This is a genomic window from Kitasatospora sp. NPDC058478 (assembly GCF_042720345.1).
GTDB lineage: Bacteria > Actinomycetota > Actinomycetes > Streptomycetales > Streptomycetaceae > Kitasatospora.
In genome coordinates, this window is record NZ_JBHXML010000038.1 from 1 (window position 1) to 53,985 (window position 53,985).

The window sequence follows — 53,985 nt, forward strand, 5'->3', positions numbered from 1 at the left end:
GGTCGGGGGCGGCGGGACCGGGGCCGTCAGTACGGTGCAGCGGTCAGGACCGTCAGAACTGGACGTCGGTGCAGGAGTAGAAGGCGTTTCCGGTGTCGGCGACGTCCCAGACCGCCACCACCACCTGGTGCCCGGTGCGACCGCTGGGGAGGGTCGCGGTGTGGGTGGTGGTGGCGGCGGGCTGGCGGCCGCTGTAGGGGACGGTCAGGAAGGGGGTGAGGTCCAGGCTGCCCCGGGTGATCGGCTGGCTCGCGTCGTAACCGGGCTTGGTGAGGTAGTACCTGAAGTTCGTGGTGGAGTGCCGGGCCTCGATGTACCAGGTGAAGGTGAGCTGCTGGCCCGCCGTCACCCGGGTGGTCGGCCAGGTGCCGTTGCGCGGGTCGTCCAGCGGGGCCCAACGGGCGTCCCCGCCGGCGCAGATGGTGCCGTCGGCCGGGCCCCGGCCGGGGAAGCCCTTCGGGCCCTCGACGCTCTGCGGTTCCCACTGGATGTCGCCGCAGTCCCAGGGCACCCCGCCCGCTCCGCAGAGCGCGGACCGGCTGGGCGGCAGGTTGATGTAGCCGTGCGACTGGGCGGGCAGGGCCAGCACGAGCGGGAGCGCGATCGCGGCTGCGGCCGCGACGGCGAGATGACGTTTGCGCATGGTGCTCCTCCGTGGGGGTGGATGGAGTGTGCGCCCGACGTAGGGCGCGCGCGTGGGGGCGCGGCCGAAGATCGTGGCATGCCTGCGTCAGGTCGGTGCTGACACCGTAGAAGCCTCCGTCCGGGCCGTCAATGGTCTGAACCATTGCCGGGTCATTGCCAGGCCATTGCCGTGCCCCGTGCCCTCGCGCCCGCAGGTCAGGGAATCAGGACGATCTTGCCGCTGACGGTCCCGGACTCCGCCAGCCGCAGGGCCTCGGCCGCCCGGGCGAGCGGGAGCCGGGCGGCGATCCGGGCGGTGACGTCACCGCGGGCGACGGCGGCGAACACCTGGGCGAGGTCGGACCGGAGGCGGGCGCGGAAGCGGTCCCGGCCGAGGGCGCGGCCGGCCCAGATGTTGTAGAAGTGGGCGCGGCGGCCGTTGGGCAGGGTGTTCCAGAGCCAGGTGCGGGCGAGGATCTTCAGCACCGGCCACTGCTTGGAGCCGGTGTCGTCGCGGGTGGAGGCGCTGCCGTAGGCGACGAGCGTGCCGCCGGGGGCGAGCAGGTGCCAGGAGTCGATCACGCTGCGCCCGCCGACGTGGTCGAACACGGCGTCCACCCCGCCGGGCGCCAGCTCCCGGACCCGGGCCGCCACGTCCTCCGTGCGGTAGTCGACCGGGGTCACGCCGAGCTCCCGCAGGGCGTCGTGGTGCCGCGCGGACGCCGTGCCGATCACCTGCACGCCGGCCGCGCGTGCCAGCTGGACCAGGACGGAGCCCACCCCGCCGGAGGCGCCGTGCACCAGGATCCGCTGCCCGGCGCGCACCCGTGCCCGGCGGTGCAGCAGCTGCCAGGCCGTGATGCCGTTGACCACCACGGTCTCCGCCTCGGCCGCGGTGAGGCCGTCCGGGACGGGCACGGCGTCGGCGGCGTCGACCGCCACGTGGCTGGCCCACCCGCCGACCTTCATCAGGGTGGCCACCCGCTGCCCGGCCAGCCCCGGGTCGACGCCCTCGCCGGTGGCCAGCACCCGGCCGACCAGGTCGTAGCCGGGGACGAACGGGAACGGCGGCTGGTCGTAGTACCGGCCGCGGCGCATCTGCTGCTCGGCGAACGAGACGCCGCTCGCCTCCATGGCGATCAGGACCTGCCCCCGGCCGGCCTGCGGCACGGCTCCGTGCCGGATCTCCAGGCCCTCCGGCGCCACGATGCCCGGCAGTACGACCTGGACGAGGCGTTCGGTGTCCATGACGCCCTCCTTCTCGATAGATGTTATTGCCTTCGTTAGAAGTTATAACGGCAGGCGTCGGTGAGAGTCAAGAGGGAGAGTGATAGCCTCTAACGAGATGGTGATGTCATCGTCGTGAGGTCTGGAGGCGGCCATGGGCGCGTCGGATGTGAGGACTCCCCGGGAGCGCTACCGCGCTCAGGTGCAGGAGGAGATCAAGGAGCGCGCCTGGGAGCAGATCGCCACCGCCGGGGCCTCCGCGCTGTCCCTCAACGCCATCGCCAAGCGGATGGGCATGAGCGGCCCGGCCCTCTACCGGTACTTCGCCAGTCGCGACGAGCTGATCACCGAACTCGTCCGGGACGCCTACCGGAGCCTCGCCGACGCCTTCCAGGCCCGGGCCGCCGCGGGTGCCGACCTGGCCGGACTGGCGCAGGCCCTGCGCCGGTGGGCCCTGGACGACCCCCAGCGGTACCTGCTCGTCTACGGCACCCCCGTGCCCGGCTACCGGGCGCCCGAGGACACCACCAGGATCTCCGTCGAGATCATGGCCGTCCTGCTCGACGCCTGCACCGCCGAGCTGTCACCGGTGGAGCAGTCACCGGCCGTGTCGCCGTCCTCGGCCGTGTCGCCGTCCCCGTTCGACGCCCACCTCGCCGAACACCGGGCCTGGGCCGGGGAGCACCCGGCCCCGCCGGCGGTCCTCCACCTCGCCCTCGCCGTCTGGACCAGGCTGCACGGCGTGCTCTCCCTCGAACTCGCCGGCCACTTCACCGGCATGGGATTCGACCCCGCCCAGCTCTACGCCGCCGAGCTCCGCTCGCTCACCGGCCGCTGACGGGCACGGGCCGGCCGGGCACCGGCCGCGCCTTCACGTGCGCCGACGGGCCCCGAGCGGCCGTCTGGCGCGCCCGGGGCCCGTCGGAGGTCAGGCTCGGAGGTCAGGCGTCGGAGTAGCTGAGGTCACCCACCGTCCAACTGCTCACGTCCTCGATGGCGATCCGGTACATGCCGCCGGTGTGGGGCAGTCCGAAGTCGCCCTGGAGGATCCGCGCCCGGTGCAGGTGCAGGTGCGTCGGCCGTGCGGGCACGCTGGCGGAGGGCGGGGAGAAGAGGGCGGCGAACGGCTTCAAGTGCTGTGAGGTGTGCAGGACTTCCGACACCCGCTCGAACCAGAGGGCCATCGGTGCGAGCCGGCCGGTGATGACCGCTCCGGGGACCACCACGGTCAAGGACATCTGGTTGCTGTGCTCGGACTCCACCATGGCGGCGATGTCAACGAGGAGCTCATCAGAGTTCGACATGCACCCAGACTATTGCGCCGCCGCCGGCTTCGGTGGCGTCGTGCACGGTTCGGTGCAGGCCGGGCGCGTGACCGTGCGCGCGGCCTGTCCTACGGCCTACGCACGGTCCGGCGTCCTGGGGAAGGTCTCGTGGATCTTTCCGGGGCCCGGGCCCTGGTGTCCCGGGAGGGAGCCCCGGGTCAGAGCTTCCACATCTCGGCGTACGGAGGGGTGAGTCGCTCCTGGCGGGAGCCGAAGTCGACGAGGACCGCGATGTCGCTGCCGTCCTCGACGTCGACGACCCGGCCGAGGCCGTGCTTGTCGTGGGTGACCCGGTCGCCCGCGGCGAACCGCTTGCGGGGCACCTCGGCCGGGGCTTTGAAGGGACTGGTGGGCAGGTGGCGCCGGACTGCCGGTGATTTCGTCATCCCGATCAGTATGCTCCGAAAAACCGGGGAGCGGACCCTCCCGGAGGGCCGGAACCCCGCCGGGTGACAGGGCACGACCAGCCGGCCCTGGCTCGGCGGACCCGCCCGGCCCGAAAAAATTCTCCGCCCGACCGGGCCCCGCCGCCGGCGCCCCAACTGCCGTGGCACCACCACCCGTTGCCGAGCCCGTCGGCGGGTGAGCCCCTCCCGTGGGGGAGGGGCCGGAAGGGCCGGCGGCGGAATATCCACCGCGACGAGCCCGGGCCTGCTACAGTCGATTTAGTTGCAGTAGTGGTTCCCATGAACTTTGTGTGCGCCTGCTGATGTATTGCAGGCGCATTTTTTGTTTTCCGGCTCTTTCCCCGGCGGGTGCTCATCGCGGCGACTCGGCGTCCGCACGGTGCGGACTTCGTACAGTCTCTCGAAGGAGATTTTTTAATGGCTACTGGTACCGTGAAGTGGTTCAACGCGGAAAAGGGCTTCGGCTTCATCGAGCAGGAGGACGGCGGCGCTGACGTCTTCGCCCACTACTCGAACATCAACGCCCAGGGCTTCCGTGAGCTGCTCGAGGGCCAGAAGGTCGAGTTCGACGTCACGCAGGGCCAGAAGGGCCCGCAGGCCGAGAACATTCGCCCGCTGTAGTTCTCTGCCACGGCACTCGCCTGGTAGCGAGGGGCCCGCACCGTGCACTACGCCCGGTGCGGGCCCCTCGGCCGTTCCACCCCCCATCGCCTCCGGCCGTCCAGGCCGCCAGGCCGCCCCGGCCGTACCGGGCCCCGTGGATCCGCCTTCGGCCGTCGTCCGCCGTCCCGCGCGGGCCGTGTTGCGCCGACCGCGCACACCGGCGCCCGCCCACCGGTGGCTGCACCGTCCATGCCTCGCCCGGCCGCATCGTCCGCGCCCCGCCCGGCACATCTTTGGCCCGTTTCTTGTGATCTCCGCGCGCCCGCGCAGCGGAGCCGACCTCGCGACGTGCCGTCCTGAGGAAGGTTCCGTATGAACCGCTCGAACCGCCCGTCGCACCGCAGCCCGCACCGCCGGACCGGAGGCCCGAACCGGGCCCAGGGCCGCTCCTCCCAGCAGGAGTTCGAACTCCCGGCCAGCACCACCCCCGCCCTGCCCGCCGTCGAGTCGTTCGACGAACTGGACATGCCCGCGGCCCTGTTGAAGACGCTGACCCGCCAGGGCGTCACCTCGCCGTTCCCCATCCAGGCCACCACGCTGCCGAACTCGCTGGCCGGCCGCGACGTGCTCGGCCGGGGCCGCACGGGCTCCGGCAAGACCATCGCCTTCGGTCTGGCCGTGCTGGCCCGCACCGCCGCCCGTGCCGCCGGCCGCAAGACCGAGCCGGGCAGCCCGCTGGCCCTGGTGCTGGTCCCCACCCGGGAGCTCGCGCAGCAGGTCACCGAGGCGCTCACCCCGTACGCGCACTCGGTGCGGCTGCGGATGGCGACCGTGGTGGGCGGGATGTCGATCGGCCGCCAGTCCCAGGTGCTGCACCGGGGCGCCGAGGTCGTCGTCGCCACCCCGGGCCGGCTGAAGGACCTGATCGAGCGCGGCCACTGCCGACTGGACGACGTCGACATCGCAGTCCTGGACGAGGCCGACCAGATGGCCGACCTCGGCTTCCTGCCGCAGGTCACCGAGCTCCTCGAACAGGTCGCCGAAGGCTGCCAGACGCTGCTCTTCTCCGCGACCCTGGACCGCAACGTCGACCGCCTCGTGCGCCGCTTCCTCAAGGACCCGGTCACCCACTCGGTGGATCCGTCGGCCGGAGCGGTGACCACCATGGAGCACCACGTGCTGCATGTGCAGAACCACGACAAGAACACCCTGATCGTCCGCATCGCGGCCCGGGACGGCGGGGTGATCATGTTCACCGACACCCGGGACCGGGCCGACGCGCTGGTCGAGGACCTGCTCGCCAACGGGGTGAAGGCCGCGGCCCTGCACGGCGGCAAGTCCCAGCCCCAGCGCACCCGGACCCTGGAGCAGTTCCGCACCGGCCAGGTCACCGCGCTGATCGCCACCAACGTCGCCGCGCGGGGGATCCACGTGGACGGCCTCGACCTGGTCGTCAACCTGGACCCGCCGGTCGACCACAAGGACTACCTCCACCGGGGCGGCCGCACCGCCCGGGCCGGCGAGTCCGGCACCGTCGTCACCCTCGTCCTGCCCAGCCAGCGCCGCCAGATGGCCCGGCTGGCGGCCACCGCCGGGATCGCCCCCACGGCCACCCGCGTCCACTCCGACGACGACGAACTCGCCCGGCTCACCGGCGCCCGCGTCCCGACCGGCATCCCCGTGACGATCCCCGACCCGGTCGTCGAGCGTCCCCGCCGCTCCGCCCGGGGCGCCGTCGGTGGTGGCCGCCGCCGCCCTGCCGGCGCTGCCGCCGCCCGTCATCCGCGCTCCGTGAAGTCCGCCGCGCGGTCCTGACCCGGTTCGCGCCGGTCCCGGTGCGAACCGGCCCGGTACGACGGCCCCGTGCTCTCCGCCCCGACGGGCGGTGGAGCACGGGGCCGCTCGCGTTCAGGCCCGGGGCGGGCCGCCTTCCTCGGCGAGGAGGAAGTCGAGGGCCGGCCGGGTCTGGTCCCTGAGCAGGTGGCCGACCTCGGGGAGGAAGGTGACCGAGACCCGGGGGGCGGCCCGCTGGAGCCGGCGGCGGGTGCCGTGGGAGTCGATGAGCCGGTCGCGGCCACCGATGGTGACCTGCACCGGCATCTCCAGGCCCGCCAGGTCGCCGTCGGTGACGACCGGAAGCTTCTCCCGGCGCGGCCGGAAGTGCTGGTGGATGAGCAGCACGTACTCGCCGAAGGCGCGTTCCCCGGCCGTGGGCGGGACGGGGGTGGGGGCGGGGCCCAGGGCCAGCCTCAGCATCGTGCGCCGCCCCCAGTCCCCGAACGGCAGCACGAACAGCGCGGCGACCAGCACCCCCCGCTTCTGGCGGCCGATCCCGCAGGGGCAGCGCAGCGCCAGCCGGTCCACCCGCTGCGGGCGGCGGATCGCGTAGTCGAGTGCCAGCAGCCCGCCCAACGACGTCCCCACGAAGGCGGCGCGCTCGACGTGCAGCGCGTCCAGCACGTCGTCGAGCCACAGCGCGTGCGCGTCGGAGTGCAGTTCGGGGCGTACGGGGGCGCTCAGACCGGGCTCGCCGATCACGTCGACGGCGTAGACGCGGAAGTGCCGGGCCCACAGGGCCACGTCGTCCGCCCACATCGCCGCGTTCGCCCCGGAGCCGTGCAGCAGGACCAGGGGTGCCGCGTCCTCGGGGCCGCAGGCCAGGACGAAGGTCGAACCCTGACGGGTGGGGACGTGCAGCCGTTCGGCGGGCACGGGCCAGCGGTCCAGGAGGGCGGTGTACTCCCGGGCGAGGACGCGGGCGCCCTCGTCGGAGGTGTAGATGGTCATGCCGTACTCCACTCGCTCGATAGGGTGGTATCTATCCTTAAACTACTGCGAGGAGTGAAGTAAAGGTGATTTTAGGGAGTGATGGGGAGTGTTGCCTCAATCAAGTGGAAACGACTCCGGCCCGGCCGCCGTGGGGGCGACCGGGCCGGGAGGCGGGAAGGCTCAGGAGCGCTTGGGCGGCAGCACGGCCAGTGCGAGGAGGAGCACCAGGACGCCGCCGCAGGCGTTCCAGAAGCCGTTCTCCAGATTGCCGATCCCGAGCGAGATCGGCTTCAGCTCCCGCCCCTTCTGGTACACCCAGAGCACGCCGGTGACCACCGCGACCACGGCGGCCAGGAGCAGGCCCGGGCGCGAGCGGACCAGCAGTGCCAGCACCGCGATCGCCGCGGCGACGGCCAGCAGCAGGAACATCGACATGCCGGTCGACGTGGTGCGGGTGGGTGACATGCCCCGGAACAGGTCGGCGACCGGTACGGACCTCGGATCGCTCTTGGCGTACCAGGGTTGGAACGAACTGAGCACCAGCCCTGCCGCGCCGGCCAGGGCCAACAAGCTTGCTACGGCGGTTCGCATGGGACGGGACCCCCACTTTCCTCTTGGTCGTGTGCCTCATGGCCGGCCGATCGTCATCACGATCGGCGCCCCCGCCTGGAGCATGCCATGGACGACCGGCCGGTCGGTGCCCAACAGCCGGATCAACGCCACAAGTTAGGCGACGGACGGGTGCGGCGCGCGAGCCCTCGGAACGCCGGGGCGGCAGCCGACGGGTCAGAAGATCGAGCAGCCGGAGAGGGTGGTCAGGGCGTCCAGGGCGGTGACCGCGGCCACCGAGTTGCCGGCCTGGTCCAGCCGGGGGCCCCAGGCGCAGACCGCGGCCCGCCCGGGCAGTATGGCGAGGACGCCGCCGCCCACGCCGCTCTTGCCCGGCAGCCCGACCCGGAAGGCGAACTCGCCCGCCGCGTCGTAGGTGCCGCAGGTGAGCAGGACGGCGTTGACGCGCTTGGCCTCGCTGCGTGACATCAGCCGGGTGCCGTCGGTGCGCACCCCGTAGCGGGCCAGGAAGGAGCCGGCCAGGACCAGGTCCCGGCAGCTGGCGGACACCGCGCAGTGCGCGTAGTAGTGGTCGAGGACGGTCTCGACCGGGTTCTCCAGATTGCCGTGGCTGGCGATGAAGTGGGCCAGGGCGGCGTTGCGGTGGCCGTGCTCGGCCTCGGACGCGGCCACGACCGGATCGGTGTCGAGCAGCGGATTGCCGGACTCCCGGCGGAGGAACTCGCGGACCGCCCCGGCGGCGTCGCCCGTCATGGTCTGCAGACGGTCGGTCACCACGAGCGCGCCGGCGTTGATGAACGGGTTGCGCGGGATGCCGTGCTCGCTCTCCAGCTGCACCAGCGAGTTGAAGGGATTGCCGGACGGCTCCCGCCCCACCCCGCGCCAGACCGTGTCCCCGCCGTGGGCCAGGGCCAGCGCCAGGGTGAACAGCTTCGAGACGCTCTGGACGGAGAACGGCTGCTCCCAGTCCCCGATCCCGTACAGCTCGCCGTCGACGGTGGCGACCGCCATGCCGAAGGCGTCCGGGTCGACCGTGGCGAGGGCCGGGATGTAGTCGGCGACATGCCCTTGGTCGCCCGTCGCCCGCGCGGCCGCCGCCGCGGCATCCAGCAGCAGCCGGTAGTCGAGCTTCTCTCCGGCGGGCATACCGTTCAACGCTGTTCCTCCATGAGCACGATCAGGACCACGACCTGGTCCGATACAGGATTATCCGTGCTCCGGGGCGTGCGAAGAATCGCCGGTGGCGGCGTGGGGCCGCTTCACGGCGGGCCGCTTTGCGACCCAAAAGGCAATCAAGTCATATTCTTGACCGGGTTCATCCGTCAGGGGGCGGAGGTGGGGGCCTGGACGGGCGGGCCGGTGAGGAGGGTGCCGGTGTCGGAGTAGGGCCAGCCGTTCGGGACGCAGCCGTGCAGGCCCTTGATCTGCTGCATCATCACCGGCGCCGGCGCGCCCGCGCCCGGGCAGTCGACGTGGCCGTTGCCGAGGACGTGGCCGACCTCGTGGTTGACGGCGAGCGCGTGGTAGAGCTCGGGCTTGCCGACGTAGAACTCCGACAGCTCCGTCCAGCGCTTGAGGTTGATGACGACCTGGTGGCCCACGCCGCAGTTCACCGTGCCGCCGGTGTCCAGGCCGTACTGGCCGCAGATCCGGTCGGTGGTCTCCGGGGTGGCCAGGTAGACGGTGAAGTCCACCGGGTCGGCGGGCATGCGCTGGAAGGACGCGGTGCCACCGGCGGCCCAGCCGTGCTGGACGTTCCCGAGGACGGCGTCGACCTCGGCGGCGAACTGCCCGGGGCTCTCGGCGATCCCGTTCTCCGCCCGCACCTTGTAGCGGTACAGGTGCTCGCCGGTGCCGAAGCGGGGCGAGCCGCCGGCGGCCGTGGTGAACTCCATCGGCTTCTGCCCGTCGCCCGGAGCCCACGGGTGCCACCACAGCAGGCCGCCGGTCACGGCGCCGGCCACCACCAGGGCGAGCGCGCCGTGCCAGAGCCGCCGGCGCCGGAATCCGGTGAACTTCCTCATCGGCTGCCCCCGGTTGCGAGGCGCGCCCTCGCTCCGGTGGTCGGGTCGGGTCCGGTGGACCCGCCGGGTATGGAGGTGTGGGGCGTCGGGGTGGGCATGGCGGTGACAGGCTCCTGGGCGGGTTCGGTCGGGATCAGACGAGTCTAGGCGGCGTTCGAAAAAGTTTCGGACGGGTTCAGGCGGGTTCAGGCGGGTTCGGTCGGGGTTCGGACGGGGTTCGGTCGGGGTTCGGTCGCGGAAAGGAAGGGCGTTATGGGGAGGAACGGGCGAAAGCGGACCACCGGTTCAGCCGGTCGGTGACGGCCCGTCGGTCGCGCGGCCCGATCGGTTCCCGGAACCACTCGAAGGTGCCACCCGTGCGGCGTGTCCCTCGGCGTCGGCGGCGCTTTCCGCTGTCGTGGTGCACGTTGATCACCGGCCGCGCCCGAGCGGGCCCGGCCGGGCTTCCCCACCCCACCCCACCTCACCGGAGGCACCGCCATGTCCATCACCACCGTCCTCACCGTCGACGGCATGAGCTGCGGCCACTGCGAGAAGACGGTCAGCGCCGGGCTGGCCGCCCTCCCCGGCGTCACCGAGGTCAGCGCCGACGCGCCGACCGGCCGCGTCACCGTGGCGTCCGCGCAACCGCTCGACGACGCCGTGCTCCGTGGCGCGGTCGGCGGGGCCGGTTTCACCTTCGTCGGCCGGGGCTGACCCGCCCCCGGCAACCGACCGAGCGGGAGGGCCGGCCCGGGGCCGGTCCGGCAGATCCGCCGGACCGGCCCCGGGCACCCGGGCCGTAGACCGGCGTCAGCCCATGCTCTTCGCGCCGTCCAGGGCCTCGCGGATGATGTCGGCGTGGCCCGCGTGCTGGGCGCTCTCGGTGACGATGTGCATCAGCACCCGGCGGGCCGACCATTCGGCGCCGGCCTCGAACCAGGGGGCCTTCGGCAGCGGCTGGGTGGCGCCCAGGTCGGGGAGGGTGGCGACCAGGTCGTCGGTGCGGCGGGCCACCTCGGCGTACTCGGCCAGGACGCCGGCCAGCGTCTCGCCGGGCAGCAGGCGGAACTCGTCGGCGCGGCGGGCGAAGTCGGCCTCGGTGAAGCTGCTGAAGTCGGGCATCGCGGACGGGCCTTCCACGATGAAGTCCACCCAGAACCGCTCGGCCGTGCTCACGTGCTTGATCAGGCCGCCCAGGCACAGTGCGCTGACGGTGGTCCGCAGGCCGGCCTGCTCGTCGGTGAGGTCGCGGGTGGTGAAGCGCAGGAAGTGCCGCTGCTTGGCCAGGGCCGCCAGCAGGTCGGCGCGCTCGCCGGTGGCGGTGCTGTTGTTCGGGGTCGTGGTCATGGTGGTGGCCTTCCGTTCGGTTCCTGCTCCTTCGGACAAGGTCCACGCTAAACGCGATAGCGGCCACTTTCTGTCCTGAATTCCGGGATGATGGGAGTCATGGCGAACACCAGCACCCGGACGCTGCGACTGCTCTCCCTGCTCCAGACCCACCGTTACTGGCCCGGCGAGGAACTGGCCGACCGGCTCGGGGTCTCGATCCGCACCCTGCGCCGCGACATCGACCGACTGCGTGAACTCGGCTACCCCGTGGAGGCGCAGCGCGGCGTCGACGGCGGCTACCAGCTCGCCGCGGGCGCCGCGCTGCCCCCGCTGGTGATCGACGACGAGGAGGCGGTCGCCCTGGCCGTGGGCCTCCAGGCCGCGGCGGAGAGCCCGGTGGAGGGCATCGCCGAGGCCTCGGTGCGGGTGCTGGCCAAGGTGGTGCAGGTGATGCCCGCCCGGCTGCGGCACCGGGTCGAGGCGCTGCGCGCGGTGACCGTACCCGTCGGCGGGGGCGCCCCGGCCGGGCCGGGCGTCGACCCGGACCGGCTCACCGTGGTCGCGCTGGCCTGCCGGGACACCGAGCGGCTGCGCTTCTCCTACACCGCCGCCGACGGCCGGCACGCCGAACGGCAGGTCGAACCGCACCGGCTGGTCTGCCTGCACCGTCGCTGGTACCTGGTCGCCTACGACCTCGACCGGCAGGACTGGCGCACCTTCCGGCTCGACCGGCTGAGCGCGCCGCAGGGCGGTGGCGTCCGGTTCGGGCCCCGTTCGCTGCCCGCCGCCGACGCCGCCGAGTTCGTCCGGGCCGGTCTCAACGGTGTGCCGCACCCGTACCGGGTGGCGGCGCTGGTGGACGCCCCGGCCGCGACCGTCCGCGCACGGGTCGGCCGGTGGGGCACCGTCGAGGAGGTCGACGCCGGGCGCTGCCACCTGGAGATGACCGCCGACTCCCTGGACTGGCCGGCCATGGCGCTCGGCTCGCTGGGCGCGGACTTCCGCGTCCTCGGCCCGCCCGAACTGCTCGACCTCGTCGGGGAGTGGGGCGTGCGGTTCTCCCGGGCCGCGCGGGGCGGCCCGGGGGAGTAGGGCGCCGGAGCAGGACACCGCAGCAGGACGTCGGAGCAGGACACCGGAGCAGGACGTCGGGAGGGCCGACTTCTCGTGCGGGTGGTGCTGCGGGTGCGGCGGGTCGGCCCCACAGCGGGCAGGTCTACGGGCAGGCGGGCCGTGCGCCGCGAGAGGCCTCACGGCGGGATCGCCTCGACGGCCGCGCGCAGCCGCCCCAGCACGCCCGCCAACGCGTCCAGCGGCGGCGTGGCCAGCGCCAGCCGGACGGCCCGGGGGCGGTGCGGGCCGGTGGCGAAGGCGTCCGCCGTGGACACCAGGATCCCCTCGCCCGCGAGGACGGCCGCGACCCGGTCGGGCCGCTGGTGCTCCGCCAGGCCGAGCCACACCAGGTACGAGGCCGGGTGCGCCGTGACGTCCAGGCCGGCCAGGGCGGTGGCGGCGATGCGCTGGCGGGCGGCGGCGTCCGCGCGGCGGTGCCGCTCCAGGCGGGCGACCGTGCCGTCCGCGAGCCAGCCGGTGGCCAGCGCCGTCACCAGCCCGGGCGCGCCCCAGGCCGCGGCGCGCAGGCTGCTGGTCGCGGCCCGCAGCAGGCGCCCGGGCAGCACGGCGAAGCCGAACCGCAGGCCCGGGGCCACGTTCTTGGACAACCCGGCGACGTAGCAGGTGTGTTCGGGCGCCAGCGCGTGCAGCGGCGCGGGCGGTGAGGCCTCCAGGAAGGCGTACGTGCCGTCCTCGATCAGCGTGCAGCCGCGGGTGGTGGCGATCGTGGCCAGCCGGTCGCGCTGCGCCCGGTCGAGCACCCAGCCGAGCGGGTTGTGGACGGTGGGCATGGTGTACACCGCGCGGACCGGCCGGGCGCGGCACAGCCGCTCCAGCGCGTCGAGGTCCGGTCCCGTCGCGGTGACCGGGACGGGCGCCAGGTCGAGGCCGTGGGCGGCGGCGAGCAGCTTCACCCCCGGGTAGCTGAGCGCGTCGACGGCGAGGACGTCGCCGGGCCGGGTGAGCGTGCGCAGCACGCAGTCGAGCGCCTGCTGCGCCCCGCTGGTCAGCAGCACGTTCTCCGGGGCGGTGTCGACGCCGCGCCCCAGCAGGTACCGGGCCACCACCGCCCGGTCGTGCCGGTGGCCGCCTGGCGGGTGCTGGCGCAGCAGCGCCTCGGCGTCGCCGGAGGAGGCGAGTGTGCGCAGGGCCTGCCGGAGCAGGTCCCCCTGCCCGGGGGCCAGCGGCTGGTTGAACGACAGGTCCGCGACCCGGGGCACCGGGAGCGCGCGCGAGGGCTCGATCCCGTCGTAGCCGGAGCGCGTCCGGACGAAGGTCCCCCGCCCCTGTTCCCCCACCACCAGCCCGGCGGCGGCGAGTTCGGTGTAGACGCGGGTGGCGGTGGCCAGGGCGATCCGCCGCTCGCGGGCGAGCGCCCGGTGGGTCGGCAGCCGGGTGCCGGCCGGGAGCGCGCCGGAGCGGATGGCCGCCGCGTACTCGTCGACGATGGCCTTGTAGGAGGGCGGTCGCATGCGGCACCTGCCGTCGTGGGGCGATGAGGGTCCAGGGTGTATCCAGGACAATAACTGGATTGTCCTGGAGGGTTGTTCCTAGCCTCGGTGCCGTCCGCAACCGGGCGGGCGCCGTGGGGGCGCCCGCCACCGCGCGGGCGTCCGCCGGGTTGCGGACGCCCGCGCCCAGGCGAAACGGAGCACCCGGCATGACCGTCCGCAGCGAGCGGGACCAGCACGTCGTCACCCTGACCATCGACCGGGAGCAGAAGCTCAACGCCCTCGACTACCCGACCATCGACGCGCTGCTCGCCGAACTCGACCGCGTCGACGCCGACGACACCGTCCGGGCGGTCGTGCTGACCGGCGCCGGGCAGCGGGCCTTCAGCGCGGGCGCCGACATCCCGTCGCTGGCCGGGAGCATCGCGGGCGGGCCCGAGCGGGCGCTGCGCGAGGTCGTCCGGCGCGGCCACGCGCTGACCCGGCGGATCGAGGAGTTCCCGAAGCCGATCGTCGTCGCCGTCAACGGCCTCGCCTACGGGGGAGGGTGCGAGCTCACCGAGGCCGCCCCGCTGGCCGTCGCCGCCGAGCACGCGACCTTCGCCAAGCCGGAGATCTCGCTCGGCTTCCCGCCGCCGTTCGGCGGCTCCCAGCGGCTGCCGCGACACGTCGGACGCAAGCGCGCCCTGGAGCTGATCCTGACCGGCGATCCGATCCCGGCCGCCCGCGCCGCCGAGATCGGACTGGTCAACGCCGTCGTCCCGGCCGGCGAACTGCTCGACGCGGCACGGGGCCTGGTCGACCGGATCATCCGGCACGCGCCGACCGCGGTGTCCGCCTGCCTGCGGGCCGTCACCCGCGGCATCAACCTGCCGATCGACGAGGGCCTCGCCGTCGAGGCGGCCTGCTTCGCGGCCACCGTGCCCACGGACGGGGTGCGGGAGGGGCTCCGGCGCTTCCTGGACCGCCCGGCCGCCGGCTGAGACCGGCTCGCGCCCCTGGTGCCGGTGGTTCCGGGCTGGACTCGGCGTTCTTCGGCCAGGACGACGGCAACGCGGACGGCCGGGCCATCCGATCGGATGACCCGGCCGTCGCGGCTCACGGGCACGGCTGGCAGTCGCGGCTCACAAGGGGGGTGCTCAGCGCTTATTGGGGGCGTGCGCGCTCACCAGGACACCGGGTAGCGGACGGGGTGCCCGCCGATCCGGCCGGGGAGGAGGCCGATCGCCACCAGGATGCCGGTCGAGAGGACCAGCAGCGGCAGGAACGGCAGGGCGGGCGGGGCCTGGAGCACCACGACCACGGCGCTCGCGACGGCCGGGGAGTGGGAGAGGTGGGTGAGCATCATCGCGCCCAGTGCGAGACCGGCGGCTATCGCGGCTCCCCAGGCGGTGCTGCCGGTGACCGCGAGGGTGGCGTAGCCGATCAGGGCGGACAGCAGTTGGCCGCCGACGACGTTGCGCGGCTGGGAGATCGGAAGCCCGGGGGCGCCGTGCACCAGGGCGGCGCTGGCCGCCACCGGCGGGATCAGCAGCGGCTGGTGGACCACCATGCCGATTCCGGCCAGCAGGAGCAGGGCGCCGACGGCGAAGACGGAGGCCCGCAGGGCGTGCAACGGGTGCGGCCTGGGGGTGTCTGCGGGCTGTGAGGTGGGCATGCGTGGGCGACTCCGGATGGGTGACGGGGGACCACGGGATGATAGGCGCACTGTCGCTCGAAAGGTGGGATGTTTCGTTTGTTGGACAATCACTGAACACTCCGTGGACGGACAGGCAGGCGGACGGACAGGCAGGCGGACGGACGGGCGGCTTCGGTGGGGCGGTCAGAGCGACGGGGGCTGTATGAGCGTCGCCGGGAGGTAGCCGGAGGAGAGGCCGAGCTGCCAGCCGTGTGCCTGGACGGCGAGTGCGGCCAGGGCGATCGGGATGACCGGGAGCAGGCTGCGCGGGGCCGCGTCCGGAGCGCTGCTCTCGCGGTGCTGGTCGAGGCGGGCGGCGAGGGCCCGCTCGAAGGTGCTCTGGTCGTCGTCGAGCAGGACGCGCAGCAACTGCTGGTCCGGCGTGAGCCGACCGGCGGCGTCCAGCGCCCGGGCGGCCGCGGTGCGCTCCTCGGCGTCCGGTTTGCGCAGGGGCACGGGGCCGGGGGCGACCCAGGGTGAGACGGCGGTCGGCACGACGTAGAGGTAGGAGCAGAGCGCGTCCAACTCGGCGAGGCTCGCCGGATCGGAGGTCGAGTCCAGGTCCGAGTAGGGCAGGCCCTTGCGGACCGAGGGCCCGTAGTCGTCCTTCAGCAGCGGGCCGAGCATGCGGTGGCGCTCCTGGATCAGGCCGCTGATCACGCACATCGCGAAGGCGTCGACCCAGGTGGCGGCCGTGGGGGCGAAGTCGACGGTGTCGCCGAAGCCGGTCTCTTCGCTGGTCAGCGTCTCGCCGATGAACGGGAAGGGGACCTCGAAGTCGCCGCGCGGGAAGCAGCCGAGGGACAGCACGCCGAGGGAGCACTCGGCCGCGGTCTCCAGGATGACCCGGTCGGGGTAACCGCTGAGCGGCCGGCCCCCCAGGGTGAGCGCGCCGATGTGGTCGAGGAGCTCCTCGCCCATCGTCCGGATCTCCTTGATGGCCAGGCGGCCGTAGTGGATCCGGTACCAACTGGCGAGGGCCCGGTCCTCGATGCCCTCCAGGGCCTGGGTGATCCGCTGGGGCGCGACCTGGTGGCGCGTGACGTCGACGTCCACGATCCGATGCCGCCTTTCCTTGATCGTCTGTTGACGGAACGGCACGCTAGCACCGGCCGCTGACAGTCGATCACCCGTACGGGGGAGGGGCGGCGGCCGGGCCGCCGCCCCTCGTCCGGGCAGGTCAGAACGCCGAGTTGGCGCACCAGTGCGCGAGCAGTTCCTCGTCCCCGCGCACGTCGAGGCGGGCGGAGGCCAGGTCGAGCCGGCCGTACAGGAGCAGCAGCAGATCGGCGGCGCTCGCGCGTACGGTCGCGTCGGCCTCCGGGCCCGGGCCGTTCGCGTCGAGCCCGAAGCCGTCGAGCCCGAAGCCGTCGGGCCGCAGGCGGATCAGCCAGTCGCCGTCCGCGTCGGTGGCGTTGCCGTCGGTGGCGTTGCCGTCGGTGCGGGTGAAGCGGATGGTGCGGTCCGCGCCGCGCAGTTCGGCGATCCCCGGGGCGAAGAAGGCGGCGAAGGGCAGGTTGGTGAGGAATTCGGACACTCCGTCGGCGGCCAGCTCCGGGTCGAGCACCGGGGTGCGCCCGAGGGCGAGTTCCGCGTCGGCGCGGTGCACCAGGGTCTCGAACAGCATCCGCCGTACCCAGAAGCGGGCGTGCTGGTCGGCGCCCCAGGCCCACATCGGGGCGTCGAGGTCGGTCTCCGCGAACGCGGCGCCGGCCTCGGCCGCGGCCTCCGCCAGCCAGGCGGGGTAGCCGTCCGGCGCGGCGGGCAGCCGCAGGTCGACCTCGCGGCTGCGGGGCGGCTGCTGGATCCGCTGCCGGAGCAGGACGGTGAACCAGCGCTGCACGCTGCCGGTGTGGCGGGTGAGGTCGGTCAGTGTCCAGCCGGGGCAGGTGGGCACCGGGGTGGTCGGGTCGGCGTCCTGGAGGGCGGCGACGAGGCGGGCGGTCTCCGCGGCGACGGCGGCGCCGTGGTCGATGGTGGTCATGAGGGTGCTCGCTCGGTGTCGGGGTGGCGGGGCGGGGGGAAGCGGTCGGACGAGGGGGAAGCGGTCAGGCGAGGGGCTTGTCGACGACGGCCTTGGCGTGGCTGAAGGTGTCGAGGGAGTACTCGCCGTGGTAGCGGCCCATGCCGCTCTCGCCGACGCCGCCGAACGGCAGCTCGGGCATGGCGAGGTGGGAGACCGGCAGTCCGAAGGTGAGCGCGCCGGAGGAGGTCTCCTCGGTCAGCCGCTGCTTGGTGTGCGCGGACTCGGTGAAGGCGTAGAGGGCGAGCGGCTTGTCGCGCTCGTTGATGAAGGCGATCGCCGCGTCGAGGTCGGGCACGGCGACGATGGGCAGGATCGGGCCGAAGATCTCCGCCCGCATCACGGGGGCCTCGGGGGAGACGTCGGCGAGGACGGTCGGGGCGAGGTAGCGGTCGGCGCGGTCGTGGGTGCCGCCGGTGACGGTCCGACCGTCGCCGAGCAGCGCGGTGAGCCGGTCGAAGTGGCGCTCGTTGACGATCCGGCCGTACTCGCCGCCGGCCGCCGGGTCGTCGCCGTACAGCTCCCGGACGGCGTCGGCGAGGTGGGCCTCCAGCGCGGGCGCGCTCTCGCCGATGGCGAGGACGTAGTCGGGGGCGACGCAGGTCTGGCCGGCGTTGAGGAACTTGCCCCGGGCGATCCGCCGGGCGGTGACCGCGAGGTCGACGTCGGGTTCGACCACCACCGGGCTCTTGCCGCCGAGTTCCAGGGTGACCGGGGTCAGGTGCCGGGCGGCGGCCGTCATGACGATCCGGCCGACGGCGCCGTTGCCGGTGTAGAAGATGTGGTCGAAGCGCTGCTCCAGCAGTGCGGTGGTCTCCGGGACGGCGCCCTCGACGACCGCGACGGCCGCCGGGTCGAGGTAGCGCGGGAGCAGCCGGGCGAGCGCGGCGGAGGTCGCGGGGGCGAGCTCGCTGGGCTTGAGGACGGCCGCGTTCCCGGCGGCCAGTGCGCCGACCAGCGGGGACAGGGCGAGCTGGAGCGGGTAGTTCCAGGGCGCGATGATCAGGACCACGCCGAGCGGGTCGCGCACCACGCGGGCCGCGGCGGGCCGGAAGAACTCGGGCACGCCGGCGGGCTTCGGCCGCAGCCATTGCTCCAGGTGGGTGACGGTGTGGTCGAGCTCGTTGAGCGTGAAGCCGATCTCGGTGCGGTAGGCCTCGGCGGTGCTCTTGCCGAGGTCCTCGTGCAGGGCCTGGAGGAACGCCTCGGACTGCTCGGTGAGCAGCGAGCGCAGCGCCGCCAGCTGGGCCTGGCGCCAGGCGAGCGGCTTGGTCCGGCCGGTGTCGAAGGTGGCGCGCAGGCGGGCGACCGTGGCGGCGGCGGTCTCCGGGGCGGTCTCCGGGGCTTCCGGGGCGGCTCCCGGCGTGGCTTCGGGAGCGGCTTCCGGGGTGGCGGCGGGGGTGTGGTTCATGAGGGTCTCGGGGTCCTTCCAGCTGGCTTGAGGACGTCGATGGTTTATGACCTCAAGCATTCTTGGACGGTAAACCTCAATGGTTGAGGATGTCAAGCAATGTGCCTATGCTCGACACCGTGCACCAGAACCCCCACCCGGACCCACCGGCCACGCCGATCGAGCTGATGGATCAGCTCGCCCGGGTGGCCGCGGCCTACTACCGCCACTTCGCCTCCGCCGCGGCCGGGCACGGGCTGACCCTGATGCAGGGCAAGACCCTCAGCCTGCTCACCCGGCCGCGCTCCATGCGCGCCCTCGCCGGCCTGCTGTCCTGTGACGCCTCCAACGTCACCGGCATCGTCGACCGGCTGGAGGGCCGCGACCTGGTCCGCCGCGAGCCCGACCCCGCCGACCGCCGGGTCAAGAGCATCGCCCTGACCGACCGGGGCGAGCAGACCGTCCGGCTGATCCGGGCCGACCTGATGTCCGGCCTGACCGCGCTGGAACAGCTCTCCGGCCAGGACCGGGCCGCCCTGGGCGCGCTGCTGGACCGGGCGTTCCCCGAGACGGCGGCCCCGCCGGCCTGAGGCCGGGCCGCCGGTCCGAGGCGGGGCCGGAGTCAGGTCAGAGCTTCTCGGCCTCGTGGACCTGGTGGAGGTGGATGAGGACGTCGTGGGCCCGCCCGAGGGCGACGGAGGGCAGCGGGTCCTTCGTGAACGTGGACCCGGCCTCGTAGACGGGGCGGGCGGTGTCCAGCCAGTCGCGGACCACGCGCGGGGCGGTGCGCAGGTCGACGTAGTAGTCCTGGCGGCGGACCTGGTCCAGGGTGTACTCGTTCATGCCGGGCGTGGCCGCGGGCACGGTGTTCTTCTCCCAGTCGGTGCCGAGGGCGGCGCCCATGGTGAGGAAGGAGCCCCGGTCGAAGGTGAACCCGATGTTCAGGTACTCCGGGCCGAGGGTGTCGCGCAGGATCGCGCCCTGCGTCCTGGGGTACATCTCGGGATCGCTGGCCAGGTAGCCGACGTGCCCGTTGTGGGCCGAGAGCAGCATCCGGTCGCCGGTGTGGCGCTGCCACCACGCGGTGTTGTCGGCCATGGCCTGGTCGCGGAGGACCTCCGCGGCGTTCACCGAGGCCTTGTCGGTGAGTTCGAAGGTGGCGAAGGCGAAGGTCTGGGCGATGATGCGGGCGTGCTGCACGGCCCAGTCGTACTCCTCGCCGCCGGCGCCCTTGGCGGCGGTGACCAGGTCCAGCGCCTGCTGCGCCTTGGCGGCGTTCTCCTTCCGCTCGGCCACCGGCCGGTTCATCAGGTAGGCGACGGTGTCGTCGAGCGGGCGCAGGCCCGCGTACAGCCCGTCGACGCGCGCCAGGGCCGCGGGGTCGGTCTTTCGCAGGTAGGCGTCGACCCGGGCGAAGACCTCCTCGCCGAGCTTGGGGGCGCCGACGTCGTCGCCCATGAAGTGGACCGGGCGCTCCGGGTGCTGGCGGTTGTACTCGCGCATCCAGCTGATCAGGTCCACGAACTCCTGGCGCTCCCACGGTGATTGGCCCAGCTCGTCCTTGACGATCTGCCGGGCGTCGCCCTTGCCGTCCTGGAGGTACTTGTCGATCTTCAGGCCCGCCGACCAGCTCATCTCCAGGGCGAAGGTGGTGAAGCCCTTCTCCTGGACCAGGTAGCGGAAGACCCGCTCCTTCATGGTGAAGAACTCGTGCGAGCCGTGCGTGGCCTCGCCGAGGCCCACCACCTTGGCGTCCCCGACCATCGCGCCGAGCGCCCGCAGGTCGCTGGTGCTGCCGCCGGGCTCGGTCGACCGCAGCGGGTGCGCGGACCGCTCCAACGCGCGGACCACCGTGCTCCGCTGGCCGTCCGCCGCGGGAGCGGCGGAGGCCACCGGGGCCAGCAGGGCGGTGGTGGCGGCCGCCACCGTCGCCGCGATCAGCCCGCGCCGGCCGATCCGCCGCTTGTTCACCGTGGTCATGATCTCTCCTCAGTTTCCTTGTCCCGAAAGCTCGGTGAGATGATCATCGTTCGCGGCGGGGGTGCGGCGCGCTGGGGCCGACCGCCGGGTTCTTCGGGGGGATAACCCCCGACCTGCGTCGATGCGGGCTCCGCCCGGTGGGTCAGAGCGCCGCGGCGCGGTGCGTCGGGCGGCCGTCCAGGACGGTGAGCAGCACGGGGACGTCCGGCAGTTCGGTGGCGGGGGTGGTGAGCGGGTCGGCGGCCAAGGCGGTGAGGTCGGCGCGGTGCCCGACGGCGATCCGGCCGGCCTGCTGCTCCTCCCCGGCCGCGTGCGCGGCGTTGACGGTCATCGCCCGCAGCGCCTCCAGGGCGGTGAGCGCCTGCCCGGGGTGGTGCGGCGGCTGGGTCAGGTCGCGGCTCGGGCGGCGGTGGCGGGCGCCGGCCAGCACGCCGAGCGGCGGGTAGGGGGCGATCGGCCAGTCCGAGCCGAGCACGACGGTGGCGCCCGCGTCCCACAGGTCGCGGCAGCGCCAGGCGCGGTCGGCGCGCTCCTCGCCGAGGCGGCGGGACCAGTTGTCGGTGTGGTCGGCCCGGGTGAAGTCGCAGCAGTGGGTGGGCTGCATGGAGGCGGTCACGCCCAGCTCGGCGAAGCGCCGCACGACGGAGTCCGGGACGGTCTCGATGTGTTCGATCCGGTGCCGGACGGTTCGCGCCCCGGCGGCGGCCGCCTCCGGCCTTTGCGCCGAGGCCGCGGCCACGGCGTCGAGCGCGTGGCGGACGGCGGCGTCGCCGATGGCGTGGGTGGCGGTCGGCACGCCGGCGCGGTGCAGGTGCGCGATGACGCGGGTGTACTCCGCCGGGTCCGGCCAGAACGCGTGGGTGGACTCGCCGTGGCAGTCCGGGCGTTCCAGCCAGGCGGTGCCGTTGTCGATGGTGCCGTCCATGAACAGCTTGACGCCGTCGACCCGCCAGAGCCGGCCGCCCCGGTGCTGCTGTTCGACGAGGGCACGTAGCCCGTCCGCGTCCACCCCGGGCTGGCACCAGGGGGCGACCCGCAGCCGCAGCGGCAGGCCGCCCGCCTCGTCGAGTTCGGTGTAGAGGTCGAGGCTGTCGCCGTTCGCGTCCATCGCGTGGCCGCCGGTGAGGCCGGCGGCGGCCATGGCGGCGAGCGCGGCGGCCAGGCGGGCACGGCGTTCGGCCCGGGTCGGCTGCGGGGCGGCGCGTTCGACCAGTTCGCAGGCGGCGTCCTCCAGCAGCAGGCCGGTGGGGCGCCCGGTCGCGTCGCAGACCACCTCGGCGGCCTGGGCGAAGCTGCGCGGGCCGTCGACGCCGGCGAGTTCCAGGGCGCGCGGGCTGGCGAGCATGGAGTGGGCGTCGAAGAGTTGGAGCAGCGCCGGGACGCCGTCGAGGACGGGCGCGAGCGCGGCGGACTCCACCGGCCGGTCGCCGAAGACGTTCGGGTCCAGGCCCCAGGCGTGCAGCCAGGCGCCGGGGGCGAGGGTGCGGACCTCGGCGGCGAGGGCGGCGCGGACCCCGGCGAGGTCGGTGCAGCCGGAGAGGTCGAGGCCGTGGGTGAGTTCGGCGCCGGTGACCGGGTGCAGGTGCCCGTCGACCAGCCCGGGGGTGACGACGGCGCCCTTCAGGTCGATCACGGTGGTGGCGGCGTCGGCGAGCCGGCGGATCTCCCGGTCGTCGCCGAGGGCGGCGATCCGGCCGTCGGCGACGGCCAGGGCGGTCTGCGGGAGGGGGCCGCCGGTCGCCGGGTCGAGCAGGCGGGCGGACAGGAGGACGAGGGAGGTGCGCACATCGGCTCCAACGGTGCTGCGGGGTGGGGGAGTTGAGGGGCGGAGTGGTCAGTCTTTCCAGGTGAGGGAGCCGTCGGGCAGGCCGAGTTCGCGTTCGGCGGTGGCCACGGCGAGCCGGGTGACGGCGGAAGGGTGGTCGCGCAGGCCGGTGTTGGCGTGGGCGGCGAGGCCGTCGATCACGACCAGGATCTGAAGGACCGTCACATCAACGTCCTCGGTGCGGAATTCACCCTGGGTGACGCCTGCCTCGATGACGCCGCCGAGTCGTCCGCGCCAGCCGGCCTGCTGCTCCAGGACCCGGTCGCGCAGGACGGGCCGGTAGCGGCTGAGGTGGCGGGCGTTGATCCAGAGCCGGCTCATGTCGTCGTAGGCCGGCCCGGTGGCGCGGGCGAAGAACCGTGCGAGGTGGTGCAGTGGCGACCCGTCGTGCGGGTCGGCGGGCAGCAGCGTCTCCAGTTCGGCGGTGGCGGCGCTGCCGAAGGCCTCGGCGACGAGGTCCTCGACGGCGGGGAAGTAGTGGCTGATCAGACCGGGGCGGACGTCGAGCTGCTCGGCGATCCTGCGCAGCGTGATGCATTCCAGGCCCTCGGTGAGGGCGGCGGCGGCGGCTGCCCCGACGATCTCCGCCCGCCGGTCGTCGGCGGATTTGCGGACCCGTTTGCGCTGAACGCTTGACGTCATGTGCCGGATGCTATTGAGTGTGCGACCAATAAGCAAGCAGGTGGGCACGACACCCCCACGGAGGGCCCCCAATGGCGTCCACGCTCCCGGACCACCCCCACCCCGACACCCGCGCCGCCGCGCCGCTCCAGCAGGAGCGGGCCGGCCGGGTCGAGGTCCACGGCATCGACCACATCCCCGAGACCGAACGGCGCGGCCGCGCCCGCGAACTCTTCCCCGTCTGGGCGGCGGCCAGCGTCAACTACCTCAACCTGGTCGTCGGCGGCGCCCTCGTCCTGGCCGGGCTCGACCTGCTCCAGGCGTTCGCGGTGGTCGTCGTCGGCAACCTGTTCTGGCTGGGCACCGGCCTGCTGGCGGTCTCCGGACCGGCCGCGGGCGCGCCCAGCGAGGTCATCACCCGCGCGATGTACGGCGTCCTCGGCAACCGCGTGAACAACGCCGTCACCGGCTGGATGATCTCCGTCTGCTACTTCGCGCTCAACCTCGCCGCGGCCGCCGTCGCCGCGTTCTCGCTCGCCGAGCAGGCCGGGATCACCCCGACCACCCCGATCAAGATCGCCATCGTGGTGGCCATCGTCGTGGTGACGCTCACCATCAGCGTCTACGGCCACGCCGCGATCCTCCGGCTCTACCTGCCGATCACCCTGGCGCTCGCCGCCGCCTTCGCCGTCGTCGGGTACGTGGTGCTCCGGCACGCCGACTTCGGCTACGCGCCCGCCGAACCGCTCTCCGGCACCCGCCTGTGGTCCGCCGTCCTGGCCGGCGTCACCCTGATCGCCTCCGGCCCGCTGTCCTACACCACCAGCGCCGACTTCTCCCGCTACCTGCCGCACACCACCTCCCCGCGCGCCGTCCTCGGCTGGACGGCCCTCGGCGGCTTCCTGCCCAGCGTCGCCGTCGGCGGCCTGGGCGTACTCGCCGCCAGCGCCGTCGACATGACGGATCCGCAGGCCGCCCTCCAGCGGATCCTGCCCGGTTGGTTCGACCCGGTCTTCCTGCTCGCCCTGGTCGTCGGCACGATCGCGGTCAACGCGCTCACCGCCTACAGCGCCGGCCTCGCCCTGCAAGCCGTCGGCATCAGGATCCGCCGCACGCTCAGCGTGCTCGTCGACGGCACCGTCGCCGTCTGCCTCACGCTGTACGCGCTGCTGGTCTCCAACTTCCTCGACACCGTCAGCAACGTGCTCCAGCTGACCGTCGTCCTGCTCGGCCCCAGCACCGCGATCTACGCCACCGACATCCTGCTGCGCCGCAACCGCTACGACGGCCGCGCGCTCACGGACGAGACCCCTGGCAGCCCCTTCTGGTACCGGGCGGGCGTCAACCCGGCCGGTGCGCTCGCCCTCGCGGCCGGGGTGGCCGGCGCCGCGCTGTGCGTGGACACCCTGTACACCGGGCCGGTGGCCGCGCTCGTCGGCGCGGACCTCGCGCTGCCGGTCGGCATGGTCGTCGCGGCGGCGGTGTACGCGGTGCTGATGCGCGGGAAGCTGAACCGCCGGGGCGCCTGAGCGCCTGAGCGCGGCCGTCCGACGGCCCCCGTCGAACTGCCCTTCCTCCGAAGGGTGCTGAGGTCGACCGGCCGGGACGCTTCCGGGGGCCGCCGGTTGAACGGGCCCCGGCAGCCGGACAGAACAACCGGAGGACAGCCCAGCAGGGCGTCAGTCAGTGGCAGAGCCACGACCACCAGGGACCCGGTTAGAACTATCAGTGTCAGTGGCGTCCGTTAGGGTGCGGACCGGCGGCGGCCACGCGGGCCGGCGCGAGGTGAGGGGGCGTCATGACGGACGGTACCGAAGGGGCGGGGGGCGAGGAGGGCATCCGGTGGCTCGCGGACGCCGGGCGCTCCGTCGACGGCGTCCTGTTCGCCCGGGGGATACCGCCGCAGGAGCTCGCCCGCCGGATGGGCGCCGATCCGGCCGCCGCGGCCGGGCCGCTCAGCGGCACCGAGGTGTGGGACCTCGACATCGAGGTGTTCCGCCCGAGCGACGACGGCGACGGCGTGATCCGGGTCGGCGAGTCCGGTGACTGGTCCTTCGCGGTCGAGTACGGCGACTCCACCGGCGGCGAACGGCTCACCGAGATAGCGCGCGACGGGGTCGAGGTGGTCCACTTCCGCCCGATGCCGGACCACCCGCCGGCGCTGCTCGACTACGCCCGCGACGGCGCCGTGCTGTGCGGGTTCGGCCTCGCCGAGGAGCGCTGGCGCTGGGGCCGGGAGCCCGACCTGCTGGTCCCCGAGCTGGTCGCCGCAGGCGTCCTGGAGCCCGACGGGATCACCCGCGGTCCCGGGGGCGAGCCGCCCGCGGCCGTCCGCCGCCGCACCCTCGGCGCGGTCGGGCGGCGGTTCGGGCTGAGCCTGCCCCGGGCCGTCCTCGGCGAACTGCGGCTGACGGCGTACGCGGTGCGGGGCAGGCCGGGGATGGATCCGCCGGGTCGTTGAGCCGGGGCCGGCCCCGGGCCCGCCCCGGCCGCGCGCTGGACGTTTTGGACGCCCCGGACGCGTGTTCAGTCGGAGCGTGGCCCGGTCCGGGCGGCCCGGGCCTCCAGGTAGCGCCGCTCGGCGAGGCTGGCGGTGGCCTTCGCGGCGCGCCGGTAGTGCTCGTGGGCGCCGGCCGGGTCGCCGGCCTTCTCCAGCAGGTGCGCCCGGACGGACAGCAGCCGGTGGTGCCCGGCCATCCGCCCGTCACCGTCCAGGGCGGACAGCAGGGCCAGCCCGGCGGCCGGGCCGTCCGTCTCGGCGAGCGCGATCGCCCGGTTGAGGGTGACCATCGGGTTGGGCGCGATCCGTTCCAGGATCAGGTAGAGGGCGTGCACCTGGGGCCAGTCGGTCTCCTCGGCGGTGGCCGCGTCGGCGTGCGTGGCCGCGATGGCGGCCTGCAACTGGTAGGGCCCCAGGGGCGGGCCGGCCAGCGCCGCCTCGGCCAGTCCGACGCCCTCGTCGATCAGCGCCCGGTCCCAGGCCTTGCGGTCCTGCTCGTCCAGCGGCACCAAGTCGCCGGCCGGGGTGGTCCGGGCCTCCCGGCGGGCGTGGGTCAGCAGCATCAGTGCGAGCAGCCCGGTCACCTCGTCGTCCCCGGGCAGCTGCGCGTGCACCGTCCTGGTCAACCGGATCGCCTCGCGCGCGAGGTCGGGGCGGTGCAACTCCGGCCCGGAGGTGGCGGTGTAGCCCTCGTTGAAGATCAGGTAGAGCACGTGCAGCACGACTCGCAGCCGTTCCTCGCGCTCCGCGCCGTCCGGCAGGGCGAACGAGCTGCCGGCGGCCCTGATGCGCTGCTTGGCCCGGCTGATCCTGGCCGCCATGGTGGCCTCCGGCACCAGGAACGCGCGGGCGATCTCGGCGGTGGTCAGACCGCCGACCGCCCGCAGCGTCAGGGCGGTCCGGGAGGCCGCGGTGAGCGTCGGATGGCAGCACAGGAACAGCAGGACGAGCGTGTCGTCGGTGTCCGGCACCTCCGGCGGCACCACCTCGGCGGCCGTTGCCGACTCCCGTTCGCGGCGCGCGCGGTCGCGGCGCAACTGGTCGATGAGCCGCCGGGCCGCGACGGTCACCAGCCAGCCGTGCGGATTGTCCGGCATCCCCTCGGACGGCCACTGCAGGGTGGCGGCGAGAACGGCCTCCTGGACGGCGTCCTCGCACCCTTCGAACCGGCCGTACCGGCGAACCAAGGTGCCGAGGACCTGCGGCGTGAGCGCACGCAGCAGGTCCTCGAAGTCCGGTGCTGTCATGCCTCCAAGTGTCCGTCGGCGAACATCACCTGCCGCACCTCGACCCCCAGGCCCTCGATCGCGGTGTCCGGGATCCGCGCCGCCAGCGCGATCGCCCGCTCCTTGTCCTCGCAGTCGATCAGGTAGAAGCCGCCCAGGTACTCCTTGGCCTCCAGGAACGGGCCGTCGGTCACCACCGGCTGGCCGTTGCGCACGGTCACCACGGCGGCCTGGGTCGGATCGACCAGTGCCTGGGTGGTGATCAGCTCTCCGGACGCCTTCAGCGCCTCGATGAACTCGCCGTGGCCGTGGCCGATCGCCGCCTTCTCCTCGTCGGTCAGCGCGTCCATCACGGCCGGGTTGATGTGCAGGCTGATCAGGAACTTCATCTCGTGCTCCTCGTGGTTCGCGGGCCCGGCTGGGCTCCTCGACCGGTGGTCGGAGCCGTCGCCGCGGTCTTGACGTCCTCCGCCGGACATTCGGAGGAATCTTCGCGGCCGCAGCGCCACCTCGCACCTCGCCCGCCTCGGGAGGGCCGGGGGCCGGGGAGCCCGCCCCGCTGTCACCCGGGAGTGTGATGGTCACGTCACATCGGGCGCCGCTACTGTTACCCGGTGGCGGAGCGTCACATGGAGCGGGTGGGCCGTCCCGGCCCGGTCCCGTCGGGAGGGGCAGTCATGAAAAGCACTCGTCGTGTGTTCGGAGCGGTGCTCGCGGCCGCCGCCCTGGCCGCCTGCGCCCCGTCGACGTCGCCCGCCGCGGCCTCGATCGCCGCGCCGGCCGCCTCGGGGTCCGAGGGAGCGAGGGGAGCCGCGCCGGCCGCGGTGGCGAGCGGGAAGACGGCCTGGACCGGCCAGTTCCGCGGTTACGGGACGGACCAGTGGAAGCACGCCTGGGGCGCGGCCGACCAGGGGACGTGGGGCGGTTCGGACTTGAGCGCGGTCGACGACGCGGCCGCTCCCGGGGGCGGCTCGGCGCTCCAGGTCATCTACGGGGCCGGGTCCTCCTCCAACCAGTGCGCAGACTGCCCGAACCCGGGCGGCGGACAGTTCTACACGGATCTGACCAGCCTGGGCCTGTCCGCCCTGGCCCAGGGCAAGACGCTGGACCTGAAGTACTCCCTCAAGTTCCCGGCCGGCCGGGACTGGGGCAAGGCGGGGAAGCTGCCCGGACTGTACGGCGGCAGGATCGGCGAGGAGTCGGGCGGCAACCACGGCGCAGGCTGGTCGACGCGCTACATGTGGCGCGGCGCCAAGGGCGTGCCGGACAACGGCGAGGTCTACCTCTACACCCCGACCAACTCCGGCCCGACCGGCTACGGGGTGGACGAGGGGCTCGGCGACTGGCGGTTCCAGGCCGACGGCGCGTGGCACAGCGTCGAGCAGCTGGTCGACCGCGGCACCGGGGACGTCACCGTCTGGTACGACGGCCGCCAGGTCTACGCGGCGCGCGGGGTGGCCTCGGGCATCGGCGGGATCCCCTTCGGTGGCGTGTTCTTCTCCACCTTCTACGGCGGCCACGACACCAGTTGGGGCCCGGCGAGCACCCAGCGTGCCTACTTCGCGGACTTCTCGCTGTCCTCCGGCGTCCAGCACTGACCCGTCAGCCGACCGTCACCGTCACGGTGAAGGCCCGCTGCCCGGGTGGGCAGGCCAGCGCCTCGCCGCAGGTGGTGCGGTGGGCGGAGAGGCGGGCCGTGCCGGGGGAGGCGGCGAGGAAGCCGGCGGTGACCCGGCCGCAGCCGCCGCCCGGCCGGCAGGAGGGGGCGGGGGTGGTCGCGGTGGCGGTCGGACGCAGCGTCCGCGGGCTGTCGCCGGCGGCCGGGGACCAGTAGGTGCTGTGCAGCTCGACCCGGATGACGGTGCCGGGTGCCACCCGTACGGTCGTGCCGTCGGCGTGCTCGTCGAGCACCAGGGCGGGCGGGCCCGGTGCGGCGGGGCCGGTGTTCGACGAGCAGCCGGCCGCCAGGGCGAGCAGGGCGGCTGCCGCGAGCGTTCGCACCGTCACGGCTCTCCTCCTTCACAGGGCGCGGGGTGCGGTGCCGCTGGGGCGCGGTGTCCTTGGGACGCGGTGCCGCCGGGGCGGGCCGTGGTGGCCCGCCCCGGCGGCGTCAGGGGCGTGGACGGGCGGCCGTCAGGAGACGGTCACGTCGTCGTAGTAGGTGTAGGTCGGGTCGCCCGGGTAGTTGTCGTCCACGTTGGTGAGGGTGAGCGTGTAGCTGTGGCCCGGGGTGACGGTGCCGGAGGCGGACTTCCAGCCGAGGCCGCTGGTGCAGGTCTTGGCGAGCACCGTGGTCGTGGTGTTGGTGGTGTTGTCCTTGAGGGTGGCGGTCGCCCAGTCGTAGGTGACGGTGTCCGGGCAGGTGACGTCGTACCAGAAGGCGACCTTGCTGCTGCCGGTCGGGGCGGTGAAGGTCTGGCTGGCCGTGGACGTGGTGGTGGGGCCGGTGGAGCCGAGCATCGCGCCGTAGCCGCCGGTGTGCTTGGCGGCGCTGGAGGCGGCGGCGCTGCCGGTGGAGGCCCAGCCGCTCAGGGTGCCGGTCTCGAAGCCGCCGTTGGTGAGGCCGCCGCCGCCCGCGGAGGTGACGGTCCAGCCGAAGGCGGCGGAACCGGCGGCGCCGGTGGCGTCCTTGGCGGTGACCGTGACGTTCGCCGTGCCGGCGGTGGTCGGGGTGCCGCTGATCAGGCCGGAGGCGGAGATGGACAGGCCGGCCGGCAGGCCGCTCGCCGTGTAGGTGAGGGTCTGGCCGGAGGCGCTGTCGGTCGCCGCGATCTGCAGGCTGACGGCCTTGCCGGTGGTGCCGGTCTGGGCGCCCGGGTTGGTGACGGTGACGGTGTTGCCGGTCGTGCCGCCGACGATCGGGTGGGACATCTCGCAGCCGCCCGCACCGCTGTTGAAGTCGTTCGCCCAGGTCGACTGCATGGCGAAGCTGCCGGTGGTGAAGCCGACGTTCGCCGAGGCGCCCTGGCCGCTGCTGACCCAGGCGCACTTGTCGCCGTTCTCGGCGCCGCTGCTGTCGGTCCAGCCGCCGGCCGGGTTCTGGTCGGTGATGGTCTCGGCGTACTCGTGGCCCTCGACGATGGTGACGCCGTCCAGGGTGCCGGCCGTCCCCGCGTTGACGAAGCCCTGGCCGCAGCCGGAGCCCGCGTCGGTCACGTACGGCAGGTTGGTGAAGGCGAGTTCGCCGTACGGGGAGGAGACGGCGCCGCCGGTGAGCGTGGTGTCGCCGGTGTAGTCGTGCCAGGCGCAGAAGTTGCCGGACGCGGTGTTGAAGCCGTCGGGGGTGGTGCCGGTGGGGGAGACGACGACGTACTGGTCGTTCCGGTTGGCCGCGGCCGTGGTGTTGCCGAAGTGGCCGGACGCCTTGACCGCCTCGGCGCCGATCTGGTTGCCGGTCGCGGAGGCGGGCGCCGCGGCGGAGGTGTCCACCCAGACGCCGGCGAGCGCGCCGCCGGTGGGGTAGGCGACGTGCGCGGAGTTGCTTGGGCAGGTCTGGGAGCCGGCGGCGACGCCCTCGCAGTACTGCGTCATGACGCCGGACCAGAGTTCGTTGCCCGCGCCGATGCCCTTGAACAGCTGCTGGAGGCGGGGGGCCATGCCCTTGGCGTCGCCGCTGAGCGTGGTGTTGCCGTTGGCGTCGGTGCCGGAGCTGCCCCACTGGGAGCCCCAGAACACCAGGTAGACGTGCTCCGGTCCGGTGGTCACGCCGATGCTCGGACTGCCCGCCCCGCCACCGTAGTTGAGGTTGTTGGCGGAGGTGGCGTTCGGTGCGGCCTGGTGGCCGCGCAGCGGGACGGCGCCGTGCCGGTACGGGTGGTTCGCCGACGCCGCGGGGTGCGCGGCGTCGTCGGGCTGCGCCTGGGCGGGTGCCGCGGTGAAGCCGGCCGCCGCGAGGGCGAGCGCGGCGACGCCGGTGAGCGCCGCCCGTCCGGCGAGACGGAACGTGGGGGTTCGGCCCATGTGAGGGTTGCCTCTCTCATGCCGACCGCCCGGGCACCGGTGGGTGACGGGTGGTCGCGAAGGACAGGGAGAGGCCGGAGGCGGTGGAACGCCTGGATGACCCGCCGCACAACGGATCACCGGGGGGAAACAGGCCCGCCTCGGCCGCCGAGAAGCAAAGCAGCCGCCGGAGAACGGGGTCAACGAGCCTGACGGTAAAGTGAGTTGCCTTGATTCCCGCGTAATGGAAAAGCCCCCAGGCGGAGGGGGCGGCGGTTCGGATTCTCCGAGCCCACACACTGTATGCGGGTTTCCGTTAACCGTATGAACAGCCTTGGCCCAAAACAGATTTGATGGTGAGAAACAGGTAAGACATTAGCCGCCGGGCAGGCGCGCACGCAAGCGTGAGCCTCCGACGTGTGGAGACCGCCTCCCTGGTATTGGGAAGGCGGTCTTCGGTATCACCAGGGGGGGCTGGCGAAACGTCAGTGTTTGTTGATGAAGCCGGTTCAGGCCATGAGTGCGGCGTTGCGCAGCCGGGCGGCGGAGCGGGCCAGGAGGAACGCCGCGAGCAGGGCGGGGCAGAAGCCCACCACGCAGGCGGCGAGGACGGCTGTCGCGGTCAGGCCGAACGGGGACACGACGGCGGCGGCGATGCCGGCCAGCGGAGTGACCAGGACGGGGGAGAACAGCAGCAGGGCTGCCAGCCGCTTCTCCCGGCGGCTCCACTGCGTGGACCGCCAGACCCTGCTGGCGGCGATGACGGCGGCGGCCAGCGCGAGCGGGGGCCCGATGACCGGGACGAACGACAGTGGCACCGGCAGCACCGCGAAGACCAGGGTGCGGACGGTGCGGCCGCGGCTCTCCGGCTCCGGCCGGGCGCCGCCCTCCTCGTCGAGCGCGGCGTCGGCGATCTGCCGGGGGCTGCCCAGCTGCTCCAGGACCCGCCGGACGGCGGCCTCGTCGGCGGGGTCGCACTCGGCGAGCGAGACCTCGATGTGCTCGCGCAGGTCCGCGAGCAGTTCGCGGCGGCGCTCCTCGGGCAGCGGGGCGGTGTACCGGGCGACCGCGTCCAAGTGGGCGCGGACCAGGGGGTGCTCGATGGGGTTGTTCACGGGTTCTCTCCCGGGGCCAGGACGTGGTCGACGGTTTCGCGGAAGGCGGGCCACAGCGTGGTGAACTCCTCCAGTGCGCTGCGGCCGGTGTCGGTGAGGGTGTAGTACCGGCGGGACGGGCCGCTGGCCGAGTCGCGCAGGAAGGTGTCGGCGAGGCCGGCCCGGCGAAGCCGGGACAGCAGGGGGTAGATGGTGCCCTGGCTGGTCGCCAGCATCGGGAACCGGCCGAGCTCCTGCAGCAGCTCCACCCCGTACCGGGGGCCGTCCCGCAGCAGCGCCAGGACGCAGTACTCCAGTACGCCCTTGCGCAGTTGCGTCGCCACCGGCCCGTCGGCCGCACCGGCGTCGCCGTCGTGGTGTGTGATGCCAGGTACCATGCGATGCAAGATAGCATGCGACGCCAGGTAGTGGGCGGTCCGGACGACGGCCGCAGGAGCGACCTCACCCGGACGGCGGGTGGCAGCCGGACCGCCGCACGCCCCTCCACCGGCCCTTCCGACGGGCGTGACCGCACCACCACCCCTAGGGTCTGTGGTGCGTTGACCGTGCCGAGCGCCGGGGCGTACGCCGCCCCGCCGTCCGCCGGGGCGCGCCCGGCAACCCGAGAGGTGGACCGCTCCATGCACACCGTCGTCCGCGGCGCCGGCGCTTTCGGCCTGGCCGCGCTGCTGCTCGCCTGTGCCGCCGGCTGCCAGGGCGACGCCCGCTCCGCCGTCGAGCCCGCGCCGACCTCCCCGGCCGGCTCGCCCGGCTCACCCGCCGCGTCCGCGACCGGACTCGCGGCCCAGCATCTCGACTGGCAGGCCTGCCCGGCCCCCAGCCCCGCGCAGGGCAGCGGCACCGCGCCCGCCGGTGACTGGCAGTGCGCCACCCTCAAGGCGCCGCTGGACCACGGCAAGCCGGACGGCGAGACCATCGACCTGGCCATGATCCGGAGCCGGGCCAAGGACGAGCAGCACCGGATCGGCTCGCTGCTGTTCAACTTCGGCGGCCCCGGCGCCTCCGGCGTCGCCACGCTGCCCGCCCTCGCCGCCGACTACGCCTCCCTCAACGCCCGCTACGACCTGGTGAGTTTCGACCCCCGCGGGGTCGGCGCCAGCGCCGGGGTGAGCTGCCTGGACGACAAGGCGATGGACGTCAGCCTGGCAATCGACAACACCCCCGGGACCCCCGACGCGGTGAAGGCGCTGGACACCAGCAACGCGCAGTTCACCGCCGCCTGCGAGCACAACTCCGGTCCGGTGCTGCCCTACGTGGACACCGAGAGCGCCGCCCGCGACCTCGACCTGATGCGACAGGTGCTCGGCGACCAGAAGCTCTTCTACTTCGGCATCAGCTACGGCACCCAGCTCGGCGGCGTCTACGCGCACCTGTTCCCGCAGGAGGTCGGCCGGATCGTCCTGGACTCGGTCGTCGACCCGACGAAGGACCCGCAGCAGTCCGCGCTCGGCCAGGCCAAGGGCTTCCAGCTCGCCTTCGACAACTTCATGAAGGCCTGCGCCGCCGAGGAGGCCGCCGTCTGCCCGACGGGTGCCGGCGGCGTCGAGGGCACGGCGGCGGTCACGGCGCTGCTGCAGAAGCTGGAGCAGTCCCCGCTGCCCACCACCAGCGGGCGGCAGCTCACCGAGACCCTGGCCGTCACCGGCATCGCCGCCGCCCTGTACAGCGAGGAGACCTGGCCCGTCCTGGCCGCCGGGCTCACCGAGGCGATGCAGCAGGGCACCGGCAACACACTGCTCCAGCTCTCCGACGCGATGTTCGGGCGCGACCCACAGGGGCGCTACACCAACCTGAGCGCCGCCAACCGGGCGATCAACTGCGTGGACGCCCGGCAGCGCTACTCCGACCAGGACGTCGAACAGCAGCTGCCGCAGTTCCGCGACGCCTCCCCGGTGTTCGGCCCCTACTCCGCCTGGGGCCTGACGAGCTGCACCGGCTGGCCGGTGCCGGGCAAGGCCGACCACCCGGACGTCTCGGCCGCCGGCGCGGCCCCGATCGTGGTGGTCGGCACCACCGGCGACCCGGCCACCCCGGTCGAGGGCGCCCACGCGATGGCGCAGCAGCTCGGCCCGGGCGTCGGCGTCAACGTCACCCTCCAGGGCGAGGGCCACGGCGGCTACAACACCGGCGACCCGTGCCTGAAGCAGGCCGTGGACGCCTACCTGCTGGACGGCACCGTGCCGTCCGACGGGAAGACCTGCAGCTGAGAAGTGGCCCACCGCAATGGTGATCGATTGGCCCTGGAAAGCGGTCCACTCGGCGTCTAGGCTCTTCACCGTGACCACCAAAGTCGATTTCTACTTCGATCCGATCTGCCCGTTCGCCTGGATCACCTCCCGGTGGATCCGTGAGGTCGAGCGCCACCGCGAGCTCGACCTCACCTTCCGGGTGATGAGCCTGTCCGTCCTCAACGAGGGCCGCACCGACCTGCCCGAGCGCTACCAGCGCCTGATGACCACCGGCTGGGGCCCCGTCCGGGTCTGCATCGCCGCCGCCGAACAGCACGGCGAGCACGTGCTGCGCGACCTGTACACCGAACTCGGCACCCGCCTGCACGACCAGGACCGGCCCGCCGACGACGCCGTCATCCGGGAGGCCCTGGTCGCGGCCGGACTGCCGGAGGAGCTCGCCGCCGCGGCCGACAGCACGGCGTACGACGTCGTGCTGCGCAAGAGCCACCACGAGGGCATGGACCCGGTCGGCGAGGAGGTCGGCACGCCGACCATCCACGTCGACGGCGTCGCCTTCTTCGGCCCGGTGCTGAGCGCCATCCCGCGCGGCGAGGACGCCGTCCGGGTCTTCGACGGGGTGCGGCTGCTGGCCGGCTACCCGAACTTCTTCGAGCTCAAGCGGACCCGGACCGGCTCGCTCGACTTCTCCTGACGGCGCCGCCGGCCCCCGCGCCGGGGCCGGCCGGTTCGTCCTGGACCTCCCGTCCGGGCCCTTCTCGCCCCACCATGGAGGGGGAAGGCCCGGCGGCGGAGAGGTGGTGGGCGCGGATGATCACCCGAATCCGGCTGCGCGCCGCCCGCCACCCCGCGACCCCGCCGCCCCCGGGCGGGGGCCCAGAGCGGCCCCGCACCCCCGGCGGCCCGCCGCCGCCCAAGCCGCCCCCGCCCGCGATGCGCCGCTGGCTGCTGCCCGTCGCCGTCCTGGTGACCCTGCTGCTGCTCATCCTGTTCTCGCGCTCCGGCTCGACCGGCGCCAACTACGGCTACACCGACTTCCTCAACCGGGTCGGCGCCGGCCAGGTGCAGACCGTGGACATCACCGACACCGGCGGGGTCACCGGCACCCTCAAGGACGGCACGCACTTCACCAGCCAGATCCCGACCGCCCTGGACACCTCCCAGCTCAGCGGCGAGCTGGCCGGCCAGCACGTCGACATCACCGCCAGCCACAGCGGCGGCAGCTCGGTCTGGTCCACGCTGCTGCTGTTCCTGCCGCTGCTGCTCTTCGGCGGGCTGTTCCTCTGGTCCGGCCGGATGGCCGCCCGCTCGCTCGGCGGCGGCCTGAGCGCCATCGGCCGCTCCCGCGCCAAGATCATCGAGGCCGAGCGGCCCGCCACCCGCTTCGCCGACGTCGCCGGGTACGAGGGCGTCAAGCAGGAGGTCAGCGAGGTGGTCGACTTCCTGCGCAGCCCCGAACGCTACGCCGCCGCCGGCGCCAAGGGCCCGCGCGGGGTGATCATGGTCGGCCCGCCCGGTACCGGGAAGACCCTGCTCGCCCGGGCCGTCGCCGGAGAGGCCGAGGTGCCCTTCCTCTCCGTGACCGGCTCCGGCTTCGTCGAGATGTTCGTCGGCGTCGGCGCCTCCCGCGTCCGCGACCTCTTCGACGAGGCCCGCAAACGCGCGCCGTCCATCATCTTCATCGACGAGATCGACGCCGTCGGCGGCCGCCGCGCGGGCGGCACCCGGCTCGGCGGCAACGACGAACGCGAACAGACCCTCAACCAGCTGCTCTCCGAGATGGACGGCTTCGACCCGACCACCGGCATCGTCGTCATCGCCGCCACCAACCGCCCGGACGCCCTCGACCCGGCCCTGCTGCGCCCCGGCCGGTTCGACCGCCAGGTCACCGTCCCGCTGCCCAACCAGGCGGAACGGGCCGCGATCCTCGCCGTCCACGTCCGCGGCAAGACCCTCGCCCCCGATGCCGACCTGAACCGCATCGCCCGCGGCACACCCGGCTTCTCCGGCGCCGACCTCGCCAACCTGGTCAACGAGGCCGCCATCAACGCCGTCCGCGCCGACCGCGCCACCCTCACCGCCGACGACCTCGACACCGCCCGCGACCGCGTCCTGCTCGGCCGCCGGGACTCCTCCAACGCGCTGCTGCCCGAGGAGCGCCACGCCGTCGCCGTCCACGAGTCCGGGCACGCCCTGACCGCCGCGCTGTGCGAACACGCCGACCCCGTCGCCAAGGTGACCATCCTCCCGGCCGGCGTCTCCCTCGGCGCGACCGAACAACTCCCCGAAGCGGAACGCCACCTGTACACCGAGGGCTACCTGATCGACCTGATCACCGTCCAGCTCGGCGGGCGGGCGGCCGAGCTGGTGGTCTTCGGGGAGGGCTCCACCGGCGCCGCCAACGACCTCGCCCACGCCACCGGCGTCGCCACCCGGATGGTCCGCGAATTCGGCCTCTCCCCGGAACTCGGCCCGGTCGGCTACTCCAGCGGCTCCCCGAACTACCTCGGCGACGGCCCCGAGGACCTGTTCCGCCGCCCGTACTCCGAGCAGACCCAGCGCGCCGTCGACGAGGCGGTGGCCCGCCTGCTGCGCCGCGCCGAACGCCGCGCCGTCGACCTGCTCCGCGAACACCGCCACCACCTCGACGAACTGGCCGCCCTGCTGGTCGCCCAGGAGACCGTCGACGGCGCCGTCGTCCTCGACATCCTGCGGCACCCCGCGTAGGCGCTCGCCCCGGCCTGCCGCAGCACCGCCACCACCTCGTCGAACGCGCGGAACCCGCTGGTAGCGTCCAGGGCGGGCACCCACCGTGTCACCTTCACCCGGGAGTCGATATGACCGAACCCCTGTCCGCCGACCTCCAGCGGGAGATCGCCCGCACCCTGCGGGTGGCCCCCGTCCCCAGCCCCGAGCAGGAGGCCGAGCGCCGGGCCGACTTCCTCGCCGACCAGCTCCGGGCGGCCGGCGCCCGCACGCTGGTGCTCGGCATCAGCGGCGGCGTCGACTCCACCACCGCCGGGCGGCTCTGCCAGCTCGCCGTCGACCGGCTGCGCGCCGCCGGACACCAGGCCGAGTTCTGCGCCATGCGGCTGCCCTACGGCACCCAGGCGGACGAGGCGGACGCCCGCCGCGCACTCGACTTCATCCGGCCGGACCGGACCCTGACCGTCGACATCAGGCCCGCGACCGACGCAGCCCTCGACGCGCTGACGTCCGCCGGCCTCACCTTCGCCGACCGCTCCCACGAGGACTTCGTCCGCGGCAACGTCAAGGCACGCCAGCGGATGGTGGCCCAGTACGCGGTCGCGGGCGCCACCGGCGGCCTGGTCGTCGGCACCGACCACGCCGCCGAGGCGGCCGTCGGCTTCTTCACCAAGTACGGTGACGGCGCCGCCGACGTGATGCCGCTGGACGGGCTGACGAAGCGTCAGGTCCGCTCCCTGGCCGAGGCCTTGGGGGCCCCGGCGGACCTCGTCCACAAGACCCCCACCGCCGACCTGGAGACCCTCGCCCCCGGCCGCCCCGACGAGGACGCCCTCGGCGTCCCCTACGAGGCCCTGGACGACTTCCTGGAGGAGCGGCCGGTGAGCGAGGACGTCTTCCGCACCGTCCTCGGCCACTACCGCCGCACCGAGCACAAGCGCCGCCCGCCCGTCACCCCGGCGTAGCAGCCGAACCGGCCTGACGGTGCGCGGTGCGCGCACCGTCGGAGCGGCGGGCCCTACTGCGCCGCGATCCAGTCCGTGACCAGCGTGTCCAGCACTCCCAGCGGCAGGCTGCCGTGCCCGATCAGCTCGTGGTGGAACTCCCGGATGTCGAACCGGCCGCCCAGCGCCGCCTGGGCGCGCTCGCGGTGCCGGACGATCTCCCGGCGGCCGATCAGGTACGCGGTCGCCTGGCCCGGCCAGGCCAGGTAGCGGTCGATCTCGTTGCGGACGTTGGCCTCGGTGGTGGCCGTGTTGTCCCGCATGAAGGCGATCGCCCGCTCCCGGGACCAGCCGTAGTGGTGCAGACCGGTGTCCACGACCAGGCGCACGGCCCGCAGCGCGTCGAGCGACAGCATGCCGAAGCGGGAGAGGTCCGAGCTGTACAGCCCCATCTCGTCCGCGAGCCGCTCGGTGTACAGGCCCCAGCCCTCGACGTGGGCGGTCAGCTGGCCGCTCGGCCGGCGCCGGAACTCCGGCAGGTGGTGCAGCGTCTGGGCGACGGCGATCTGCAGGTGGTGCCCGGGCACGCTCTCGTGGAAGGCGATCGCCTCGTACTCGTACCTGAACCTGGTCTGCGGGCGCAGCGTGTTGATCCAGTGGGTGCCGGGCAGGCCGCCCGGGCCCGGCGGCTGGTAGTAGGCCAGCGGCCCGGTCTCCGCCTCGATCGGGTCGATCTCCCGGGTCACGCAGTCGGCGATCGGGTAGGCCCGGAAGTAGTCGGCCGAGGCGCGGCGGGCGCGCTCCAGCGCCCCGTCGACCAGGGCGATGATCTCCTCGGCGCTGCCGAAGCGCAGCGCGCGGTCCTCCCGCAGCGCGGCCAGCACGGCGTCGGGGTCGGTGATGCCGAGCACCCTGCCGCCCAGCTCGGCGAACTCCTCGCGCAGCCCCGCCAGGGTGTCCAGGCCGATCCGGTGGACCTCCTCCGGGGTGAGCCCGGGCCGGGTGTAGCGGGTGACGGCGTCGGCGTAGCCCTCGGTGCCGCCGGGCACGTGGCAGACCCCGGCCCGGTCGTCCGGCCGGGCGTCCGCGGCCAGCCGCTGGGCCAGGCCGGCCCGGTAGCGGGCCACGGCCGGGCGCACGCCGTCGCGGACGATCACCCGGCCCCGGTCGAACTCCGGGCGGCCCTGCAGCGCGCGCAGCAGCTGGTCGTCGTCCGGGTTGGCGACCAGGTAGGCGTCGAGCTGGTCGAGGGCGGCGTCGACGCCGCTGCGCAGGGGCGTGCGGCCCTCGGCGGCGGCGTCCAGGTGGAGCTGCAGGGCGGCGTCGAAGTAGCCCGGCAGGCCGGCCAGCCGCTCCAGGTAGGCGTCGGCGCCCTCCTGGTCGACGGAGGTCATGGCGAGCGAGGTGAAGGCCTCGTTCTGCGGTGCGGTGATGGTCGCCGAGATGCTGAAGTCGCCCAGTCCGTGGGTGATCCGGCCGGTGCCGTTGTCGATCAGCCGCCCGAGCACGCGGTGGGTGACCAGGTCCTCGCCGGCCAGCGCGTCCACCGGGATCGCGGCCAGTCGCGCCCCGAAGCCCGCCAGCGCGTCCCGGTGGCGCAGCGCGGCCGCGCGGGACGGGTCGGGCACCTCGTGGGCGTAGCCCTCGACCCCGCTCAGCGTCGCGTCGAACGGGGCGTGGGCGTTCTCGGCGGCGAAGTACTCCTCGGCCAGGGCGGCGAGTGCGGTGGGGGCGGCGAGCGCGGCGGGTTCGTCGTGGTGCGGCTGGTCGGTCATGGGCGCTCCCCGGTCCGGTGTGGTCAGAGTGACGAGGGTTGCCTGGGCGCCCCGGTGGCGCCGATTATTCGGAGTCGGTGGCGGCGCGGTCAATACGCGGCGCGGGGAAAGGGGTTCTCCCCGGCGCCCCGTGGCACCGCCGCCGACGCCCCGTCAGCGGTAGCCCTCCGGCGCGGCCGGCTTGCCCGCGTCCTGCACCTCGACCAGGTAGCGCCAGCAGTCCGGCCGGCTGCCGTCGCGGTCGGTGAAGCCGTACTCCAGGGCCAGCTGCCCGCTGGACACCGACCGGCCGTTCCAGCGGGAGACCTCGGGGTCGGCGGCGAGGGCGGCGACCGCCCGGCCGACGAAGTACGGGCTCTCGGAGATGCCGAAGTGCGGCTCCCGGGCCACGGCGTCGCGCCAGTTCTCCTCGGTGACGCCGAAGTGCTCCAGCATGATCTCCGAGCGCATCCACCCGGGGGTGAGCGCCAGGGCGGTGGCGCCGCGCGGGCCCAGCTCGTGGCCGAGCGCGAAGGCCATCCGCAGCACGGAGGCCTTGGCGAGGTCGTAGAAGAACGAGTTCCGGTAGGTGTCGCGGTTGTACTCGGCGGTGCCGTCGGTCATCTCGACGACCAGGCCGCCCGGGCGGCGCAGCAGCAGCGGGAGGGCGTGGTGGCTGGTGACGGCGTGCGTCTCCACCGCGAGGCGGAGCAGCCGCAGGCCGTCGTCCAGGTCGTGCTCCCAGACCGGGACGTTCCAGCCGAACAGGTTCTCGCCGCCCCAGATGTCGTTGACCAGGACGTCCAGCCGGCCCTGCTCGGCGTCGATCCGTTGCACCAGGGCGGCCACCTGGGACGGGACCAGGTGGTCGGTCGGCACTGCGATGCCCCGGCCGCCGGCCGCGGTGACCAGGTCCGCGGTGTCCTCGATGGTCTCCGGCCGGTCGTACTCCGAGCGCTGCTCGCGGGTGCTTCGCCCGGTGACGTACACCGTCGCCCCGGCGGCGCCCAGCTCCACCGCGATGCCCCGCCCGGCGCCCCGGGTCGCCCCCGCGACCAGGGCGATCCGACCGTCCAGCGCCCCTGCTGCCCGTGCCATCCGCAAGCTCCCTGTCCGCATGTCCGCCGACGACTGTGCCGACGCCCGTGGAACGGACGTCGGCACCAGCCTTGCGCAGGGGTCTGACAATCGGGCCCGGCCGGCGGCCGGAGCGCGCGGGTCAGCCGGCCTTGGCGGCCTTGGCAGCCTTGGCGGCAAGCGCCGCGGCGTCCTTCTCCTGCTTCTCCTTGATCCGGACGGCCTCCTTGCGGACGTCCACCTGGTTGGCGCGCTCGTGCTGCAGCCAGAGCGGGTTCTCGGCCTTGACGGCCTCGATCTGCTCGGTGGTGAGCGCCTCGGTCACGCCGCCGCGGGCCAGGCCGGCGATGGAGACGCCGAGCTTGGCGGCGACCACCGGGCGAGGGTGCGGGCCGTTCTGGCGCAGCTCCTGGAGCCACTGCGGCGGGTCGGCCTGAAGCGCGCTGAGCTCCTCGCGGGAGACCACACCCTCCTGGAAGCCGGTCGGCGCCGCGTCGAGGTAGATCCCCAGCTTCTTGGCGGCGGTGGCCGGCTTCATGGTCTGGCTGGTCTTCTGCTTGAGCGATGTCATGGTGACAAGGGTAAGGGAGTGCGCGGGCGCTCCCGGTCACGGTCGGTAGCCTTGCCCTGTGACAGACATGCAGGTGAACCCGTCCTTCCGGCTCGCGTACGTCCCGGGCGTGACCCCCGGCAAATGGGTCCGGGTGTGGTCCGAGCGGCTCCCGGACGTGCGGCTCGACCTCCTCGCCGTCCCGGCCGGGGACGGCGAGGGGACGCTGCGCGAGGGCACCGCGAACGCCGGGCTCGTCCGGCTGCCCGTCGACCGGGACGTGCTCAGCGCGATCCCGCTCTACGCCGAGACCACCGTCGTGGTCTTCCCCAAGGACCACTGGCTCGCGGCCGCCGAGGAGGTCGCGCTCGGCGACCTCGCCGAGGAGGTGGTGTTCCACCCGCTCGACGACACCCTCGGCTGGCCGGGCGCGCTGCCCGGCCGCCCGGCGATCGAGCGCCCGGCCAGCACCGCCGACGCCATCGAGCTGGTCGCGGCCAACGTCGGCGTGCTGCTGGTGCCGCAGTCGCTGGCCCGGCTGCACCACCGCAAGGACCTCACCTTCCGGCCGGTCGCCGAGGCGCCGCAGTCCCAGGTGGCGCTCGCCTGGCCGGAGGACCGCACGACGGAGCTGGTCGAGGAGTTCATCGGCATCGTCCGGGGCCGCACGGTCAACAGCTCGCGCGGGCGCGGCGCCCAGCCGGCGGCCGAGCCCCAGAAGGCCGCGGCGCCGCGCAAGTCCCAGCCGCAGAAGGGCGGCCAGCAGAAGTCCGGCCAGCAGAAGGGCCGGCCGAAGCCCGCGGCGGGCGGCCGGGGTGCGGCCGCGGCCAAGCGCGGCAAGCCGAAGCGCCGCTCGTAGGGCGTGTCCGGCCGGGGACCCGGGTTCGTCCGGGTGCTGGCTGGGGCCCGGCGGGGCGCGTACCGTCGGGCCCGGGCGCTGCCCGCCCCGTCCGGCCGAGGGGTTGAAGGAGCGGGGCCATGTGGCACGACCTGGTGATCGTCCAGATTCCGATCGTGGAGAAGATCCTCCGCACGATCGCGGTCTACGGGCTGATCCTGATCCTGTTCCGGATCGCGGGGAAGCGCGGGCTGGCGGGCCTGAACACCTTCGACATGGTGGTCATCTTCCTGCTGTCCAACGTGGTGCAGAACGCGATCATCGGCAATGACAACAGCCTGCTCGGCGGCGCCATCGGTGCGGTCACCCTGATCGCGGTGAACGCCGCCGTCACCCGCTGGCTGGCCCACGACCCGCGTGCCGCCCGGCTGTTGGAGGGCACCCCGACCACCGTGGTGCGCGACGGCAAGCTCGTCCCGGGCGCGCTGCGCGGGCTGGCGCTGCGCGCGTCCGAGATCGAGCACGCCGTCCGCGTCCAGAACGGCGACACGATCCGCGACGTCGCGGTCGGGCGGCTGGAGCCCGACGGCCAGCTGGTGATCACCCTCAAGCCCGCCGAGCAGAGCGCCACCCGCGGCGACGTCGAGGACCTGCACCGCCGGCTGGAGGCCATCGAGCGGCTGCTCACCACCCTGGCGGCCGACCGGCGAAGCGAGGACTGACCCGGCGGCCACCCCAGAGGTCTGGGATGGGAACGGCCGCACCCGGCCCGGCAGGATTGGCGTAGACCACTTCCGTCCACACTCGCCGGGCCTCCGTCCGGCCGGAGGATCGAATGCTGCGCAGACTCTCCTGGATCCCGGCCCTGACGGCCGTCCTGCTCGCCCTGGTGGCCGGGCCGGCGGCCGGGACGGCATCCGCCGCGACCGAACGCGAATTCCTCCAGGGCTACGGGCAGTTGGTGCCGCTGCCGGCTCCGGTGACGCCGGCGCAGCAGTGCGTCGAGCGGCGGCTGTTCCTGGACGCCGGCACGTACGCCTGGAGCTTCGGCACGCCGGGCGGCAACGTGCCGTCCCAGGACGTCCAGCTCTCCTCGGGCTGGTTCCGTTGGACGATCTGCGTGTACCCGCGGGCGTCCGTCTACGGCGCGACCACCTGGCTCGACCCGGAGACCCCCGGCCAGCCGCACCTGGAGCGGACCACCAGCTTCGACGTCACCTTCGCCTACACCTACACGTGGGAGTCCATGCTCTACCGCTGGCAGGGCATCCCCCGCCCGCCGCGCACCATGTGACGAATCGTCAGGCGGGGATCCCGCCCGCCGCCCGCGCGGGGCGGGAGCCCCGGTCACCAGGCCCGGCGGGCGAGGGTTGCCGTGAAGGGGCGGGGGGACAGCGAGGAGCTGCGGGCGGGGCGGACCGGGCGGCCGGGGGTGGGGGTGACGGTCCAGCGGGCCGCGATGGTGGCGATGGCGAGGGCGGCCTCGGTGATGCCGAACACGTCGCCGATGCAGCGGCGGGCGCCGAGGCCGAAGGGGGCGTAGGTGCCGGGGGAGGGGCGGGTGATGGTGAGCCAGCGGTCGGGGTCGAAGCGGGCGGGGCAGGCGAAGACGTCGGCGCGGCGGTGCAGCAGGTACGGGCTGAACAGGATGGTCGCGCCGGCCGGGACGCGGTGGCCGCCGAGTTCGGCGTCGGCGGCGGCGACGCGGCTGAGGATCCACACCGGCGGGTAGAGCCGCAGCGTCTCGGTGACCACCCTGGCGGTGAGCGGCAGGGCGGGCAGGTCCTCGTGGCGGGCGGGGCGGCCGTCGAGCACGGTGTCCAGCTCGGCGTGCAGGCGGTCGCGGATGGCCGGGTGGGCGGCGAGCAGGGTCCAGGCCCAGGAGAGGGTGGCGGCGGTGGTCTCCATGCCGGCGAGCAGGAAGGTGACCACCTGGTCGTGGATCTCGGCGTCGGTGAGCCCCCGCCCGTCCTCGTCGCGGGCGCTGAGCAGCGTGGACAGCAGGTCGTTGTGGTCGGTGCCGGCGGCCCGGTAGTCGGCGATCAGCCGCCGGGTGACCTCCTTCAGGTCCTGTTGGGCGCGGCGGAAGCGGCGGTTGCCCGGGGTGGGGATGCGGTCGGTGCCGGGCAGCGGCATCATGACGCGCCGGCCGACGCCGCGGGTGATGACGTCCATGCTGTCGTGGACGGGCAGCGAGCCGGCCCGCTCGTGGGCGGCGAACAGGCAGCGGGCGGTCACCGCGGTGGTGAGGCGGTACATCGCGGCGGGGACGTCGACCACGTCGCCGTCGCTCCAGGAGGCGGTGGTGCCGGCGATCTCCTCGGCCATCATCGCGGCGTAGCCGGGCAGCCGGTCGCGGTGGAACGCGGGTTGCAGCATGCGGCGTTGGCGCCGGTGCGCGGCGGCCGGGCAGGTGGCCAGGCCGTCGCCGAAGACCTCGCGGGCCTTGTCGAGGACGAGCCCGCCCTTGTCGTAGGTGCGGTCCTCGGTGAGCAGTTGGCGGACCAGCTCGGGGTGGCAGGCGACGTACGCGTCCAGCGGGCCGAGCCGCAGCCGGACGAGGTCGCCGTGGGCGGGCAGGCCGGCGACGAACTCCAGCGGCCGGCGGACGAACGCGGGGACGTGGCCGAGCAGGGGGAGGGCGCCGGGGGCGGTGGCCGAGGTGTACTGGGTGGGCACGGGCGTCACCTTGGGGTGGGGGGTGGACCGGATCGGTTCGTGATCCGGCCTTTCCCCGGGGCCGTCGGCGAAACGATCTCCGACCGGCGGGTGGGGTGAACGCGGGGGCGCATGCCGAACGCCCGTGCGCCGTCGGGGGCCGACGGCGGGCGCCGGGGGTGGGGTATCCCCGGGCGCCGCCCCGCGCCTACACTGCGAACTCTTGCGCGACTACCGGTCAGTAGGGATTGGGGAGTTCGGATGACCGACGAGCGGGCCCACGGGTTCACCGACGACGCCCTCGGCGCGCACGACGCCGTGGCCCTGGCCGCCCTCGTCCGCGCCGGCGAGGTGGCCCCCGCCGAACTGGCCGCGGCCGCCGCCGCCCGCGCCGCCCGGGTCGACCGGACGCTCACCCCCGTCGCCCACCCGTCCTACGACCGGCCCCGGCTCGGCCCGGACGGCACCGACGGCCCGCTGTACGGCGTCCCCACCTTCCTCAAGGACAACGTCGACCTGCGCGGCCTGCCGACCGGCATGGGCAGCGAGGCCTTCCAGGCCCGCCCGGCCCGGCGCAACTCCCGCTTCACCGACCAGTTCCTCGCCACCGGCCTGGCCGTCCTCGGCAAGACCCGGCTGCCCGAGTTCGGCCTCAACGCCTCCACCGAGTTCGCCACCGCCCAGCCGGTGCGCAACCCGTGGAAGCCCTCGCACTCGGCCGGCGCCTCCTCCGGCGGCTCGGCCGCGCTGGTCGCCGCCGGAGTGGTGCCGATCGCGCACGCCAACGACGGCGGCGGATCGATCCGCATCCCGGCCGCCTGCTGCGGACTGGTCGGACTCAAGCCCACCCGGGGCCGCCTGGTCACCAACGCCCAGGGCGGCAAACTGCCGATCGACCTCGTCACCGACGGCGTGCTCACCCGCTCCGTCCGCGACACCGCCGCCTTCTACGCCGCCGCCGAGCGCCACCACCGCAACCCCGCGCTGCCCCCGCTCGGACTGGTCGAAGGCCCGGGGCGGCGCCGGCTGCGCATCGGACTGGTCGTGGACTCGCCGCTCGCCGGCACCGACGAGCCCACCCGCACCGCCGTCGAGCAGACCGCCGCCCGGCTGGCCGCACTGGGCCACCACGTCGAGGAGACCACCCTGCCGTTCGGCGAGGAGTTCTCCCGCGACTTCGTCCTCTACTGGGGCTACATCGCCTTCGCCATCGCGGTCAGCGGCCGGCTGATGCTGGACCGCAGCTTCCGGATCAACCGGCTCGACGGCCTGACCACCGGGCTGCGCCGGCTCTACCAGCGGGAGTTCCTGCACACCCCGGCCGTGCTGCGCCGGCTGCGCGGCGCCGAAGCCGCGTACGCGGGCCTCTTCCGCACCCACGACGTGATCCTCTCGCCGGTCCTCGCGCACGCCGCCCCGCCGATCGGCCACCTCAGCCCGAACGTGGCCTTCGACGAGCTGATCGAGCGCCTCCAGCGCTACGTGGCCTTCACCCCGGTCAACAACGTGACCGGCGGCCCCGGCATCGCCCTGCCCACCGGCGCCGCGCCGAGCGGCCTGCCGATCGGCGTGCACCTCTCGGCCGCGCACGGGCAGGAGCGGCTGCTGCTGGAGCTGGCCTTCGAGCTGGAGGCGGACCGGCCCTGGCGGCGGATCCAGGACTGACCGGGCCTGCGGCGGGACTGGCCCGGCCTTCGACGGGGCGGATGCCCGAGCGGCCGCTCCAGGACCGGCCGGCCCCGGCCGGCCCGGCCCTCAGGCGGGCACCACCGCCCGCGCCGCCTGCACCTCGCGGTGCAGCCGGCCCAGCGCGCAGTCGGGCCGGAGGTCGTCCGGCCCGGCCTCGGGCAGCGGCCCGCCGCTGCGCAGCGCCCCGGCCAGGTCGGACAGCTCCCGGACGACGGCGCCGACCTCGGCCGGGGACGGCGCCGGAGCGCCGTGCTCGACCCGGACCCGGGTGGCGGTCGTGGTGTCCACGATCCGCTCGACCGCGATCACCAGCGGCCACCAGGCCTCGGCCCGGGCCCCGACCGGCGGCGGTTCGGTGAGCGCCCGCTGGAACTCGCTGCGCACGGCGGACAGGTCCCGGTAGAGCCGCCGCCGGTACCGGGCGCGGGCCGGCTGGTCGGCCCCGGGCCCGGTGGTGAAGGCCAGCGAGACGTACGCGGCGGAGTCCGCGACGGCGTCGGCCAGCCGCTCCCCGATCCGGGTGTGCCAGGACTCCGGCCACAGCAGGTAGCCGGTCAGCAGCGCGATGCCGCAGCCGATCAGCGAGTCGTACAGCCGGGGCAGCACCAGGTGGAAGCCCCGGTGGTTGAGCAGGTCGGAGAGCAGCAGGATCACCGGGGTGATCGCCGCGGTCTGGAACGCGTACCCCTTCGCCGACAGCACCGGGATCAGGGCCGCCAGCGCCGCCATCACCGGCACGTCCCACCAGCCGTGCGGCACCTCGGCCAGCACCGGGATGGCGATCAGCAGCCCGGCGGCGGTGCCGAGCGCGCGCAGCACCGCCCGGGAGAACACCGAGCCGAAGTCGGGCTTCAGCACGAAGGTGACGGTCAGCGACACCCAGTACGAGCGGGGCACCGCGATCACCGACACCAGGATCTGGGCGAGGCCGATGCACAGGGCCAGCCGCAGCCCGTACCGCCAGGACGCGCCGGACAGCAGCAGCGCGTGGGCGGCCCGGCGGGTGCGGACCCGCAGCGCGGCGGGCCGGCCGAGCGGGTCGTCGTCGGCGTACGGGTCGGGTGCGGGCTCGTGCGCGACGGCCCGGGCGTGGCCGATCGCGGCGACCAGGGCGCGGGTGGACGGCCCGGCCGGATCGGGCAGTCCTGGCGGCGGGGTCGATCCGGAGCGGCCCCGCTCGACGGCCGCGGCCAGCTCGCGCACCGCCGCCGGGTAGGCGGGCGGCAGCGGACCGCACTCGCGCGGGCGCAGCTGCGCCGCCGAGGCGGCCTCCACCACCGGGATGGCGGCGTTGAGCTGGGCGAGCAGCCGGACCAGGGTGGGGGAGCGGCCGTGCCGGCGGGCCCGGCGGGCGAGCAGCAGGTCGTAGGACTGGTTCAGCGACTGGGTGAGCGCCTGCCGCGAGTCGTCGGCTCCGGGGGTGCCGGCGGCCTCCAGGAAGGCGGCGACCGACCGGTAGGTGCCGGCCACGGCGGAGCGCTCCGGCGCGCCGCCGCGCAGCGGCCAGGCGAGCAGGGTGAGGCCGAGCACCAACAGGCCGCCGAGCAGCAGCAGTCCGGGCGGCGCCCACCAGGGGGAGGGCAGCGGCAGTCCGGCGCCGACCACCGCGTTGAGCAGCAGGAGCAGTCCGGACACCGAGGCGACCGCGCCGATCGAGGAGATCATGCCGGAGACCAGGGCGACGGCGGTCAGCACGGCGACGGCCGTCCAGCCCGCACCGTACACCAGGGTGCCGAGCAGGACCCCGAGGGCGCCGAACAGCTGCGGCACGGCGATGTTGAACACCCGCATCCGGTAGGCGTCCGCGGTGTCCCCGATGACCCCGGACAGCGCGCCCATCGACACCAGCGCGCCGTACCCGGGCCGGCCGGTGGCCGTGCCGACCGCGAGCGGCGCGGCCAGCGCCACCGAGGCCCGGGCGGCGGCGGCCCAGGGGACCGGCGCGGCCTTGGGGCGCAGGCTCGCGGTCAGCCAGCCGGGCGGGGTGAGCCGGGTGGCGGCGGGGCGGTGTGCCATAGGCCCAACGTACGGCGCGAAGGACGGGGCGCAACGCTGGGGAACTCGTTTTGGTTCACGTCCGGGTATGTCAATTCCCGAAACATATCCCGACTTATGTCACTCTCCGAAACATAAAGCGAACCCCGAGGGGCCATCTGAACTGCAGGGATTTCCCTATTGGTAACCAGCCGTCGAGGGTTGACACCATTAGTTGGTCTAGTCCAACGTATGAGGGGCGTGGTTCGGCCAGGGCTGAGGCAGGGTGAGGGGCCTTGCCGGACCGTCGAGTTGGCCCCTTGACGTGGCGAAACCTTGCGCGGCCGGAGCCCTGGGCGAGGTGGAGCGCATGCGGACGGCATGCGGTCCGCGGGCTGAATTCCACGCACGGCCGGTGACGGGCCGTCGGCTCGCCGTGCCCGCACTGTGCGTCCAGGAAGCGCTGCGTCGACTACGAACCATGGAGTGACTGCCCATGCCGAGCCCTGACGGATATCTGCACCGAGCCGCCTCGGCGCGCCCCTACTTCAGCGAGGACGGGGAGAGCTACCTCGCGCGCACGGCGCTGCGCGAAGTCCGCAAGGAGCGTCCGCTGCGGGTGCTCTCCGAGGAGGACTTCGCGTTCTGGCAGACCTACGGCTACATCGTGGTCAAGGAGGCCATCCCGGCCGAGGCCGCACGGCGCCTGCTCGACTTCGCCTGGGACTTCCAGGGCCTCTCGCCCGACCGCCCCGAGGACTGGTACCGCGAACGCGACCACCGCGACGAACTCGACCGGGAACTGCACATCTACGGCTTCGTCGAGGCCTACCACCACCAGCTGATCTGGGACAGCAGACAGGCCCGGCGGGTCTACGACGCCTTCGTCGACGTCTGGGACTGCGAGGAGCTCTGGGTCACCCTCGACCGGCTCAACCTCAACCCGCCGAACATCCGCAACCGCGACCGCGCGCTGATCGAGCCCACCGACCGGGGCTTCGACATCGAACTGCACTGGGACGTCGACACCACCCAGGGCATGCTGCCCCAGCGCGTCCAGGGCATCATCGCGCTCGACGACACCCGGCCCGACCACGGCGGCTTCCAGTGCAACCCGGAGCTGTTCCGCCGCTTCAACGAGTGGCAGGCCGCCCAGGCCGCCGACCGCGACCCGATCCGCCCGGACGTCGACCGCACCGAGTTCCCGGTGGTGCGGCCCGAGTTGAAGGCCGGCGACCTGCTGATCTGGAACGGCCTGCTCGCCCACGGCGTCGCCCGCAACACCTCCGAGAACGGCGTCCGCGCCGTGCAGTACCTGTCGATGATGCCCGCGCTGGAGGAGGCCGCGCAGCTGCGCCGCTCCCGGGTGGAGTCCTGGCGCACCCTCGCCACCCCGGACTGGAACCGCACCCTGGTCGGCGACGCGACCCGCCACGAGTCGCTGCGCTACGGGCCCGCCGAACTCACCGAACTCGGCGAGCGGTTGCTCGGACTGCGCTCCTGGCACGGCCCGGAGTCCACGGACGACCGGCCCGCCCCGCAGCCCGCCGAGTCCACGGGGGAGCCGGCATGCGCGCCGTCTGCCTGACCCTGCCCACCAACCGCGAGTGCGCGGCCACCATCGCGGCGATCGGCGCCGAAGCCGCCTACGCCGCACGGCGGTTCGGCGTCCGGGTGCACCTGCTGATCCTGGACTCCGCCGATCCGGCCACCTACCGGCGGCACGCCGAGGCCGTCGCCGCGCTGCCCGCCGCCGGGTCCGGCGCTGCGTCCGCCGTCGGCTCTGGTGCCGCTTTCGAGGCTGGGGAGGTGGTCGTCCACCACCTCGACGAGGCCGCCCAACGCGCCTTCCTGCGCGACGTGATCGAGCGCTCCGGCGCCGCCGGCCCCGACGGGCCGCTCGGCGACAATCTGCTCGACCTGATGCTCCCCGACGCCGTCTCCTACGGCGCCTGCACCAACCGGGCGTTCCTGCTCGCCGGCGCGCTCGGCTGCTCCTCCGTGCACCGCCGCGACTCCGACAGCGCGTACCAACTGCTCGACGGAGAACCGGTGTTCCCGATCGAGCGCGAGCTCGCCACGCTCGGCCTCAAGGCGGCCGACGCGGCCGCCGCCGTCACCGAAGTCACCCTCGACCCGGTGCACGCCGACAAGCCCGTCGCCCTGGTCGGCGGCTCCTTCATCGGTGAACTCTCCGTCGACATCGGCGAGATCCGCGAACTCGACCCGGACGCCTACCACCAGGTCGTCGCGCTCTGGGCGCCCACCGGCGCGAGCGAGCAGGAACGCCGCGAACTCGTCGCCGACTCCTTCACCGGCGGCGGCACCGACCCGTTCCGCCACGACCGCGCCGTGCTCGACCTGCCCGACATCTGGCGGATCGACATGTGCAACGTCGCCCTCGACCACGAGGTCTACGACCGCGTCCCGCTGCCGCCCGCCACCGCCACCATCGGCAGCGACTACTTCCTGCTGCACCTCGTCCGCGACGCCACCCTGCCCGGCGTCGTCCACAACCGGCACATCGTCAACTACTACACCCCGGAACGGCGCACCGGCGCGGGCTTCACCGCCTACCAGCTGCGCTACGCCAAGTTCCTGCTCTCCATGCTCTACCTCTACCCGGTCTACTCCGAGATGGAGGCGGCCCGCGGGGCCCTCCTCGACGAGGCGCACCACATCCGCGCCGACGTCATCGCCGACTCCGCCCGCCGCAGCGCCGCGACGGACCGCGCGGAGAACCACCGACGGCTCGACGCGCTGGACCACTGCTACCGGCGACTCGGCGGGAAGTACGCCGAGTTCGCCGACCACCTGGCGCCCCAGCGGGCGCGTCTGCTCGACGAAGCGCAGGCGGACATCGAGGACTTCGCGCTGCTGATCGACGCGTGGGGTCCGCTCATGCGGGCGAGCAAGGCCACGCCCGCCGACCGGCTGCTGCGGTAGCCGCACCGGGAGCCATTCGTGATACGTCAGACCATCGCCCACCGCGCCCCGGCGCACCACACCACCGCCCACACCGGCGTCGCGCCCGACCCGGCCGCGCACGACCGGACGGCGCTCCGCGCCGCCCTCGCCGCCGCCACCGACGACCGGATCATCTACGACCTCGACGGCATCGAGCGCCAGTACACCGACCTGATCGGCGAGCTTCCCGACGTCACCGTCCGGTTCGCCATGAAGGCCTGCCCGGTGGACGAGGTGCTCGGCCGCCTCGCCGCCCTCGGCTCCGGCTTCGACGCGGCCAGCCCCCAGGAGATCGCCCAGGCCCTGCGCACCGGGGTGAGCCCCGACCGCATCCACTACGGCAACACCATCAAGTCCGACCGCAACATCGCCGAGGCCTACCGGCTGGGCGTGCGCGACTTCGCCACCGACAGCCTGGAGGACGTCGCCGCCATCGCCGAACACGCCCCCGGCTCCCGGGTGTTCTGCCGGGTCGCCACCTCGGGCGACGGCGCCCTGTGGGGCCTGAGCCGCAAGTTCGGCTGCTCGCCCGAGGACGCCCTGCGCGTCCTGGACGCCGCCCGCTCGGCCGGCCTCACCCCGTCCGGACTCTCCGTGCACGTCGGCTCCCAGCAGATGACCGCCGAAGCCTGGGGCGCCGCCGTGGACTCGCTCGCCGCCGTCCTGGAGGCGCTCAACTGGCGCGGCATCACCCCGCAGCGGATCAACCTCGGCGGCGGCCTGCCCGCCCTCGGCGTCCTGGACCGGCACGGCCGCCCCCTCGACCCGCCGCTGGACAAGATGTTCGCGGTCATCCGCGAGGGCATGGACCGGCTGCGCACCGTCAACGCCGCGCCGCTGGAGTTCCTGCTGGAGCCCGGCCGGCACCTCGTCGCCGACCACGGCGCCATCCGCGCCCACGTCGCCCGGCTCTCCTCCCGGCACCAGCTCGACGGCACCCGCGAGGACTGGCTCTTCCTGAGCTGCGGCAAGTTCAACGGCCTGTACGAGATGGACGAGCTCCAGTACCGGCTCGAATTCCCCACCCACCCCGGCGGCCAGTTCGTCAACGCCGTCGTCGCCGGCCCGACCTGCGACAGCGACGACGCGTACGCCCAGGAGGACGGCCTGGTCCGCGTCCCGCGTGCGATCGCCTCCGGCGAACCGGTCTGGATCCACTCCTGCGGCGCCTACGCCACCGCCTACACCACCCAGGGGTTCAACGGCTTCGAGCCGCTGCCCTACACCTGCATCGGCGGAGCCGGCGGCCCGGACGGAGACAGCGGCAGATGACCGACCTGCGCATCCGGCTGCTCCAGGAGGAGGACTGGGACGGCGTCGTCGCACTGGAGGAACGCGCCTACGCCGCCAGCGGCCTGTCCGAAGGCCGCGAGGCGCTGCGCTCCCGCCACCGCGCCTCGCCCGACACCTGCTTCGTCCTGGAGCACGCCGGCGGCCTCGGCGGCTACCTGCTGGCCCTGCCCTACCCGCTGTTCCAGTGCCCCGACCTCAGCCGGGCCGAGGCCGGCGGCGTCCGCGCGACCAACATGCACCTCCACGACCTGGTCGTCGCCGAGGACCTGCGCGGCCGCGGCCTGGCCCACCGGATGCTGCGCGGCCTGGAGGAGACCGCCCGGGCCCGCGGCTACCGCACCATGTCCCTGGTCGCCGTCCGCGGCTCGCAGGTGGTGTGGGCCCCGCTGGGCTACCGCGCCCGCCCCGAGATCGGACTGCCCGGGAGCTACGGCCCCGAGGCGCTCTACATGGCGATGCCGCTGAGCCCGGCCGCCGCCCCGGCCACCATCGCCGTCGCCGTCCCGGCCGCCGTCCCGGCCGTGGTCCAGGCGATGACCCCCTCCACCGACCCGTCCCTCGGGTTCCCACCCAGAGCCGAAGTGGGCTGATGCACATGTCCCCCGTTCGCGATGACTTCCGCCGGTCCCAACTGGCCATCGCCGCACTGTTCTTCCTGCTCGGATTCCAGTACGCGACCTGGGTCTCCCGGATCCCCGCGCTGAAGGCCCGGCTCGACCTCGGCGAGGCCCAGATCGGCCTGCTGCTGATGACCTGCGGGGTCGGCGCGGCGGTGTCCTTCCCGCTGGTCGCGGTGCTGATGCGGCGGTTCGGCTCCCGCCTGCTGTCCGTGCTCTCCGCGCTCGCCCTCGGCGTCGTCCTGGTCGCCCTGTCCGTGGTGCCCGACTACCCGCTCACCCTGCTGGTGCTGTTCTGCGACGGCGTCGCCGTGGGCTGCCTGAACGTCGCGATGAACGCCCAGGGCGCGGCGCTGGAGGCCCGCTACGCGCGGACCACCATGTCCCGCCTGCACGCCACCTTCAGCGCCGGCTCGCTGCTCGCCGCGCTGCTCGCCTCCGGCGTCACCGCCTTCACCGGCACGCTCGCCGTGCACTTCGGGCTCGCCGCCGCGCTGCTCGCGGTGCTGGTCGTGGTCGCCCGGCCCGGTCTGCTCACGGACGACGCGCCGGCCGCGGCGCAGGACGGGCCGGACCAGGAGCAGGCGTCGGCCGCGAAGAAGGACCGCCGCCGCTTCGTCCTCCCGGCCGCGGCGACCCTCTGGATGGGCCTGGCGATGGTGTTCGGCACCGTCACCGAGGGCGCCATGAACGACTGGTCCGCGCTCTACCTCAAGGACGTCGTGAACGCCGGTGCCGGGCTCGCCCCGCTGGGCATCGCCGTCGTCTCGGTGATGATGGTGCTCGCCCGGATCTTCGCGGACGGCTGGCGCACCCGCTTCGGCGACGGCCGGATCGTGCGGACCGGCAGCCTGCTGGCCGGCACGGGACTGGCCCTCGCCCTGCTCGTCGGCGGCGTCGTGCCGACCCTGATCGGCTTCGCCTGCGTCGGCCTCGGCGTCGCGGCGGTCACCCCGTGCGTCTACGTCGCCGCGGCCCGCCAGGGCTCGGACGCGCTCTCCCTGGTCG

51 protein-coding genes (1 of these 51 only partly in view) are annotated in these 53,985 nt (G+C 73.9%); 23 read left to right on the forward strand and 28 right to left on the reverse strand.

Annotated elements, in window-relative coordinates:
* Nucleotides 1-52: 52 nt before the first annotated feature.
* Both ACFWPT_RS21800 and ACFWPT_RS21805 read right to left on the reverse strand, forming a co-directional pair.
* Nucleotides 53-643 carry a lytic polysaccharide monooxygenase gene (locus tag ACFWPT_RS21800; protein ID WP_380483568.1) on the reverse strand — a complete coding sequence of 197 codons (591 nt, stop codon included), beginning with the start codon at nt 641-643 and terminating at the stop codon, nt 53-55.
* Nucleotides 644-840: 197 nt separating this feature from the next.
* Nucleotides 841-1,872: a medium chain dehydrogenase/reductase family protein gene (locus tag ACFWPT_RS21805; RefSeq protein WP_380371929.1), complete on the reverse strand. Its 1,032-nt coding sequence runs from the start codon at nt 1,870-1,872 to the stop codon at nt 841-843.
* A 133-nt stretch (nt 1,873-2,005) separates the two neighbouring features.
* Between ACFWPT_RS21805 and ACFWPT_RS21810 the strand changes: the two genes are divergently transcribed.
* Complete coding sequence (locus ACFWPT_RS21810; protein WP_380483570.1) at nt 2,006-2,689, forward strand: TetR/AcrR family transcriptional regulator; 684 nt, start codon at nt 2,006-2,008, stop codon at nt 2,687-2,689.
* Nucleotides 2,690-2,792: 103 nt separating this feature from the next.
* Here ACFWPT_RS21810 and ACFWPT_RS21815 read toward each other — a convergent pair whose 3' ends face one another.
* Both ACFWPT_RS21815 and ACFWPT_RS21820 read right to left on the reverse strand, forming a co-directional pair.
* On the reverse strand, nt 2,793-3,155 hold the full coding sequence (locus tag ACFWPT_RS21815; RefSeq protein WP_063350358.1) for a hypothetical protein: 363 nt from the start codon (nt 3,153-3,155) through the stop codon (nt 2,793-2,795).
* Nucleotides 3,156-3,334: 179 nt separating this feature from the next.
* Nucleotides 3,335-3,562, reverse strand: coding sequence for a hypothetical protein (locus ACFWPT_RS21820; RefSeq protein WP_063350359.1), 228 nt, complete (start codon nt 3,560-3,562; stop codon nt 3,335-3,337).
* 438 nt (nt 3,563-4,000) lie between these two features.
* Here ACFWPT_RS21820 and ACFWPT_RS21825 point away from each other — a divergent pair, with 438 nt between their 5' ends.
* Together ACFWPT_RS21825 and ACFWPT_RS21830 are read left to right on the forward strand one after the other, a co-directional pair.
* Nucleotides 4,001-4,204: a cold-shock protein gene (locus ACFWPT_RS21825; protein ID WP_063350360.1), complete on the forward strand. Its 204-nt coding sequence runs from the start codon at nt 4,001-4,003 to the stop codon at nt 4,202-4,204.
* Between the two features lie 354 nt (nt 4,205-4,558).
* Complete coding sequence (locus tag ACFWPT_RS21830) at nt 4,559-6,001, forward strand: DEAD/DEAH box helicase (RefSeq protein WP_063350361.1); 1,443 nt, start codon at nt 4,559-4,561, stop codon at nt 5,999-6,001.
* Between the two features lie 93 nt (nt 6,002-6,094).
* Here the strand turns inward: ACFWPT_RS21830 and ACFWPT_RS21835 are convergent, their stop codons facing one another.
* From ACFWPT_RS21835 to ACFWPT_RS21850, 4 genes are all read right to left on the reverse strand, one after another.
* Entirely contained in the window at nt 6,095-6,973 is an 879-nt protein-coding gene (locus ACFWPT_RS21835) for an alpha/beta fold hydrolase (protein WP_380483572.1), read from the reverse strand.
* A 162-nt stretch (nt 6,974-7,135) separates the two neighbouring features.
* Nucleotides 7,136-7,546 (reverse strand): hypothetical protein, encoded by a 411-nt coding sequence (locus ACFWPT_RS21840; RefSeq protein WP_380337442.1) that lies wholly within the window; start codon nt 7,544-7,546, stop codon nt 7,136-7,138.
* A 195-nt stretch (nt 7,547-7,741) separates the two neighbouring features.
* Nucleotides 7,742-8,671, reverse strand: a complete 930-nt coding sequence (locus tag ACFWPT_RS21845) for a glutaminase (RefSeq protein ID WP_063350363.1) — start codon at nt 8,669-8,671, stop codon at nt 7,742-7,744.
* Nucleotides 8,672-8,847: 176 nt separating this feature from the next.
* On the reverse strand, nt 8,848-9,549 hold the full coding sequence (locus ACFWPT_RS21850) for a DUF3152 domain-containing protein (RefSeq protein WP_380371919.1): 702 nt from the start codon (nt 9,547-9,549) through the stop codon (nt 8,848-8,850).
* Nucleotides 9,550-10,029: 480 nt separating this feature from the next.
* Here ACFWPT_RS21850 and ACFWPT_RS21855 point away from each other — a divergent pair, with 480 nt between their 5' ends.
* Nucleotides 10,030-10,245 carry a heavy-metal-associated domain-containing protein gene (locus ACFWPT_RS21855; RefSeq protein ID WP_063350365.1) on the forward strand — a complete coding sequence of 72 codons (216 nt, stop codon included), beginning with the start codon at nt 10,030-10,032 and terminating at the stop codon, nt 10,243-10,245.
* A 96-nt stretch (nt 10,246-10,341) separates the two neighbouring features.
* Here the strand turns inward: ACFWPT_RS21855 and ACFWPT_RS21860 are convergent, their stop codons facing one another.
* A complete protein-coding gene (locus ACFWPT_RS21860; RefSeq protein ID WP_380371915.1) occupies nt 10,342-10,878 on the reverse strand; it encodes a DinB family protein in 537 nt (178 codons plus the stop codon).
* Between the two features lie 99 nt (nt 10,879-10,977).
* Between ACFWPT_RS21860 and ACFWPT_RS21865 the strand changes: the two genes are divergently transcribed.
* Nucleotides 10,978-11,952, forward strand: coding sequence for a helix-turn-helix transcriptional regulator (locus ACFWPT_RS21865; RefSeq protein WP_380483574.1), 975 nt, complete (start codon nt 10,978-10,980; stop codon nt 11,950-11,952).
* A 158-nt stretch (nt 11,953-12,110) separates the two neighbouring features.
* On the opposite strand, the gene ACFWPT_RS21870 is transcribed toward ACFWPT_RS21865, so the two are convergent.
* Nucleotides 12,111-13,445, reverse strand: coding sequence for a PLP-dependent aminotransferase family protein (locus ACFWPT_RS21870; RefSeq protein WP_380483576.1), 1,335 nt, complete (start codon nt 13,443-13,445; stop codon nt 12,111-12,113).
* Nucleotides 13,446-13,633: 188 nt separating this feature from the next.
* Between ACFWPT_RS21870 and ACFWPT_RS21875 the strand changes: the two genes are divergently transcribed.
* Nucleotides 13,634-14,407 carry an enoyl-CoA hydratase-related protein gene (locus ACFWPT_RS21875; RefSeq protein WP_380426772.1) on the forward strand — a complete coding sequence of 258 codons (774 nt, stop codon included), beginning with the start codon at nt 13,634-13,636 and terminating at the stop codon, nt 14,405-14,407.
* 182 nt (nt 14,408-14,589) lie between these two features.
* Here ACFWPT_RS21875 and ACFWPT_RS21880 read toward each other — a convergent pair whose 3' ends face one another.
* The 4 genes from ACFWPT_RS21880 to ACFWPT_RS21895 form a co-directional block, all read right to left on the reverse strand.
* Nucleotides 14,590-15,081, reverse strand: a complete 492-nt coding sequence (locus ACFWPT_RS21880; protein WP_380483578.1) for an HPP family protein — start codon at nt 15,079-15,081, stop codon at nt 14,590-14,592.
* Nucleotides 15,082-15,246: 165 nt separating this feature from the next.
* On the reverse strand, nt 15,247-16,158 hold the full coding sequence (locus ACFWPT_RS21885; RefSeq protein ID WP_380483580.1) for an immunity 49 family protein: 912 nt from the start codon (nt 16,156-16,158) through the stop codon (nt 15,247-15,249).
* A 124-nt stretch (nt 16,159-16,282) separates the two neighbouring features.
* Nucleotides 16,283-17,086, reverse strand: a complete 804-nt coding sequence (locus tag ACFWPT_RS21890; protein WP_380483582.1) for a maleylpyruvate isomerase family mycothiol-dependent enzyme — start codon at nt 17,084-17,086, stop codon at nt 16,283-16,285.
* 64 nt (nt 17,087-17,150) lie between these two features.
* On the reverse strand, nt 17,151-18,536 hold the full coding sequence (locus ACFWPT_RS21895; RefSeq protein WP_380483584.1) for an aldehyde dehydrogenase family protein: 1,386 nt from the start codon (nt 18,534-18,536) through the stop codon (nt 17,151-17,153).
* A 119-nt stretch (nt 18,537-18,655) separates the two neighbouring features.
* Between ACFWPT_RS21895 and ACFWPT_RS21900 the strand changes: the two genes are divergently transcribed.
* Nucleotides 18,656-19,105, forward strand: coding sequence for a MarR family winged helix-turn-helix transcriptional regulator (locus tag ACFWPT_RS21900; protein WP_244293532.1), 450 nt, complete (start codon nt 18,656-18,658; stop codon nt 19,103-19,105).
* A 37-nt stretch (nt 19,106-19,142) separates the two neighbouring features.
* On the opposite strand, the gene ACFWPT_RS21905 is transcribed toward ACFWPT_RS21900, so the two are convergent.
* The 3 genes from ACFWPT_RS21905 to ACFWPT_RS21915 form a co-directional block, all read right to left on the reverse strand.
* Nucleotides 19,143-20,495, reverse strand: a complete 1,353-nt coding sequence (locus tag ACFWPT_RS21905; protein ID WP_380371897.1) for an erythromycin esterase family protein — start codon at nt 20,493-20,495, stop codon at nt 19,143-19,145.
* A gap of 142 nt (nt 20,496-20,637) precedes the next feature.
* On the reverse strand, nt 20,638-22,281 hold the full coding sequence (locus ACFWPT_RS21910) for an amidohydrolase (protein WP_380483586.1): 1,644 nt from the start codon (nt 22,279-22,281) through the stop codon (nt 20,638-20,640).
* A 48-nt stretch (nt 22,282-22,329) separates the two neighbouring features.
* Entirely contained in the window at nt 22,330-22,962 is a 633-nt protein-coding gene (locus ACFWPT_RS21915) for a TetR/AcrR family transcriptional regulator (protein ID WP_380483588.1), read from the reverse strand.
* Nucleotides 22,963-23,033: 71 nt separating this feature from the next.
* Between ACFWPT_RS21915 and ACFWPT_RS21920 the strand changes: the two genes are divergently transcribed.
* Both ACFWPT_RS21920 and ACFWPT_RS21925 read left to right on the forward strand, forming a co-directional pair.
* Nucleotides 23,034-24,470: a purine-cytosine permease family protein gene (locus tag ACFWPT_RS21920; RefSeq protein WP_380483590.1), complete on the forward strand. Its 1,437-nt coding sequence runs from the start codon at nt 23,034-23,036 to the stop codon at nt 24,468-24,470.
* Nucleotides 24,471-24,739: 269 nt separating this feature from the next.
* Nucleotides 24,740-25,402 (forward strand): DUF6461 domain-containing protein, encoded by a 663-nt coding sequence (locus ACFWPT_RS21925; RefSeq protein WP_380483592.1) that lies wholly within the window; start codon nt 24,740-24,742, stop codon nt 25,400-25,402.
* Between the two features lie 65 nt (nt 25,403-25,467).
* On the opposite strand, the gene ACFWPT_RS21930 is transcribed toward ACFWPT_RS21925, so the two are convergent.
* Together ACFWPT_RS21930 and ACFWPT_RS21935 are read right to left on the reverse strand one after the other, a co-directional pair.
* Nucleotides 25,468-26,688 carry an RNA polymerase sigma factor gene (locus ACFWPT_RS21930; RefSeq protein ID WP_380483594.1) on the reverse strand — a complete coding sequence of 407 codons (1,221 nt, stop codon included), beginning with the start codon at nt 26,686-26,688 and terminating at the stop codon, nt 25,468-25,470.
* On the reverse strand, nt 26,685-27,056 hold the full coding sequence (locus ACFWPT_RS21935) for a YciI family protein (protein ID WP_380371883.1): 372 nt from the start codon (nt 27,054-27,056) through the stop codon (nt 26,685-26,687). Before ACFWPT_RS21935 ends, ACFWPT_RS21930 begins: the two co-directional genes overlap by 4 nt.
* Before the next feature lie 288 nt (nt 27,057-27,344).
* On the opposite strand from ACFWPT_RS21935, the gene ACFWPT_RS21940 reads away from it, so the two are divergent.
* Nucleotides 27,345-28,265: a polysaccharide lyase gene (locus ACFWPT_RS21940; protein WP_380371880.1), complete on the forward strand. Its 921-nt coding sequence runs from the start codon at nt 27,345-27,347 to the stop codon at nt 28,263-28,265.
* A 4-nt stretch (nt 28,266-28,269) separates the two neighbouring features.
* Here the strand turns inward: ACFWPT_RS21940 and ACFWPT_RS21945 are convergent, their stop codons facing one another.
* The 4 genes from ACFWPT_RS21945 to ACFWPT_RS21960 form a co-directional block, all read right to left on the reverse strand.
* Nucleotides 28,270-28,674 (reverse strand): hypothetical protein, encoded by a 405-nt coding sequence (locus ACFWPT_RS21945; RefSeq protein ID WP_363370708.1) that lies wholly within the window; start codon nt 28,672-28,674, stop codon nt 28,270-28,272.
* 126 nt (nt 28,675-28,800) lie between these two features.
* Nucleotides 28,801-30,627 carry an Ig domain-containing protein gene (locus tag ACFWPT_RS21950; protein WP_380483597.1) on the reverse strand — a complete coding sequence of 609 codons (1,827 nt, stop codon included), beginning with the start codon at nt 30,625-30,627 and terminating at the stop codon, nt 28,801-28,803.
* 488 nt (nt 30,628-31,115) lie between these two features.
* Nucleotides 31,116-31,721, reverse strand: coding sequence for an HAAS signaling domain-containing protein (locus ACFWPT_RS21955; protein WP_380483599.1), 606 nt, complete (start codon nt 31,719-31,721; stop codon nt 31,116-31,118).
* Complete coding sequence (locus ACFWPT_RS21960) at nt 31,718-32,098, reverse strand: PadR family transcriptional regulator (protein WP_363624535.1); 381 nt, start codon at nt 32,096-32,098, stop codon at nt 31,718-31,720. Before ACFWPT_RS21960 ends, ACFWPT_RS21955 begins: the two co-directional genes overlap by 4 nt.
* Before the next feature lie 243 nt (nt 32,099-32,341).
* On the opposite strand from ACFWPT_RS21960, the gene ACFWPT_RS21965 reads away from it, so the two are divergent.
* The 4 genes from ACFWPT_RS21965 to nadE all read left to right on the forward strand — a co-directional run bounded on the left by ACFWPT_RS21965 (nt 32,342) and on the right by nadE (nt 37,581).
* Complete coding sequence (locus ACFWPT_RS21965) at nt 32,342-33,928, forward strand: alpha/beta hydrolase (RefSeq protein ID WP_380483601.1); 1,587 nt, start codon at nt 32,342-32,344, stop codon at nt 33,926-33,928.
* 16 nt (nt 33,929-33,944) lie between these two features.
* Nucleotides 33,945-34,604 (forward strand): DsbA family protein, encoded by a 660-nt coding sequence (locus ACFWPT_RS21970; RefSeq protein WP_380371866.1) that lies wholly within the window; start codon nt 33,945-33,947, stop codon nt 34,602-34,604.
* 116 nt (nt 34,605-34,720) lie between these two features.
* Entirely contained in the window at nt 34,721-36,637 is a 1,917-nt protein-coding gene (gene ftsH, locus ACFWPT_RS21975) for an ATP-dependent zinc metalloprotease FtsH (RefSeq protein WP_380371863.1), read from the forward strand.
* A gap of 110 nt (nt 36,638-36,747) precedes the next feature.
* On the forward strand, nt 36,748-37,581 hold the full coding sequence (nadE, locus tag ACFWPT_RS21980; RefSeq protein WP_380483603.1) for an ammonia-dependent NAD(+) synthetase: 834 nt from the start codon (nt 36,748-36,750) through the stop codon (nt 37,579-37,581).
* A 53-nt stretch (nt 37,582-37,634) separates the two neighbouring features.
* Here the strand turns inward: nadE and ACFWPT_RS21985 are convergent, their stop codons facing one another.
* The 3 genes from ACFWPT_RS21985 to ACFWPT_RS21995 all read right to left on the reverse strand — a co-directional run bounded on the left by ACFWPT_RS21985 (nt 37,635) and on the right by ACFWPT_RS21995 (nt 40,962).
* The gene (locus ACFWPT_RS21985; RefSeq protein WP_380483606.1) at nt 37,635-39,335 is read right to left on the reverse strand and encodes a DUF885 domain-containing protein; all 1,701 of its coding nucleotides are present in this window, start codon (nt 39,333-39,335) and stop codon (nt 37,635-37,637) included.
* Between the two features lie 153 nt (nt 39,336-39,488).
* Nucleotides 39,489-40,412, reverse strand: coding sequence for an SDR family oxidoreductase (locus tag ACFWPT_RS21990; RefSeq protein ID WP_380483608.1), 924 nt, complete (start codon nt 40,410-40,412; stop codon nt 39,489-39,491).
* Nucleotides 40,413-40,533: 121 nt separating this feature from the next.
* Nucleotides 40,534-40,962: a DUF5997 family protein gene (locus ACFWPT_RS21995; RefSeq protein WP_363377117.1), complete on the reverse strand. Its 429-nt coding sequence runs from the start codon at nt 40,960-40,962 to the stop codon at nt 40,534-40,536.
* Nucleotides 40,963-41,020: 58 nt separating this feature from the next.
* Here ACFWPT_RS21995 and ACFWPT_RS22000 point away from each other — a divergent pair, with 58 nt between their 5' ends.
* The 3 genes from ACFWPT_RS22000 (at nt 41,021) to ACFWPT_RS22010 (ending at nt 43,073) form a co-directional block, all read left to right on the forward strand.
* Nucleotides 41,021-41,800, forward strand: coding sequence for a LysR family substrate-binding domain-containing protein (locus tag ACFWPT_RS22000; protein ID WP_380483610.1), 780 nt, complete (start codon nt 41,021-41,023; stop codon nt 41,798-41,800).
* Between the two features lie 119 nt (nt 41,801-41,919).
* The gene (locus ACFWPT_RS22005; protein WP_380483612.1) at nt 41,920-42,501 is read left to right on the forward strand and encodes a DUF421 domain-containing protein; all 582 of its coding nucleotides are present in this window, start codon (nt 41,920-41,922) and stop codon (nt 42,499-42,501) included.
* A 113-nt stretch (nt 42,502-42,614) separates the two neighbouring features.
* Entirely contained in the window at nt 42,615-43,073 is a 459-nt protein-coding gene (locus ACFWPT_RS22010) for a hypothetical protein (protein WP_380371851.1), read from the forward strand.
* A 53-nt stretch (nt 43,074-43,126) separates the two neighbouring features.
* Here the strand turns inward: ACFWPT_RS22010 and ACFWPT_RS22015 are convergent, their stop codons facing one another.
* Complete coding sequence (locus ACFWPT_RS22015; protein WP_380483614.1) at nt 43,127-44,458, reverse strand: cytochrome P450; 1,332 nt, start codon at nt 44,456-44,458, stop codon at nt 43,127-43,129.
* Nucleotides 44,459-44,698: 240 nt separating this feature from the next.
* On the opposite strand from ACFWPT_RS22015, the gene ACFWPT_RS22020 reads away from it, so the two are divergent.
* Nucleotides 44,699-46,102: an amidase gene (locus ACFWPT_RS22020; protein ID WP_380371846.1), complete on the forward strand. Its 1,404-nt coding sequence runs from the start codon at nt 44,699-44,701 to the stop codon at nt 46,100-46,102.
* A 90-nt stretch (nt 46,103-46,192) separates the two neighbouring features.
* Here the strand turns inward: ACFWPT_RS22020 and ACFWPT_RS22025 are convergent, their stop codons facing one another.
* Complete coding sequence (locus ACFWPT_RS22025) at nt 46,193-48,142, reverse strand: FUSC family protein (protein WP_380371843.1); 1,950 nt, start codon at nt 48,140-48,142, stop codon at nt 46,193-46,195.
* Nucleotides 48,143-48,596: 454 nt separating this feature from the next.
* Between ACFWPT_RS22025 and ACFWPT_RS22030 the strand changes: the two genes are divergently transcribed.
* The 5 genes from ACFWPT_RS22030 to ACFWPT_RS22050 all read left to right on the forward strand — a co-directional run.
* Entirely contained in the window at nt 48,597-49,688 is a 1,092-nt protein-coding gene (locus ACFWPT_RS22030) for a phytanoyl-CoA dioxygenase family protein (protein WP_380337358.1), read from the forward strand.
* The gene (locus tag ACFWPT_RS22035) at nt 49,670-51,046 is read left to right on the forward strand and encodes a DUF6271 family protein (protein WP_380483617.1); all 1,377 of its coding nucleotides are present in this window, start codon (nt 49,670-49,672) and stop codon (nt 51,044-51,046) included. The genes ACFWPT_RS22030 and ACFWPT_RS22035 overlap by 19 nt, the downstream gene beginning before the upstream one ends.
* A gap of 150 nt (nt 51,047-51,196) precedes the next feature.
* Nucleotides 51,197-52,339: a type III PLP-dependent enzyme gene (locus tag ACFWPT_RS22040; RefSeq protein ID WP_380371938.1), complete on the forward strand. Its 1,143-nt coding sequence runs from the start codon at nt 51,197-51,199 to the stop codon at nt 52,337-52,339.
* Nucleotides 52,336-52,950 (forward strand): GNAT family N-acetyltransferase, encoded by a 615-nt coding sequence (locus tag ACFWPT_RS22045; RefSeq protein ID WP_380483619.1) that lies wholly within the window; start codon nt 52,336-52,338, stop codon nt 52,948-52,950. Before ACFWPT_RS22040 ends, ACFWPT_RS22045 begins: the two co-directional genes overlap by 4 nt.
* 5 nt (nt 52,951-52,955) lie before the next feature.
* Nucleotides 52,956-53,985, forward strand: the 5' portion of a protein-coding gene (locus tag ACFWPT_RS22050; protein WP_380483621.1) for an MFS transporter. The gene runs 212 nt beyond the window's last position; 1,030 of the gene's 1,242 nt are visible here — the first part of the coding sequence; it begins with the start codon at nt 52,956-52,958; the stop codon falls past the right edge of the window.

What these genes read in the sequence shown, in the direction of transcription:
- ACFWPT_RS21800 (WP_380483568.1), bottom strand. Translation starts at nt 643, where the DNA reads ATGCGCAAACGTCATCTCGCCGTCGCGGCCGCAGCCGCGATCGCGCTC.
- ACFWPT_RS21805 (WP_380371929.1), bottom strand. Translation starts at nt 1,872, where the DNA reads ATGGACACCGAACGCCTCGTCCAGGTCGTACTGCCGGGCATCGTGGCG.
- ACFWPT_RS21810 (WP_380483570.1), top strand. Translation starts at nt 2,006, where the DNA reads ATGGGCGCGTCGGATGTGAGGACTCCCCGGGAGCGCTACCGCGCTCAG.
- ACFWPT_RS21815 (WP_063350358.1), bottom strand. Translation starts at nt 3,155, where the DNA reads ATGTCGAACTCTGATGAGCTCCTCGTTGACATCGCCGCCATGGTGGAG.
- ACFWPT_RS21820 (WP_063350359.1), bottom strand. Translation starts at nt 3,562, where the DNA reads ATGACGAAATCACCGGCAGTCCGGCGCCACCTGCCCACCAGTCCCTTC.
- ACFWPT_RS21825 (WP_063350360.1), top strand. Translation starts at nt 4,001, where the DNA reads ATGGCTACTGGTACCGTGAAGTGGTTCAACGCGGAAAAGGGCTTCGGC.
- ACFWPT_RS21830 (WP_063350361.1), top strand. Translation starts at nt 4,559, where the DNA reads ATGAACCGCTCGAACCGCCCGTCGCACCGCAGCCCGCACCGCCGGACC.
- ACFWPT_RS21835 (WP_380483572.1), bottom strand. Translation starts at nt 6,973, where the DNA reads ATGACCATCTACACCTCCGACGAGGGCGCCCGCGTCCTCGCCCGGGAG.
- ACFWPT_RS21840 (WP_380337442.1), bottom strand. Translation starts at nt 7,546, where the DNA reads ATGCGAACCGCCGTAGCAAGCTTGTTGGCCCTGGCCGGCGCGGCAGGG.
- ACFWPT_RS21845 (WP_063350363.1), bottom strand. Translation starts at nt 8,671, where the DNA reads ATGCCCGCCGGAGAGAAGCTCGACTACCGGCTGCTGCTGGATGCCGCG.
- ACFWPT_RS21850 (WP_380371919.1), bottom strand. Translation starts at nt 9,549, where the DNA reads ATGAGGAAGTTCACCGGATTCCGGCGCCGGCGGCTCTGGCACGGCGCG.
- ACFWPT_RS21855 (WP_063350365.1), top strand. Translation starts at nt 10,030, where the DNA reads ATGTCCATCACCACCGTCCTCACCGTCGACGGCATGAGCTGCGGCCAC.
- ACFWPT_RS21860 (WP_380371915.1), bottom strand. Translation starts at nt 10,878, where the DNA reads ATGACCACGACCCCGAACAACAGCACCGCCACCGGCGAGCGCGCCGAC.
- ACFWPT_RS21865 (WP_380483574.1), top strand. Translation starts at nt 10,978, where the DNA reads ATGGCGAACACCAGCACCCGGACGCTGCGACTGCTCTCCCTGCTCCAG.
- ACFWPT_RS21870 (WP_380483576.1), bottom strand. Translation starts at nt 13,445, where the DNA reads ATGCGACCGCCCTCCTACAAGGCCATCGTCGACGAGTACGCGGCGGCC.
- ACFWPT_RS21875 (WP_380426772.1), top strand. Translation starts at nt 13,634, where the DNA reads ATGACCGTCCGCAGCGAGCGGGACCAGCACGTCGTCACCCTGACCATC.
- ACFWPT_RS21880 (WP_380483578.1), bottom strand. Translation starts at nt 15,081, where the DNA reads ATGCCCACCTCACAGCCCGCAGACACCCCCAGGCCGCACCCGTTGCAC.
- ACFWPT_RS21890 (WP_380483582.1), bottom strand. Translation starts at nt 17,086, where the DNA reads ATGACCACCATCGACCACGGCGCCGCCGTCGCCGCGGAGACCGCCCGC.
- ACFWPT_RS21895 (WP_380483584.1), bottom strand. Translation starts at nt 18,536, where the DNA reads ATGAACCACACCCCCGCCGCCACCCCGGAAGCCGCTCCCGAAGCCACG.
- ACFWPT_RS21905 (WP_380371897.1), bottom strand. Translation starts at nt 20,495, where the DNA reads ATGACCACGGTGAACAAGCGGCGGATCGGCCGGCGCGGGCTGATCGCG.
- ACFWPT_RS21915 (WP_380483588.1), bottom strand. Translation starts at nt 22,962, where the DNA reads ATGACGTCAAGCGTTCAGCGCAAACGGGTCCGCAAATCCGCCGACGAC.
- ACFWPT_RS21920 (WP_380483590.1), top strand. Translation starts at nt 23,034, where the DNA reads ATGGCGTCCACGCTCCCGGACCACCCCCACCCCGACACCCGCGCCGCC.
- ACFWPT_RS21925 (WP_380483592.1), top strand. Translation starts at nt 24,740, where the DNA reads ATGACGGACGGTACCGAAGGGGCGGGGGGCGAGGAGGGCATCCGGTGG.
- ACFWPT_RS21930 (WP_380483594.1), bottom strand. Translation starts at nt 26,688, where the DNA reads ATGACAGCACCGGACTTCGAGGACCTGCTGCGTGCGCTCACGCCGCAG.
- ACFWPT_RS21935 (WP_380371883.1), bottom strand. Translation starts at nt 27,056, where the DNA reads ATGAAGTTCCTGATCAGCCTGCACATCAACCCGGCCGTGATGGACGCG.
- ACFWPT_RS21940 (WP_380371880.1), top strand. Translation starts at nt 27,345, where the DNA reads ATGAAAAGCACTCGTCGTGTGTTCGGAGCGGTGCTCGCGGCCGCCGCC.
- ACFWPT_RS21950 (WP_380483597.1), bottom strand. Translation starts at nt 30,627, where the DNA reads ATGGGCCGAACCCCCACGTTCCGTCTCGCCGGACGGGCGGCGCTCACC.
- ACFWPT_RS21960 (WP_363624535.1), bottom strand. Translation starts at nt 32,098, where the DNA reads ATGGTACCTGGCATCACACACCACGACGGCGACGCCGGTGCGGCCGAC.
- ACFWPT_RS21965 (WP_380483601.1), top strand. Translation starts at nt 32,342, where the DNA reads ATGCACACCGTCGTCCGCGGCGCCGGCGCTTTCGGCCTGGCCGCGCTG.
- ACFWPT_RS21970 (WP_380371866.1), top strand. Translation starts at nt 33,945, where the DNA reads ATGGTGATCGATTGGCCCTGGAAAGCGGTCCACTCGGCGTCTAGGCTC.
- ftsH (WP_380371863.1), top strand. Translation starts at nt 34,721, where the DNA reads ATGATCACCCGAATCCGGCTGCGCGCCGCCCGCCACCCCGCGACCCCG.
- nadE (WP_380483603.1), top strand. Translation starts at nt 36,748, where the DNA reads ATGACCGAACCCCTGTCCGCCGACCTCCAGCGGGAGATCGCCCGCACC.
- ACFWPT_RS21985 (WP_380483606.1), bottom strand. Translation starts at nt 39,335, where the DNA reads ATGACCGACCAGCCGCACCACGACGAACCCGCCGCGCTCGCCGCCCCC.
- ACFWPT_RS21990 (WP_380483608.1), bottom strand. Translation starts at nt 40,412, where the DNA reads ATGGCACGGGCAGCAGGGGCGCTGGACGGTCGGATCGCCCTGGTCGCG.
- ACFWPT_RS21995 (WP_363377117.1), bottom strand. Translation starts at nt 40,962, where the DNA reads ATGACATCGCTCAAGCAGAAGACCAGCCAGACCATGAAGCCGGCCACC.
- ACFWPT_RS22005 (WP_380483612.1), top strand. Translation starts at nt 41,920, where the DNA reads ATGTGGCACGACCTGGTGATCGTCCAGATTCCGATCGTGGAGAAGATC.
- ACFWPT_RS22010 (WP_380371851.1), top strand. Translation starts at nt 42,615, where the DNA reads ATGCTGCGCAGACTCTCCTGGATCCCGGCCCTGACGGCCGTCCTGCTC.
- ACFWPT_RS22020 (WP_380371846.1), top strand. Translation starts at nt 44,699, where the DNA reads ATGACCGACGAGCGGGCCCACGGGTTCACCGACGACGCCCTCGGCGCG.
- ACFWPT_RS22025 (WP_380371843.1), bottom strand. Translation starts at nt 48,142, where the DNA reads ATGGCACACCGCCCCGCCGCCACCCGGCTCACCCCGCCCGGCTGGCTG.
- ACFWPT_RS22030 (WP_380337358.1), top strand. Translation starts at nt 48,597, where the DNA reads ATGCCGAGCCCTGACGGATATCTGCACCGAGCCGCCTCGGCGCGCCCC.
- ACFWPT_RS22035 (WP_380483617.1), top strand. Translation starts at nt 49,670, where the DNA reads ATGCGCGCCGTCTGCCTGACCCTGCCCACCAACCGCGAGTGCGCGGCC.
- ACFWPT_RS22045 (WP_380483619.1), top strand. Translation starts at nt 52,336, where the DNA reads ATGACCGACCTGCGCATCCGGCTGCTCCAGGAGGAGGACTGGGACGGC.